47 protein-coding genes, 2 tRNA genes and 1 pseudogene (1 of these 50 running past the window's edge) are annotated in these 57,671 nt (G+C 72.9%); 35 read left to right on the forward strand and 15 right to left on the reverse strand.

Annotation, left to right across the window (positions count from 1 at the left end; all coding sequences use genetic code 11):
- The 4 genes and pseudogenes from ABZ783_RS06115 to ABZ783_RS06130 form a co-directional block, all read right to left on the reverse strand.
- The coding region (locus ABZ783_RS06115) for a C39 family peptidase (protein WP_357434792.1) at window positions 1-341 on the reverse strand (341 nt) is incomplete at its 3' end.
- A gap of 1,640 nt (window positions 342-1,981) precedes the next feature.
- A pseudogene (locus tag ABZ783_RS06120) lies at window positions 1,982-2,089 on the reverse strand (DUF397 domain-containing protein); the annotation flags it as partial.
- A 51-nt stretch (window positions 2,090-2,140) separates the two neighbouring features.
- Complete coding sequence (locus ABZ783_RS06125; protein ID WP_357434793.1) at window positions 2,141-2,326, reverse strand: hypothetical protein; 186 nt, start codon at window positions 2,324-2,326, stop codon at window positions 2,141-2,143.
- A 77-nt stretch (window positions 2,327-2,403) separates the two neighbouring features.
- A complete protein-coding gene (locus ABZ783_RS06130) occupies window positions 2,404-4,248 on the reverse strand; it encodes a family 20 glycosylhydrolase (RefSeq protein ID WP_357434794.1) in 1,845 nt (614 codons plus the stop codon).
- A gap of 312 nt (window positions 4,249-4,560) precedes the next feature.
- Here ABZ783_RS06130 and ppdK point away from each other — a divergent pair, with 312 nt between their 5' ends.
- The 4 genes from ppdK (at window position 4,561) to ABZ783_RS06150 (ending at window position 10,000) form a co-directional block, all read left to right on the forward strand.
- The gene (gene ppdK, locus ABZ783_RS06135; protein WP_357434795.1) at window positions 4,561-7,269 is read left to right on the forward strand and encodes a pyruvate, phosphate dikinase; all 2,709 of its coding nucleotides are present in this window, start codon (window positions 4,561-4,563) and stop codon (window positions 7,267-7,269) included.
- A gap of 131 nt (window positions 7,270-7,400) precedes the next feature.
- Entirely contained in the window at window positions 7,401-7,754 is a 354-nt protein-coding gene (locus ABZ783_RS06140; protein WP_357434796.1) for a VOC family protein, read from the forward strand.
- The gene (locus ABZ783_RS06145; RefSeq protein ID WP_357434797.1) at window positions 7,738-8,991 is read left to right on the forward strand and encodes a deoxyguanosinetriphosphate triphosphohydrolase; all 1,254 of its coding nucleotides are present in this window, start codon (window positions 7,738-7,740) and stop codon (window positions 8,989-8,991) included. The genes ABZ783_RS06140 and ABZ783_RS06145 overlap by 17 nt, the downstream gene beginning before the upstream one ends.
- Window positions 8,992-9,160: 169 nt before the next feature.
- Window positions 9,161-10,000, forward strand: coding sequence for a siderophore-interacting protein (locus ABZ783_RS06150; protein ID WP_357434798.1), 840 nt, complete (start codon window positions 9,161-9,163; stop codon window positions 9,998-10,000).
- 61 nt (window positions 10,001-10,061) lie between these two features.
- Here the strand turns inward: ABZ783_RS06150 and ABZ783_RS06155 are convergent, their stop codons facing one another.
- Window positions 10,062-10,718: a hypothetical protein gene (locus tag ABZ783_RS06155; RefSeq protein ID WP_357434799.1), complete on the reverse strand. Its 657-nt coding sequence runs from the start codon at window positions 10,716-10,718 to the stop codon at window positions 10,062-10,064.
- A 214-nt stretch (window positions 10,719-10,932) separates the two neighbouring features.
- On the opposite strand from ABZ783_RS06155, the gene ABZ783_RS06160 reads away from it, so the two are divergent.
- From ABZ783_RS06160 to ABZ783_RS06180, 5 genes are all read left to right on the forward strand, one after another.
- Window positions 10,933-11,826, forward strand: coding sequence for an ABC transporter ATP-binding protein (locus tag ABZ783_RS06160; RefSeq protein ID WP_357435283.1), 894 nt, complete (start codon window positions 10,933-10,935; stop codon window positions 11,824-11,826).
- A complete protein-coding gene (locus ABZ783_RS06165; RefSeq protein WP_357434800.1) occupies window positions 11,823-12,674 on the forward strand; it encodes an ABC transporter permease in 852 nt (283 codons plus the stop codon). Before ABZ783_RS06160 ends, ABZ783_RS06165 begins: the two co-directional genes overlap by 4 nt.
- Before the next feature lie 10 nt (window positions 12,675-12,684).
- Window positions 12,685-12,933 (forward strand): helix-turn-helix transcriptional regulator, encoded by a 249-nt coding sequence (locus tag ABZ783_RS06170; RefSeq protein WP_357434801.1) that lies wholly within the window; start codon window positions 12,685-12,687, stop codon window positions 12,931-12,933.
- A gap of 134 nt (window positions 12,934-13,067) precedes the next feature.
- A complete protein-coding gene (dnaG, locus tag ABZ783_RS06175; protein WP_357434802.1) occupies window positions 13,068-14,960 on the forward strand; it encodes a DNA primase in 1,893 nt (630 codons plus the stop codon).
- Entirely contained in the window at window positions 14,961-15,497 is a 537-nt protein-coding gene (locus tag ABZ783_RS06180; protein ID WP_357434803.1) for a hypothetical protein, read from the forward strand.
- 3 nt (window positions 15,498-15,500) lie between these two features.
- Here ABZ783_RS06180 and ABZ783_RS06185 read toward each other — a convergent pair whose 3' ends face one another.
- From ABZ783_RS06185 to ABZ783_RS06205, 5 genes are all read right to left on the reverse strand, one after another.
- Entirely contained in the window at window positions 15,501-16,469 is a 969-nt protein-coding gene (locus ABZ783_RS06185) for a TAXI family TRAP transporter solute-binding subunit (protein ID WP_357434804.1), read from the reverse strand.
- Complete coding sequence (locus ABZ783_RS06190) at window positions 16,466-16,858, reverse strand: roadblock/LC7 domain-containing protein (RefSeq protein WP_357434805.1); 393 nt, start codon at window positions 16,856-16,858, stop codon at window positions 16,466-16,468. Before ABZ783_RS06190 ends, ABZ783_RS06185 begins: the two co-directional genes overlap by 4 nt.
- Window positions 16,855-19,302, reverse strand: coding sequence for a nitrate- and nitrite sensing domain-containing protein (locus tag ABZ783_RS06195; protein WP_357434806.1), 2,448 nt, complete (start codon window positions 19,300-19,302; stop codon window positions 16,855-16,857). Before ABZ783_RS06195 ends, ABZ783_RS06190 begins: the two co-directional genes overlap by 4 nt.
- 64 nt (window positions 19,303-19,366) lie before the next feature.
- On the reverse strand, window positions 19,367-20,386 hold the full coding sequence (locus ABZ783_RS06200; RefSeq protein ID WP_357434807.1) for a TAXI family TRAP transporter solute-binding subunit: 1,020 nt from the start codon (window positions 20,384-20,386) through the stop codon (window positions 19,367-19,369).
- The gene (locus ABZ783_RS06205; RefSeq protein ID WP_357435285.1) at window positions 20,383-22,572 is read right to left on the reverse strand and encodes a TRAP transporter fused permease subunit; all 2,190 of its coding nucleotides are present in this window, start codon (window positions 22,570-22,572) and stop codon (window positions 20,383-20,385) included. Before ABZ783_RS06205 ends, ABZ783_RS06200 begins: the two co-directional genes overlap by 4 nt.
- A gap of 406 nt (window positions 22,573-22,978) precedes the next feature.
- Here ABZ783_RS06205 and ABZ783_RS06210 point away from each other — a divergent pair, with 406 nt between their 5' ends.
- Window positions 22,979-23,911, forward strand: coding sequence for an ABC transporter ATP-binding protein (locus tag ABZ783_RS06210; protein WP_357434808.1), 933 nt, complete (start codon window positions 22,979-22,981; stop codon window positions 23,909-23,911).
- 84 nt (window positions 23,912-23,995) lie between these two features.
- Here the strand turns inward: ABZ783_RS06210 and ABZ783_RS06215 are convergent, their stop codons facing one another.
- Window positions 23,996-24,232, reverse strand: coding sequence for a flavin reductase (locus ABZ783_RS06215; RefSeq protein ID WP_073835572.1), 237 nt, complete (start codon window positions 24,230-24,232; stop codon window positions 23,996-23,998).
- 522 nt (window positions 24,233-24,754) lie between these two features.
- Here ABZ783_RS06215 and ABZ783_RS06220 point away from each other — a divergent pair.
- From ABZ783_RS06220 to ABZ783_RS06315, 20 genes are all read left to right on the forward strand, one after another.
- Window positions 24,755-25,558, forward strand: a complete 804-nt coding sequence (locus ABZ783_RS06220; RefSeq protein ID WP_357434809.1) for a helix-turn-helix transcriptional regulator — start codon at window positions 24,755-24,757, stop codon at window positions 25,556-25,558.
- Window positions 25,549-25,740, forward strand: a complete 192-nt coding sequence (locus ABZ783_RS06225) for a DUF397 domain-containing protein (protein ID WP_357434810.1) — start codon at window positions 25,549-25,551, stop codon at window positions 25,738-25,740. The genes ABZ783_RS06220 and ABZ783_RS06225 overlap by 10 nt, the downstream gene beginning before the upstream one ends.
- Before the next feature lie 57 nt (window positions 25,741-25,797).
- Window positions 25,798-25,986, forward strand: a complete 189-nt coding sequence (locus ABZ783_RS06230; protein ID WP_357434811.1) for a hypothetical protein — start codon at window positions 25,798-25,800, stop codon at window positions 25,984-25,986.
- A 722-nt stretch (window positions 25,987-26,708) separates the two neighbouring features.
- Window positions 26,709-27,473: an ABC transporter permease gene (locus ABZ783_RS06235; protein WP_357435286.1), complete on the forward strand. Its 765-nt coding sequence runs from the start codon at window positions 26,709-26,711 to the stop codon at window positions 27,471-27,473.
- A gap of 11 nt (window positions 27,474-27,484) precedes the next feature.
- Window positions 27,485-28,294 carry an ABC transporter permease gene (locus tag ABZ783_RS06240; protein ID WP_357434812.1) on the forward strand — a complete coding sequence of 270 codons (810 nt, stop codon included), beginning with the start codon at window positions 27,485-27,487 and terminating at the stop codon, window positions 28,292-28,294.
- 61 nt (window positions 28,295-28,355) lie between these two features.
- On the forward strand, window positions 28,356-29,417 hold the full coding sequence (locus ABZ783_RS06245; protein ID WP_357434813.1) for a YihY/virulence factor BrkB family protein: 1,062 nt from the start codon (window positions 28,356-28,358) through the stop codon (window positions 29,415-29,417).
- A gap of 314 nt (window positions 29,418-29,731) precedes the next feature.
- Entirely contained in the window at window positions 29,732-30,910 is a 1,179-nt protein-coding gene (locus ABZ783_RS06250) for an ROK family protein (protein WP_357434814.1), read from the forward strand.
- Window positions 30,911-31,087: 177 nt separating this feature from the next.
- Complete coding sequence (locus tag ABZ783_RS06255; RefSeq protein WP_357435288.1) at window positions 31,088-32,701, forward strand: sugar ABC transporter ATP-binding protein; 1,614 nt, start codon at window positions 31,088-31,090, stop codon at window positions 32,699-32,701.
- Window positions 32,698-33,810 carry an ABC transporter permease gene (locus ABZ783_RS06260; protein ID WP_357434815.1) on the forward strand — a complete coding sequence of 371 codons (1,113 nt, stop codon included), beginning with the start codon at window positions 32,698-32,700 and terminating at the stop codon, window positions 33,808-33,810. The genes ABZ783_RS06255 and ABZ783_RS06260 overlap by 4 nt, the downstream gene beginning before the upstream one ends.
- 92 nt (window positions 33,811-33,902) lie before the next feature.
- A complete protein-coding gene (locus tag ABZ783_RS06265) occupies window positions 33,903-34,955 on the forward strand; it encodes a substrate-binding domain-containing protein (RefSeq protein WP_073835579.1) in 1,053 nt (350 codons plus the stop codon).
- A gap of 20 nt (window positions 34,956-34,975) precedes the next feature.
- Window positions 34,976-36,181, forward strand: a complete 1,206-nt coding sequence (locus ABZ783_RS06270) for a Gfo/Idh/MocA family oxidoreductase (protein WP_357434816.1) — start codon at window positions 34,976-34,978, stop codon at window positions 36,179-36,181.
- A 299-nt stretch (window positions 36,182-36,480) separates the two neighbouring features.
- On the forward strand, window positions 36,481-37,629 hold the full coding sequence (locus ABZ783_RS06275; protein ID WP_357434817.1) for an inositol-3-phosphate synthase: 1,149 nt from the start codon (window positions 36,481-36,483) through the stop codon (window positions 37,627-37,629).
- The gene (locus ABZ783_RS06280) at window positions 37,626-38,516 is read left to right on the forward strand and encodes an SCO3242 family prenyltransferase (RefSeq protein ID WP_357434818.1); all 891 of its coding nucleotides are present in this window, start codon (window positions 37,626-37,628) and stop codon (window positions 38,514-38,516) included. The genes ABZ783_RS06275 and ABZ783_RS06280 overlap by 4 nt, the downstream gene beginning before the upstream one ends.
- Window positions 38,513-39,562: a sugar phosphate isomerase/epimerase family protein gene (locus ABZ783_RS06285; protein WP_357434819.1), complete on the forward strand. Its 1,050-nt coding sequence runs from the start codon at window positions 38,513-38,515 to the stop codon at window positions 39,560-39,562. Before ABZ783_RS06280 ends, ABZ783_RS06285 begins: the two co-directional genes overlap by 4 nt.
- Window positions 39,563-39,594: 32 nt before the next feature.
- Window positions 39,595-40,215, forward strand: coding sequence for an EboA domain-containing protein (locus ABZ783_RS06290; RefSeq protein ID WP_357434820.1), 621 nt, complete (start codon window positions 39,595-39,597; stop codon window positions 40,213-40,215).
- A complete protein-coding gene (locus tag ABZ783_RS06295; RefSeq protein WP_357434821.1) occupies window positions 40,215-41,066 on the forward strand; it encodes a TatD family hydrolase in 852 nt (283 codons plus the stop codon). The genes ABZ783_RS06290 and ABZ783_RS06295 overlap by 1 nt, the downstream gene beginning before the upstream one ends.
- A complete protein-coding gene (gene eboE / locus ABZ783_RS06300) occupies window positions 41,066-42,265 on the forward strand; it encodes a metabolite traffic protein EboE (RefSeq protein ID WP_357434822.1) in 1,200 nt (399 codons plus the stop codon). The genes ABZ783_RS06295 and eboE overlap by 1 nt, the downstream gene beginning before the upstream one ends.
- 76 nt (window positions 42,266-42,341) lie before the next feature.
- Window positions 42,342-43,736: a nucleotide pyrophosphatase/phosphodiesterase family protein gene (locus ABZ783_RS06305; protein ID WP_357434823.1), complete on the forward strand. Its 1,395-nt coding sequence runs from the start codon at window positions 42,342-42,344 to the stop codon at window positions 43,734-43,736.
- Complete coding sequence (locus tag ABZ783_RS06310) at window positions 43,733-44,800, forward strand: polyprenyl synthetase family protein (protein WP_357434824.1); 1,068 nt, start codon at window positions 43,733-43,735, stop codon at window positions 44,798-44,800. Before ABZ783_RS06305 ends, ABZ783_RS06310 begins: the two co-directional genes overlap by 4 nt.
- Window positions 44,801-45,067: 267 nt before the next feature.
- Window positions 45,068-46,078 carry a sugar phosphate isomerase/epimerase family protein gene (locus ABZ783_RS06315; protein WP_073835588.1) on the forward strand — a complete coding sequence of 337 codons (1,011 nt, stop codon included), beginning with the start codon at window positions 45,068-45,070 and terminating at the stop codon, window positions 46,076-46,078.
- A 71-nt stretch (window positions 46,079-46,149) separates the two neighbouring features.
- On the opposite strand, the gene ABZ783_RS06320 is transcribed toward ABZ783_RS06315, so the two are convergent.
- The 4 genes from ABZ783_RS06320 to ABZ783_RS06335 form a co-directional block, all read right to left on the reverse strand.
- The gene (locus tag ABZ783_RS06320) at window positions 46,150-47,331 is read right to left on the reverse strand and encodes an ROK family transcriptional regulator (RefSeq protein WP_357434825.1); all 1,182 of its coding nucleotides are present in this window, start codon (window positions 47,329-47,331) and stop codon (window positions 46,150-46,152) included.
- A 109-nt stretch (window positions 47,332-47,440) separates the two neighbouring features.
- Window positions 47,441-48,514, reverse strand: a complete 1,074-nt coding sequence (locus ABZ783_RS06325; protein ID WP_357434826.1) for a sugar phosphate isomerase/epimerase family protein — start codon at window positions 48,512-48,514, stop codon at window positions 47,441-47,443.
- A gap of 88 nt (window positions 48,515-48,602) precedes the next feature.
- Window positions 48,603-51,938, reverse strand: a complete 3,336-nt coding sequence (locus tag ABZ783_RS06330; RefSeq protein WP_357434827.1) for a ThuA domain-containing protein — start codon at window positions 51,936-51,938, stop codon at window positions 48,603-48,605.
- A 265-nt stretch (window positions 51,939-52,203) separates the two neighbouring features.
- Window positions 52,204-52,590, reverse strand: coding sequence for a hypothetical protein (locus tag ABZ783_RS06335; protein WP_357434828.1), 387 nt, complete (start codon window positions 52,588-52,590; stop codon window positions 52,204-52,206).
- Between the two features lie 285 nt (window positions 52,591-52,875).
- Between ABZ783_RS06335 and ABZ783_RS06340 the strand changes: the two genes are divergently transcribed.
- The 5 genes from ABZ783_RS06340 to ABZ783_RS06360 all read left to right on the forward strand — a co-directional run.
- Window positions 52,876-52,948, forward strand: a tRNA-Asn gene (locus ABZ783_RS06340).
- A gap of 168 nt (window positions 52,949-53,116) precedes the next feature.
- The gene (locus ABZ783_RS06345) at window positions 53,117-55,255 is read left to right on the forward strand and encodes an MMPL family transporter (protein WP_357434829.1); all 2,139 of its coding nucleotides are present in this window, start codon (window positions 53,117-53,119) and stop codon (window positions 55,253-55,255) included.
- A complete protein-coding gene (locus ABZ783_RS06350) occupies window positions 55,245-56,486 on the forward strand; it encodes an NAD(P)/FAD-dependent oxidoreductase (protein ID WP_357434830.1) in 1,242 nt (413 codons plus the stop codon). The genes ABZ783_RS06345 and ABZ783_RS06350 overlap by 11 nt, the downstream gene beginning before the upstream one ends.
- A 142-nt stretch (window positions 56,487-56,628) precedes the next feature.
- Window positions 56,629-56,705: transfer RNA gene (locus ABZ783_RS06355), tRNA-Ile, on the forward strand.
- Between the two features lie 300 nt (window positions 56,706-57,005).
- On the forward strand, window positions 57,006-57,671 hold the 5' portion of the coding sequence (locus tag ABZ783_RS06360) for a DUF2510 domain-containing protein (RefSeq protein ID WP_357434831.1). It continues 60 nt past the right edge of the window; 666 of the gene's 726 nt are visible here — the first part of the coding sequence; it begins with the start codon at window positions 57,006-57,008; its stop codon lies beyond the right edge, outside the window.

The following is a 57,671-nucleotide window of genomic DNA, read 5'->3' on the forward strand; positions in this document are numbered from 1 at the left end:
TTGTTCAGGACGGGGGTGATGTCGTTGATGCTGTTGGTGCCGTTCTCGGTGGTGCCCATTTCCTTGGCCATGGCGTCGACATCAATGTTCTTGCCTTGGACGGAGAGGGCGTTGCGGGTGGCGGCGGGGCCGCAGTAGTAGAAGTTTGGCTGGGCCTCGTAGCGCACGTTCAGTTCCCGCTCGCCGGCCGGCTTGCGGTCGGCCTGGGTGGCCTGGGTGGCCTGGGTGGGCTTGGCGGGGGCGGCGTGGGCGGCGATGGCGGGTCCGGCGATGCCACCGGCGGTGGCGGCGATGCCGGCAGTGGTCAGCAGGGTCTTACGCAGGATGGTGTTGGTACGCATGATGATCACAAGCCTTTCGGTCGGGGGAACGGCACACACACGCCAGGGGGGTGCGCGAGGTGCCGGGTGAAAGGGAAGTCAGGAAGAGGGGGTGCCCGGCGGCCCTACGGGGCCTGCTCGCGGCGTCCCGGATGTAACGACCGGGGACCGGGGATCATTCCGCCCGGCGCCCAGGGGCCGGCTGGCGAATCGGGGGGATCTGCTTCGCGGTCCAGGGGATGTAACCACGGCCAGCGGCCGGTCATTCCGCGCCGGGGCCCATGGTTGACGGGCTGGAGATCCGGTGCGGTCAGCCATGTTCAACGCCCCCGGCCCGGCCATCATTCCGCCCGAGGCCCCGGGCCATCGGTACAGCCGGTCGCAAACCGGGCATCCAGCCCTCGCCTGGCCGCGGCCGAAACAGACACCGCACGCGGTGCGCCCTTCAGTGCGCCTGCCGGCTAGGGGATCTCGCCGCCTGGCCGGAGGTCCGCTCCCGATGTCACGGATATGGCGCAAACTTGGCAGCGGGCGTCGACATCCGCACCGCCCGCGCTCCTGCGACACGAGCGCCACTTAACGGATCGTAGCGGCCGTTCAGCAAGGTCCGCCCGGACACACCGCCTCCCCACGGCCCCCTTGGCGATATCGCCAGCCGCTGGACGTGGAGGGCTGCGCTGGCCACCATCGCCCGAACCAGCACATCCCAGTCGGGCCAAGGCAATTCCCGGCGGTACCTCGCCAGGCAGTCGAGGTCTCCACCGTGGCGTACCCGCGTAAGAACCCCCTGGGGATCCCTAAGAAGCTTAGGGAGTCGGGACGGGTTGATCTTCTCTGTGGGCTCCTATCGGATCAGGTTTCCGCAGCTCAGCCACCTGACACGGCGGATCGGCAGGACTCGTCTGGGGCCTCGAATCGCCGACACCCCCAACCGAGCCCCCAATGCCGCACCTAGCCGAGCCCCCACACGCGAGCTGACAACCACAAGGCCGACTCGGCGGCGACAAGCGCCCAGGACAGACCCTTTCCGACCGCTCGCACGGGTCGCCGCATAGGCCGCAGGCCACCGCGACGGTCGCGGGATTCCACACCGCTGCTGCACCGTTGTCAGCCCCCGTCACGGCTGCTGACAGCGCCGCCGATCTGAACTGCCCCGGGGTCTAGGAAGACCAACTGTTGGCCCACCCGTCGGGTCAGGTCCTGTTAGGTCGGGTCAGGTTCTGTCAGACAGCGACTTGCTGACAGCAGCGCTCGCTCGCCTCACAGAGACAGCGGAGTCTGACCTGAATCACGGGCCGTGGTCCCGTCACGCAGAGTCCCGATCTGCAGCAGGTCCCGCGTGAGCCGGTCGGGTGTGGGCGGTCCAGGCGGCCGGGACCAGACCGACGATCTGCGGGCCTCGGTCCCGGACCGGTGTGTGTCGCCCGCCCGCCGGTCCGGGACCGCCGAACCCGTCCGGGACCGCCGAACCCGTCCGGGACCGCCGAGCGCTGGTCCGCCGAGGCGGGACCGCGACGGTGGTGTCCCGGACCGCGAGCGTGTCTACGCGGACCCTCAGAGGCGGTCCGGGGACCGGCCCGCGACGGCCCAGGACCGACTGTCAACGATGAGCGCCGGTCTCCCCGGGTAGACGAGCCGTAACTCTGCTTGCCGGCCCGCCGGCGGTCCTTGCTGTCGCATACGACGACGGCGGGAAGGTTGTCGGCCACCTCGACGCAGTTGTCACCGTTGTCGCCGCTGCGGGCGCAGGTCCACCAGGTGCGCGCCAGTCAGCTCAACTCAGGGCACTGTCCAGGCACCTGACGGGGCCCGTCGACGAACTAAGCCAGGCCGCAGGTACTAGCGTTCGTCCTGACGGGATCGTCCTGCTCCCGGCAGTGCTCGGCCACGCTCTGGTCGCCGGCAGGCTGCTCAAGGAGCAGTGCCAATTTCGCAAAGTCGTCCCGTGTCCTCCGATAGTCGCCTGCGAGCATGCGCAGATTCGCCAGATCGAGGCGGATCGCCACGAACTCGGATCTTGGGCACGGCTGCCCGCTTGCCGGCGCCCGCCAGGGGCGGCGCGGCGTGGTTGGGTGTGGGCGGGTCAGCTGGTCTGGGCCGCCTCGTCCCGGGACGGTTGGGTCGGGATGGGGCGGGTGGGCGTCGCCGGCCAGGGGATCTCCGGGGCGGGATGGAAGGCGATCCCGGCGGTGGTCCAGCGCGGGCCGTGGCCGGCCAGCCGGTCCCGGAAGGCGGCCCAGTCGTGCGTCGACCGGGGGGACCAGCCCAGCTCGGCGATGGCGGGCAGGCGCGGGAAGAGCATGAACTCCACCTCGGCCAGCGTGGTGACCGTCTCCGTCCAGAGCGGCGCCTCGACGCCGAGCACGGCCTCGGCCGGTACGCCGGTCAGGTGCGTCCCCGGGTCCCAGTCGTACGCCCGCCGCACGTCGATCAGGCCGGCCCAGTCGTGCCCGATGGGGGTGTCCGGGGTGTACTTCATGTCCACGTAGGCGTGGTTGGCGGGGGAGAGGATCAGCCGGGCGCCGCGGCGTACCGCGTCGGCGGTCACGGGGTCGTCGCCGTTGGTGCCCCACCACTGGAGCACCCGCCCGTCGGCGTGCCCGGTCGGGGCGAGCTGGTGCCAACCGATCACGGTCTTCCCGGTCGCCGCCACCAGTTCCTGCGCCCGCTCGATGAAGCCGCGGTAGGTGTCGGCCGGCACCTTGAACGCCTCGTCCCCGCCGAGGTGCAGCCACGGCCCGGGGGTGAGCGCGGCCACCTCGCCGACCACGTCGGCGACGAAGGCGTACGTCCGCTCGTCCGCGGGGTCGACGTAGCTGAAGCCGACCTCGGTGCCGGTGTACGGCGGCGGCGGGGTCTTGCCCGGCGCCAACTCGGGGTACGCGACCAGCGCCGCGTTGGTGTGCCCGGGCAGGTCGATTTCCGGCACCACGGTGACGTGGCGGCGAGTGGCGTACGCGACGATCCGCCGGTAGTCGTCCTTGGTGTACCAGCCGCCGGGTCCGCCGCCCACCTCGGTGGTGCCGCCGACCTCGGTGAGCTTCGGCCAGGAGTCGACCGTGATCCGCCACCCCTGGTCGTCGGTGAGGTGCAGGTGCAGGTGGTTGAGCTTGTAGCGGGCCAGGTGGTCGATCACCCGCAGCACGTCGTCGACTTCGAAGAAGTGCCGGGCCACGTCGAGCATCGCGCCCCGGTACGCGAACCGCGGCCGGTCGACGATGGTGCCGCCGGGCACCACCCAGCGCTCGGCGACCGGGGTGGTGCTCTCCACCGCCGCCGGAAGGAGCTGCCGGAGCGTCTGCACGCCGTGGAACAGGCCGGCTGCGCTGCCAGCGGTGATCCGGACCTCGGCGCCGGTCACGTCGAGCCGGTAGCCCTCGTCGCCCAGCGCCTCGGCAGCCGCGCGGCCCGTCCCGGCGGCGCTCGCGCCAGCCGGCGCCGATGCCGCTGCGCCGACGGGGCCCGCTGCGCCGATGGGGCTCGCTGCGCTGATGGGGCTTGCTGCGCCGATGGGGCCCGCTGCGCCGACGGGGCTCGCTGCGCCGGTGGACGTCGCCACGCTGGTCAGGGTGAGCACGAGCGAACCGTCGGCCCGAGCGGCGGAGTCGGTGACCGGGAGCGAATAGCCGGTCGCGGGGCGGAGCAGCCCGGCGAGCTGTTCGGCGACGTCCCGGGCGGCCGGGTCGGCGTTGACGCGGATCACCGCGTCCTCGGCGAGCACGAAGTCGGCCGCCGGGTCCGGCGTGACCAGCTCGGGGGCGGGCAGCACGTCGGCCAGCCGTACCGGCGCGGGCGGGGCGAGCAGCTCGCCGGCCGCCCGGGCGGCGCTCCGGGCCAGCTCGGCGGCGGCCGGCTGGCGGGCGGACAGGCCGACCGCGTCGAGCGGCTCGGGACCGGTCTCGGACGGGGCGGCGGGGGTGGTCGGCACGGTGACGGCTCCCGGGTGTATTTGCGCTGGATATGGCAAAGGTGAGGTTCAGCGAAACCAGTGCCGTCAAGCGTACGAGGGGATCGGGGATTGCGTGATCCTGCGCGTGGAAGCGTTTCCAAAAACCGGTACGGACGCGGATAGTGGTGACGGTTGTGCCAATAGTCACCGAACGGTCCCAGCCCCCTCGATGTTCGCTTAACCTTCGCCCACCGGCCGCTGACCACACCGGGATTACCGGTGATCGGTCTCGGGGTATGTCCGAACTGAACCTTCGTTAAGTGTCAATTCCGGCGCGCGTGGGAGGCTCTGGTGGCAGCGCAAGAGACGGTCGATCACAAGTACGTCTACGACTTCGCCGAGGGCAACAAGGACCTCAAGGACCTGCTCGGCGGCAAAGGGGCCAACCTGGCCGAGATGACCAATCTCGGGCTGCCGGTGCCGCCCGGCTTCACCATCACCACCGAGGCCTGCAAGGCGTACCTGGCGACCGGCCGGGAGCCGGACGGGCTGGCTGGCCAGATCGAGGCGCACCTGGAGGCACTGGAGCGGGAGATGGGCCGCCGACTCGGCGACCCGGACGACCCGCTGCTGGTCTCGGTCCGCTCCGGGGCCAAGTTCTCCATGCCCGGCATGATGGAGACCGTCCTGAACGTCGGCCTCAACGACCGCAGTGTCATCGGACTCGCCACCCGGGCCGGCGGCAACGACCGGTTCGCCTGGGACTCCTACCGCCGCCTGATCCAGATGTTCGGCAAGACCGTCTGCGAGGTGCCGGGCGAGGAGTTCGAGCACGCCATCGACGACGCCAAGCGCGCCAAGGGTACGGACAACGACCTCGACCTGGACGCGGACGACCTGCGCGGCCTGGTCGACACGTTCAAGAAGATCTTCGCCAAGCACACCGGCCGGGAGTTCCCGCAGGAGCCCCGGGAGCAGCTCGACCTGGCCATCCGCGCGGTCTTCGAGTCGTGGAACGCCGAGCGCGCGGTGGTCTACCGGCGGCAGGAGCGCATCCCGGCCGACCTGGGCACCGCGGTCAACGTGGTGGCCATGGTCTTCGGCAACCTCGGCGCCGACTCGGGCACCGGCGTCGCCTTCACCCGCGACCCGGGCAGCGGCGCCCAGGGCATCTACGGCGACTACCTGGCCAACGCGCAGGGCGAGGACGTGGTCGCCGGCATCCGCAACACCGTGCCGCTGGAAGAGCTGGAGCGGATCGACAAGAAGTCCTACGACGAGCTGCTCGACTACATGGCCCGGTTGGAGGAGCACTACAAGGACCTCTGCGACATCGAGTTCACCATCGAGCGCGGCAAGCTCTGGATGCTCCAGACCCGAGTCGGCAAACGCACCGCGGCGGCGGCCTTCGTCATCGCCGGCCAGCTCGTCGACGAGGGTCTGATCGACCTGGACGAGGCGCTGCACCGGGTCAACGGCGCGCAGCTCGCCCAGCTGATGTTCCCCCGGTTCCAGCTCGACCACGAGTACGAGCCGGTGGCCAAGGGCATCGGGGCCTCACCCGGCGCGGCGGTCGGCAAGGCGGTCTTCACCTCCGCCCGGGCGGTCGAGTTGGCCGCCGAGGGTGAGGCGGTGATCCTGGTCCGCCGGGAGACCAATCCCGACGACCTGAACGGGATGATCGCCGCCAAGGGCATCCTCACCTCGCGGGGCGGCAAGACCAGCCACGCGGCCGTGGTGGCCCGGGGCATGGGCAAGACCTGCGTGTCCGGCGCGGACGAACTCGAGGTCGACGTCCCGGCAAAGCGGTTCAGGGTCGCCGGGCAGACCGTCAGCGAGGGCGACGTCGTCTCCATCGACGGCACCACCGGCAAGGTCTACCTCGGCGAGGTGCCGGTCATGCCGTCCGAGGTGGTGCAGTACTTCGAGGGCACGCTCGACGCGGAGCGGACCGACGACCCGCTGGTCCGGGCCGTACACCGGATCATGACCCACGCCGACGCCAAGCGGCGGCTGGCGGTCCGGGCGAACGCCGACACCGGCGCGGACGCGGCCCGGGCCCGGCGGTTCGGCGCGCAGGGCATCGGCCTGTGCCGCACCGAGCACATGTTCCTCGGCGACCGGCGGGAGCTGGTGGAGCGGCTGATCCTGGCCTCCGGCGAGGCGGAGCGGGAGGCGGCGCTGGGCGCGCTGCTGCCGCTGCAGCGGGAGGACTTCGTCGAGATCTTCCGCGAGATGGACGGCCTGCCGGTCACCGTGCGGCTGATCGACCCGCCGCTGCACGAGTTCCTGCCCCCGCTGGAGCAGCTCGCGGTCAACGTCGCGGTCGCCCAGGAGCGCGGCGAGGACGTGGCCAAGGAGGAGGCGCTGCTCGCCGCCGTGCGGCGGATGCACGAGGAGAACCCGATGCTGGGCCTGCGCGGCGTACGCCTGGGCCTCGTCATCCCCGGCCTGTTCGCCATGCAGGTCCGCGCGATCGCCGAGGCCGCCGTGACGGTCGTCCGGGCCGGCGGGTCGGCCTGCCCGGAGATCATGGTCCCGCTGGTCGGCGCCGTGCAGGAGCTGGAGACGGTACGCGCCGAGGCCGAGAAGATCATCGCCGAGGTGGTCGGCGACAGCGGCGTCGAGGTGCTGATCGGCACGATGATCGAGGTGCCCCGGGCGGCGCTGACCGCCGGGCAGATCGCCGAGGCGGCGCAATTCTTCTCGTTCGGCACCAACGACCTGACCCAGATGGGCTGGGGCTTCTCCCGGGACGACGTGGAGGGCGCCTTTTTCTGGCGCTACCTGGAGCTGGGCATCTTCGGCATCTCGCCGTTCGAGTCGATCGACCGGGACGGCGTCGGCCGGCTGGTCCGGATCGCGGCCGAGGAGGGCCGGGCCGCCCGGCCCGGGCTGAAGCTCGGCGTCTGCGGCGAGCACGGCGGCGACCCCGACTCGGTGCACTTCTTCCACGAGGTCGGGCTCGACTACGTCTCCTGCTCCCCCTTCCGCGTCCCGGTGGCCCGCCTGGAGGCCGGCCGAGCCGTGGTGGAAACCCAGGGCTCCGACTCCCGCTGAGCGCGGTCGGGGGGCCGCCGGCGCGCCGGCCGGCGGCCCCCCGACGGGTTCCCCGCCTCGCCCGGCGCGCCGTCCGGCGGCTCCGGGCGTAACCTGGGCTCGCTCGTGTCGATCAGCAGAAGGGTGGCCGCATGACCAGCGTCTGGGAGAGCCTGACCGTGGACGCCCAGGACCCGTCGCGGCTCGCCCACTGGTGGGCCGAGGCGCTCGGCTACCAGGTGGTGAGCGAGAAGCCGGACGAGGTGGAGATCCGCCGGGCGCCGGACCAGCTCCCCGGCATCGTCTTCGTCCCGGTCACCCAGGCGAAGGAGACCAAGAACCGGCTGCACCTCGACCTGCGCCCGGCGAACCAGGAGGCGGAGGTCGAGCGGCTGGTCGACATGGGGGCCCGGCACGTGGACATCGGCCAGGGCGACGTCGGGTGGACCGTGCTGGCCGACCCGGAGGGCAACGAGTTCTGCGTGCTCCGTGAGCGCGAGGAGTGAGCCGGGTCCCGGGGCTGAGGACGGGGCGCGCTTCGTCGTCGAGCCGCCCAAGGACACCGGGTACGGGCGGTCACCGTACGAGCGGGACCGGGCGCGGGTGCTGCACTCGGCGGCGTTCCGCCGGCTCGCCGCGAAGACCCAGGTGCACACCGCGGGCACCGATGACTTCCTGCGTACCCGGCTGACCCACTCGCTCGAGGTGGCGCAGATCGCCCGCGAGATGGGCGCCCGGCTCGGCTGCGACCCGGACGTGGTGGACACCGCGGGACTGGCCCACGACCTGGGGCATCCGCCGTTCGGGCACAACGGCGAGGACGCCCTGGACGTCATCGCCGCCGGCTGCGGCGGCTTCGAGGGCAACGCGCAGACGCTGCGGGTGCTCACCCGGCTGGAGGCCAAGGTGCTCGGGCCGGACGGCCGTTCCGCCGGGCTCAACCTGACCCGGGCCTCCCTCGACGCGGTCAGCAAGTACCCCTGGGAGCGCCGGCCGGGTGAGCGCAAGTTCGGCGTGTACGCCGACGACCGCCCGGTCTTCGACTGGCTGCGCTCCGGTGCCCCGCCCGGCGGCCGGCGCTGCCTGGAGGCGCAGGTGATGGACTGGGCCGACGACGTGGCGTACTCGGTCCACGACGTCGAGGACGGCATCCACGGCGGGTACGTCAGCCTGCGGCCGCTGCTGGCCGACCCCGACGAGCGGCGGGCGCTCTGCGCCGACGTGGCCGCGACGTACTCCGGGGAGGCCCCCGAGGACCTGCACGAGGTCCTGGTCGAACTGCTCGCCGAGCCGGCGCTCGCCCCGCTCGCCGCGTACGACGGCAGCCACCGGGCCCTGGCGGCGCTGAAGGCGACCACCAGCGTGCTCACCGGCCGCTTCGTCGCCACCGTGGTGGCCGCCACCGAGGCGCGGCACGGCCCCGGCCCGCACCGCCGGTACGCGGCCGATCTGGTGGTGCCGCGTCGGATCCGGGTGCAGTGCGCGCTGCTCAAGGGCATCGCGCTGCGCTACGTCATGCGCCGCCCCGGCGCCGGCACCCGGTACGCCCAGCAGCGGGAGATCCTCGCCGAACTGGTCGCCGTCCTGGTCGACCGGGCGCCGGACGCGCTCGACCCGGTCTTCGCGCCGCTGTGGCGGGAGGCGCCCGACGACCTCGCGCGGCTGCGCGTGGTGATCGACCAGGTGGCCTCGCTCACCGACCCGGCCGCCCTGGCCTGGCACGTCCGCCTGGTCCGCAGCTGACCCGCCCCGCCCCGCGCGGAAGGGTTCGCGCAACATCCCGGAAGTTGCTGCCTCTCCGTGTCGGCAAGGCGCACCATCCCCGATTTTGTCCGGATCTCCCCGAGCCCTGGCCTGGGGAGGGGCACGGGCGGAGGCGGCGGGGCTGGCGACTTAGGCTAGCCTAAGTGGCATGACGCAGCGCCCGAAGAAGGTCACCGCCGCCACGGTCGTACGGACCGAGCGGCCCACCCCGCACCTGGTCCGGCTGGTGCTGGGCGGGGAGGAACTGGCCGGCCTGCCGGTGGGCGCGTACACCGATCACTACGTCAAGTTCGTCTTCCCGCCGGCCGGGGTGAGCTATCCGCACCCGACGGACCTGGCCACCATCAAGCGGGAGTTCCCGGCCGCGCAGTGGCCGCGGCTGCGGGCGTACACGGTCCGGGCCTGGGACGCGGCGGCCGGCGAACTCACCGTCGACGTGGTGTACCACGGCGACCAGGGGCTGGCCGGGCCGTGGGCGGCCGGCCTGCGCCCCGGCGACCGGGTGCTGTTCACCGGCCCCGGCGGGGCGTACGCCCCGGACCCGACGGCCGACTGGCACCTGCTGGTGGGGGACGAGAGCGCGCTGCCGGCGATCGCCGCCGCCCTGGAGCGGCTGCCGGCCGGCGCGCCCGCGAAGGTCTACCTCGAGGTCGGCGGCCCGGCCGACGAGCTTCCGCTGACCAGCTTGGGTGCGGTCGAGCTGTGCTGGCTGCACCGCGCCGGCCGCCCAGTGGGCGAGGCGCTGGTCGAGGCGGTCCGGGCGCTGGACTTCCCGCCCGGCCGGGTGCACGCCTTCGTCCACGGCGAGGCCAGCGCCGTCAAGGAGTTGCGCCGACTGCTGCGCGTCGAGCGCGGGGTGCCCCGGGAGGCGTTGTCCATTTCCGGCTACTGGCGGCGCGGCATGGACGACGAGGGCTGGCGCTCCACGAAGGCCGCCTGGAACGCGCAGGTGGAGGCCGAGGAAGCCACCGCCGCCCTGCCCGCCTGAGTCCGCCTCGCGGCGTGCCGGGGCCGCCACCGATCAGGTGGGCCGCGGTCAACCCTCGTGATCAACCAGCCACCCGCGAGGGCGCGGCGAGCGAGCGGGTGGTGAGGACGGTGCCCACCTGGGCGGCGGAGCGGGCGACGCGGCGGCGGATTGCGCGCAGATGCCCGGCGACCGAGGCGGTGGCGACCATCACCGCGACCAGTGCCGCCAGCCAGACCGGTCCGCCGAGCAGCAGCACCGCCATGGTGGCGGCCAGGGCGACCAGCACGCTGTTCACCAGCGCGATCATGCCGGCCTGGCTGACCAGGTCGCGGAACCAGTGCCGGTGGAACGGCTCGGGCGCGAACGGACCCGCGTCGTCCAACGTCGGCATGATGATGAACGGGGTCAGGCCGGGCGCGCGGCGGGCCAGGTAGGTGCGGAGCACGGTGGCCGCGACCGCGTACCGGCGGCCCCGGTCGTTCAGCTCGACCTGGCGGGCGAAGACGAAGACCCCGAGCAGCAGGACCAGCAGGCCGAGCCCGGCCAGCACCGCCGGGCGGATCTGGCCGTCGGGCCGGCCGGTGGTGATCAGCCCGGCCGATACGGCGGTTGCTCCCGACGCCACCGCCAGGAAGAAGGTGAACCGGGCGCTGGACTGGTCGTGGACCGTGCGGCTCAGCTCGCGCAGGTGCTCGTACTCGGCGAGCGCGATGATCAGCTCCGTGTCGTCGGCCATCCGGTGGTCCCCTCCCCGATCGCGGGTATCACCGTAGCCAAGATCGGCGAGAGTGGTGGGGGTGGCCTGTCGCGCTTCCGGCGGGAGCGGGTGTGCCTCAACACGTAGTAGAGATGCTACATTTCGCGGTATGACTGCGGTCGAACTACCGGGAGTCGCCCCGACTCCCCGCCCGCCCGACGAGGACCTGGTCCTCGACGTCCGCGACCTGCGCATGCGGTACGGCACCGTCGACGTGCTGCACGGGGTCGACTTCACCGCCCGGCGCGGCGAGGTGCTCGCCCTGCTCGGGCCCAACGGCGCCGGCAAGACCACCACGATCGAGATCCTGGAGGGCTTCCGGATGCGCTCGGCCGGGGAGGTCCGCGTCCTCGGCACTGACCCCGGCCGGGGCGACGAGCGCTGGCGCGCCCGGATGGGGGTGGTGCTCCAGTCCTGGCGGGACCACGGCAAGTGGCGGGTCCGGGACCTGCTGGCCCACCTCGGCACCTTCTACGCGCCGTACACCACGGACCGGATCAGTCGACCCTGGCCCGTCGACGAGCTGCTGGCCGCCGTCGGGCTCACGCCGCACCAGGGCAAGCGGGTGCACCAGCTCTCCGGCGGCCAGCGCCGCCGGCTGGACGTGGCGGTCGGCATCGTCGGCCGCCCGGAGCTGCTCTTCCTGGACGAGCCGACGGTCGGCTTCGACCCGGCCGCCCGGCGCGAATTCCACGAGCTGGTGCACCGTCTCGCCGACCTGGACGAGACCACCATCCTGCTCACCACGCACGACCTGGACGAGGCGGAGAAGCTCGCCGACCGGATCCTCATCCTGGCCGGCGGCCGGATCATCGCCGACGGCTCGCCCGACGAGCTGGCCCGCCGGGTCGCCGGGGACGCGGAGATCCGGTGGACCCGGGACGGCGAGCGCTTCGTGCACGTCGCGGCCGACGCCACCGGCTTCGTCCGGGGCCTGCTGCGCGAGCACGGCGACGGCGTGCAGGAGCTGGAGGTCCGCCGGGCCAGCCTGGAGGACGCGTACATGGCACTGGTCTACGAAGAGGAATCCGGGGTCCGGGCCGGCACGGCGGCGGCCTCGGTGTGGCGGCAGGGGGATGAGCGATGAACCCGACCACGGCGGCCGTCCGGGCCGGCGTCCAGCGCGGTGTGATCGAGCTGCGCAACACCTTCACCAACGCGCAGGACCTGTGGAACTACTTCTTCCCGACGGTCATCCTGCTGGTCACCATGTTCTTCATGCGCGGGGCGACCGTGCCCGGCACCTCCTTCTCCCTCGGCGCGCGCACGCTGCCCAGCGCGCTCGGCATGGGGCTCGCGTTCGGCGGGCTGCTCGGCCTGTCCCAGCAGCTCATCGTCGACCGGGAGGACGGCACACTGCTGCGGGCCAAGGCGACGCCCAACGGCATGCTCGGCTACCTGATCGGCAAGATCGTCATGCTCTCGACGGTGGCGCTGATCGGGCTGGTCCTCCAGTTCACCCCGGCGCTGTTCTTCCTGGACGGGATCCGGCTGACCGACGGCGGCGCCTGGCTCACGATGGCCTGGGTGGTGCCGCTCGGGCTGGTGGCGACGCTACCGCTGGGCGCGGTGATCGGCTCGCTGATCGAGAACCCCCGCAACATGGGCCTGGTGGTGCTGCCCATCTTCGGCCTCATCGCGCTCTCCGGCATCTTCTACCCGCTCAACGGCTACCCCGGCTGGCTCCAGGCGGTCGCCCAGGCCTTCCCGATCTACTGGCTAGGGTTGGGGATGCGCTCAGCGCTGCTGCCGCCGGAGCTGGCAGCCGTGGAGCTGGGCGGGTCCTGGCGGCACCTGGAGACGCTCGGTGTGCTGGGCCTCTGGGCCGTGCTCGGGCTGACCCTGGCCCCGGTCGTGCTGCGCCGGATGGCCCGCCGCGAGTCCGGTTCCCGGGTCGCGGCGCGCCGGGAGAAGGCCATGCAGCGGGTGGGGTGAGAGGGCGTCGATGAGTGAGACCGTGCACAACCGCATCGCGGTGCTGCGCGCCGAGCGGGGCATCTCCCGGCGGCAGCTCGCCGACGCGCTGGGCGTGCACTACCAGACCGTGGGCTACCTGGAACGGGGCGAGTTCCGGCCCAGCCTGCACCTGGCGCTGCGGATCGCCGCGTACTTCGAGGTGCCGGTCGAGGTGGTCTTCTCCATCGAGCCGTTCCCGCGGATCGGGCAGGGCGCGGGGGCGGGCCGGTCGGCCTGACCCACCCGCTCCGGCCCGGCCGGCGAGATCGCCGCCGCCGCCGGCCGGCCCGCGGGACGTAACCGCCGAGCCCGCGCGGCATTCGCCACACCGGCCGTCCCCCGGCCGCCGGATCGTCGGCCCGGCAGGGCAGGATGTACGCCGAGGGGGTGGCGGAGATGGCGGGGCGGATCCGGGACGAGGACATCGCGCTGGTCCGCGAGCGCACCTCGATCGCCGAGGTCATCTCCGACACGGTGACCCTGAAGTCGGCCGGCGGCGGCAACCTCAAGGGGCTGTGCCCGTTCCACGATGAGAAGAGCCCGTCGTTCAACGTCTCGCCCGCCCGCAACGTCTGGTACTGCTTCGGCTGCGGGGCCGGCGGCGACGCCATCAAGTTCCTGATGGACGCCGAGCACCTGAGCTTCGTGGAGTCCGTCGAGCGGCTGGCCGACCGTGCCGGCCTCCAGCTCCGCTACGTCGAGGACGACCGGTCGGCCCCGCGTAACCGGTCGCAGCAGGGGCAGCGGCAGCGGCTGGTCGCCGCGCACGCCGCCGCCGTCGACTTCTACCGCGCCCAGCTGAGCACCGCCGGCGCCCGCCCGGCCCGGGAGTTCCTGGCCCGGCGCGGCTTCGACCGGGCCGCCGCCGAGCGCTACGGCTGCGGCTTCGCCCCCGACGCCTGGGACCTGCTCACCAAGCACCTGCGGCAGCAGGGCTTCACCCACGACGAGCTGGTCACCGCCGGGCTGTCCCGCCCGGCCCGCTCGGGCAGCCTGATCGACCGGTTCCGCCGCCGGCTGCTCTGGCCGATCCGCGACCTCACCGGCGACGTGATCGGCTTCGGCGCCCGCAAGCTCTTCGACGACGACGACGGCCCGAAATACCTCAACACCCCCGAGACGCCGATCTACAAGAAGTCGCACGTCCTCTACGGCATCGACCAGGCCAAGCGGGAGATCGCCAAGCAGGGCAAGGTGGTCGTGGTCGAGGGCTACACCGACGTGATGGCCTGCCACCTGGCCGGGGTGAGCACCGCCGTGGCGACCTGCGGCACGGCGTTCGGCGCCGACCACATCGGCGTGCTGCGCCGGCTGCTGCTGGACACCGACGCGGTGGCCGGCGAGATCATCTTCACCTTCGACGGGGACGCCGCCGGCCAGAAGGCCGCGCTGCGCGCCTTCGAGGACGACCAGCGCTTCGTCGGCCGGACCTTCATCGCGGTCAGCCCCGACAACATGGACCCGTGCGAGCTGCGCCTGGCCAAGGGTGATCTGGCGGTCCGCGACCTGGTCGCCCGCCGCGAGCCGCTGGTCGACTTCGCGCTCCGCCACGTGATCAACCGGTACGACCTGGACACCGTCGACGGCCGGGTGGAGGCGATGCGCCGGGCCGCCCCGCTGGTCGCCAAGATCAAGGACCGGGAGAAGCGCCCCGAGTACGTCCGCAAGCTCGCCGGCGACCTCGGCATGGAGATCGAGCCGGTGCAACGCGCGGTGCTGACCGCCGCGTCCGGGCAACCGGCCGGCGAGCCGGCCGCTCCGGCCCGCTCCGGCCCGGCCGCGCCGACGGTGGACAGCCCGCAGTCGATGGTCGAACGGGAGGCGCTGAAGCTCGCCCTCCAGGAGCCGGTGCTGGCCGGCCCGATGTTCGACGCGGTGGAGGCGGGCGAATACCGGCACCCGGTGCACGTGGCGGTGCGGGCGGCCATCGCCGCGGCCGGCGGGGCGGCGGCGGCCACCGGCGGCGCAGTCTGGATCGAGCAGGTCCGGGACGCCTGCGACGACCTGGCGGGCCAGGCGCTCGTCGGCGAGCTGGCTGTCGAGCCGTTGCGCATCGACGGCGAGCCCGACCCGCGCTATGTCACGGTGACCCTGGCCCAGCTCCAGTGGGGCTCGGTGACCGGCCGGATCAAGGACCTCAAGTCGAAGATCCAGCGGATCAACCCGGTGAGCAACAAGGACGAGTACTTCGCGCTCTTCGGTGAACTGCTCTCGCTGGAGCAGCACGCGCGGGCGCTACGCGAGCAGGCCGCCGGAGGGCTGTGAATGGGACTGTTCAACCGCAAGCCGAAGCTGCCGCCCGCCGCCCGCCCGCCGCTGGCCGCCGAGGAGCGGATGCTCGCCTGGGCCGCCGCCGGCAACGGCGAGGGCGACGGCGTGCTGGTCGCCAGCAACCTCGGCCTCTGGCTGCCCGGCCGGGGGCACCGGATCGGCTGGCACGACATCCTCAAGGCGGTCTGGTCGGGGCGCGAGCTCACCGTAACCCTGGCCGAGCGGGTCACCGAGCGGGACGGCTACCTCGTGGTGGCGGACTGCCCCGCCGAGACCTACCTGCTGCTCGACCCGGGCGACCTGCCGCACCAGGTGCGGGCCCGGGTCACCCGCTCGGTGGCGTACACCAGTCACCACCCGGTGCCCGGCGGCGCCGGCCGGATCGCCGCCCGCCGGGTGCCCGGGGTGGACGGGCTGACCTGGACGGTCCGCTACGACCCGGGCACACCCGCCGACGACGAGGCGGTGGCCGCCGAGACCGACCGGCTGGTCGCCGCCGCCCGGTCGGCCACCGCCCCCGCCGACGTCTGAGCCTCAGCCGGTGCCGTAGTAGCGGGCCGCGCCCGGATGCAGCGGGATCGGGTCGGTGCCCGCCGCGCTCTCCCGGGTGAAGTTGGCCGCCTCGGGGTGCACCCTGATCAGCTCGTCCTGGTGCGCGAACAGCACCCGGGTCAGGTCGTACGCGAGCTGGTCCGGCATGTCCGCGGCGACCAGGATCACGTTCGACACGGTGATGGTCGGGGTGGCCGCCGGGGTGCCGTAGGCCTCCTTCGGCAGGGGCGCCGTGGTGTAGACCGAGCCGTACCGGGCGGCGAGCGGCTGGACCAGGTCGGTGAGCGGGAGCAGTTGGAACATCCCCGGCGCGCCGGCGAGCAGGTCCTTGATGCCCGGCGTGGGCAGACCACCGGAGAAGAACATCGCGTCCAGGGTGCCCGCCCGCATCCGCTTCACCGTCTCCGGCAGCGACAGGTTGGCCCGCTGGATGTCCCGATCCGGGTCGATCCCGGCGGCGGCCAGCAGCCGCCCGGCGATGATGTCGGTGCCGGACTTCGGCGAGCCGGTGGAGACCCGCTTGCCGCGCAGTTGGGCGAAGCGGTCGATCTTCCCGCCGGTCCGGACGATCACGTGGGTGTAGTTGCGGTAGACCCGGGCCAGCGCCCGTACCGGCTGCGGTTGGCCGTCGAACACGCCCCGCCCGTTGACCGCGTCCGCCGCCGTGTCGGCCAGGCTGAAGGCGATCTCCATGTCGCCGCCGGCGAGCCGGTTGATGTTCTCCACCGAGGCGCCGGTGGGTTCCGCCCGTGCCTCGTAGCCGGGCAGGTGCCGGCTGATCAGGTCCGCGTAGCCGCCGCCGAGCTGGTAGTAGACGCCGGTGGTGTTGCCGGTGGCGAGGAAGATCCGCCCGCCGTGCCACGCCCGCGGCCCGGGTTCGGCCGTACCGCAGCCAGCGACCAGAGCGGCCAGCAGCAGGGCGGCCGCCAGCCGAAGCGGGCGGCCGGTCACGGGCGGGCCGCCGGTTCCAGCGCCTCCGCCACCCGCTGGACCAGCATCGCCGTCTCGTAGCCGATCTGGCCCAGGTCGCAGCCGGGCGCGGCGAGCACGCCGAGCAACGCCCGCTCGCCGACCGCCATCACCAGCAGCACCCCGCCGTCCATGTCGAGGATCTGCTGGCGTACCCGGCCGGCGGACATCAGCCGGGCGGCGCCCACGCCCAGGCTCGCCAGCCCGCTGATCACGGCGGAGAGCTGGTCCACCTGCTCGACGGAGAGGTCGGGGGAGGCGGCCAGCCGCAGCCCGTCCTGGGACACCGCGAGGGCGTGCGACACGTCCGGCACCCGCTCGGCGAAGTTCGCCAGCAGCCAGTCGAGTCCGGCGGTCACGGATGAGGTCATGGGTTTCTCCCGGTGGGTGTGGTGTTCGGGGTACGCCGCATCGCGCTGGCCACGCCCTCGGCGAGCGCGGACAGGCGGGCCCGCACCACCTCCGGGTCGAGCAGGTCATCGGCGGGTCGGGGCGGCGGGCTGGTGGCGGGCAGGGCTACGGGCAGCTGACCGCCCCGGGTCCGGCGCGGCAGCGCGGCCCCGGTGGCCGGTGACGGCGCCGGCGAGCCGCCGGCCGGGCGGACCGCCGCCCCGCCCTGGTCGTGCCCGGCGGCCCCGGCTGGGGTGGCGCCGGGCGCCAGGATGGCGGCGCCGGGCGGCGGCACGGCGGCGACACCGCGTGCGGCCGGCGGGCGGGCCCCGATCACCGGTACGGCGACGGTGGGCGCGTCGGGCCGGCCGGCCGGATGCGGCGGGATGATGACCAGATCGCGGGCGTCGGTCACCGGCGTGGGGGCGGCGGGCCCGGACCGGAACCAGGGCGCGTCGCGGCCGGCGGTCGGCCGGCGGTCGGCCCGCCGGGTCGCCGACTCGACCCGGGTCAACGCGGACTCGGGCACCTCCACCTGGGCGACCGTGCCGGTGTCGGTGTGGTGCAGCTGCACCCGGATCCCGTGCCGGGCGGCCAGGTGGGCCACCACGTGCAGGCCCATGCTGCCGGCCGCGGCGCTGGAGAGCGTGGCCGGTGCGGCGAGCCGTTCGTTGATCTCGGCCAGCCGGCTCTCGCCGATGCCGATGCCCTGGTCGTGCACCCGCAGCGTGACCCCGTCGACGGTGCGCCGCCCGTCCACCAGCACGGGTGCGTCCGGCGGGGAGTAGACGGTGGCGTTCTCCAGCAGCTCGGCGAGCAGGTGCACCAGATTGCCGACCGCCGCGCCGTGCACCGCCGCGGTCGGCACGTCCACCTCCACCCGGGGGTAGTCCTCGATCTCGGAGGCCGCCGCCCGGACCGCGTCGTCGAGGAGCAGCGCCCCCTCGTGCCCGCGGCCCGGCTCGCCCCCGGCGAGGACCAGCAGGTTCTCCCCGTTGCGGCGCAGGCGGGCGGCGAGGTGGTCCAGCGCGAAGAACCGGGCCAGCGCGTCCGGGTCGGTCTCCTCGCGTTCGAACTCGTCGAGCAGCCGCAGCTGGCGGGTGATCAGCGTACGGATCCGGCGGGCCAGCGCCTCGGCCATCCGGGTCACGTCCAGCCGCAGCTCGGCCTGCTCGCCGGCGAGCCGCAGGGCGGCCTTGTTCACCGTGTCGAACGCCTCGGCCACCTGGGCCACCTCGTCCCGGCCCCGGCGGATGCCGGCGGTCAGCCGGGTCGCCGTGCCGTCGCCCGGGCAGCCGTCGCCCGCGGCGATCGCGGTGATCCGTTCCGGCAGTTCCCGGTTCGCCATGGTGAGCGCGGCGACCCGCAGCCGGCGCAGCCGGCGGCTGGTGCGTACCGCCAGCAGGACGGCGGTGAGCAGTGAGGCGAGCGCGACGGCGGTGGTGCCGCCGGCGGTGAGCAGGGCGCGCTGCCGGGCGGTCCGGGCCAGCGCGGCAGCGTCCCGGTCGAGGCCCTCGGAGAGTTCCCGGCCGAGCAGGTTGTACCGGCGGATCGTGCCGCTCTGCGCCACGTACCAGGCGTCGCCGTCGGTTTTCAGCGCCTCCGGCCCGCCGTCGGTGTCGAGCACCTCGTCCCGCATCCGGCGGGCCGTCTCGATGTCGCCGCCGGCCAGGCGGTACCAGGCGGCGCGTGCCGGGCCGGTGGCGATCCGGAGGAACTCGGCCTGGCGCTGCTCCCGGGCGCCGCGCAACCGGCCGAGCCGAACCAGCTCGCCCCGGGCCAGGGCGCCCCGGACGAAGACGCCGCGCAGCAGGTCGCGTTCCAGGGCCGCCAGGTGCTCCTGGGTGGCCATCGTGGCCACCTCCCGGGCGCCGTTGGCCAGCTGGGCGTCGCGCAGCTGGGCCGGCAGGGCGTCGGCGACGGCGAGCAGCGAATCCACCAGCGTCACGTACGCCGGGTCGCCGCTGTCACCGGCGAGCGCGAGCCGGCGGGTGGGGTCGAGCTGGCTGAGCTGGCCGTCCGCGTCGTTGAGCACCGGAGCCAGGTCGGGGGCGGCCCGGCGGGCCTCGCCGCTGGCGGACCGGTAGTGGTCGACGGCGGCGTCCACCCGCCGCCGTTGGGCGTCGACCAGCGGCCGGCCGGCCGTGCCACCGCGCTGGCGCAGCGCCGCCGTCTCGCCCAGCTCGCGTTCCAGCTCGTGCACCAGCCGGACGGTCGCGGTGGCCGTACCGGCGAGGACGCGGGCCCGATCGGCGTCGGCGGAGGCGGCCAGCGCGGCGTCGGTCTGGACGGCGCCGAGCACCACCAGGCCGACCGTCGCCACCAGGATGGGCGCGAGCAGTTGGGTGCGCACCGACCAGAGCCGGTGGGTGTGGCCCGGCGGGCGGTGGTGCCGGCGTACGCGGCCGGGGAGGGGGAGCGGCACGGGGTCTCCCGGTCGGGGTAGGACGCCGGACCCGGACGTGGCGTCCGGGCCCGGCGTCGTCGAGTCAGCTCGCGCCCAGGTCCTTGAGCGCCTTGTCCGCCCCCCGGTGCAGCGGCACCGGTTCGGTCTTGCGGGCGTTCTCCAGGCCGATCGCCTTGGCGGCCGGGTTGGCCTGGGCGAGGGCGTCCTTCTTCTCGAAGACGGTCCTGGTGATCGCGCACGCCACGTTGGCGTCGAGGTTGTCCCGGACCAGCAGCACGTTTGGCACCAGGATGGTCGGGGTGTCCGCGGCGGTCCGGTAGACGTCCTTGCCGATGGTCCCGGCCTGGTACGCCGGGTTCAGCTCGGCCATCTTGGGCAGCAGCGGGCTGAGGTCGAGGAACTTCACCTTGTCGCCGGAGGTGGTGAAGAGGTCGGTGAGGCCGCCGGTCGGCAGGCCGCCGGACCAGAAGAAGCCGTCGATGCTGCCGTCCTTCATGCCGTCGACGGTCTTGGTCAGGTCGAGCCGCTGCGCCTGGATGTCCTTGGCCGGGTCGAGGCCGGCGGCGGTGAGCAGCCGGTTCGCGATGACCTCGGTGCCGGACTTGGGCGAGCCGGTGGAGATCTTCTTGCCCTTCATGTCGGCGACCGAGGTGATCCCCGCGTCGGCCCGCACGACCACCTGGGTGTAGTTGTCGTAGATCCGGGCCAGCGCCTTCACCGGCTGCGGGGCGGTGAAGCTGCCCTTGCCCTGCACCGCGTTGACCGCGGTGTCGAAGAGCGAGAAAGCGACGTCGTACTGGCCGGCGACGAGCTGTTCGACGTTCTGCACCGAGGCGCCGGTCTCGGCGGCGGTCCCGGTGAGCTTGCCGTCGGTGGTGGCCGAGAGCTGGCCGGCCAGCGCGTTGCCGACAACGTAGTAGACCCCGGTGGCGTTGCCGGTGGCGATGCCGACCCGGGTGTCCTTGGTGACCTTGCAGGTGACCTCGCTGGCGGCGTCGTCCGTCGCCGCCCCGTCCTGCCGGCCCCCGCACCCGGCGGCACCGGCCGCGACGAGGGCCAGCACTCCGACGCCCGCGGCAACCCGCGAGTTGATCCGTGTCATTCTCTCTCCTCCCCAGGAACCAGCTGTTTCGGCACCGACGAGGCGCCGGCGCGGCCGGCGGATCCACGTCGGACGAGCACACCCGCCACGGTCAGCGCGGCCAGCACGGCGCCGACCGTGACGGGCACGGGTTCGAGCCAGAGCAGCACCAGCCCGGCGACCGCGCCGACGATCCGCTCGGGCACGCCGGCCGGGCCGACGCCGGGCAGCCAGCCGCCGGCCGCCACCGCCAGCACGGTTACGCCGAGCGCGGAGACCACGCCGGCCACCAGGATCCGTTCCGCCCCGCCGATGCCGAGCAGCCCGAGACCGGTCGGCGTGATGACGAAGGCGATCGGGATCAGGTACGCCGGCAGCGCGTACCGGAGGGTCTGCCACATGGTCGGGACCAGCCGGCCGCCGGTCACCGCGGCGGCGGCCACCGCGGCGAGCGCGGTCGGCGGGGAGACCTCGGACAGCACTGCGAAGTAGAAGACGAACATCGCCGCGGCGGGGGCGGCGACGCCCAGGTTGAGCAGCGCCGGACCGATGATCACCCAGCCGATCACGAACGACGCGGTGACCGGCACGGCCAGGCCGAGCAGGCTGAGCGCGACGGCGGCGAGCAGCGCGGTGAGCGCCAGCACCACGGCCGGCTCGGAGCTGACCGCCTGCGCCCCGCTCACCAGCAGTGCGGCGGCCTGCGGGCCGAGACCGGTCTTGGTGGTGGTGGCGGTGATGATGCCGGCCGCGGCGCAGACCGCGCTCACCGCGAGCACCCCGCGCACGCCGCCGCGCAGCGCCTCGACCAGGCGGGCCGGGGTGAGCCGGTGGCGTCGGTCCAGGAAGGACAGCGCGGCGGCCAGCACGGTGGCGATCACCACGGCGCGGGTCGCCGAGGCGCCCGTCGCGAGCACCACGATGATCACGATGAGCGAGAGGAAGTGGTATCCGAAGCGGGCCAGCAGCCGCCAGGCGGAGCCGCTGTCGATGACCACCGCGCGGACACCGGAGCGCCGGGCGTCGATCTCGACGGAGAGCAGGATGCCCAGGTAGTAGAGGATCGTCGGCACCGTCGCCCAGCCGAGCACCTGCAGGTAGGACACGCCCAGGTATTCGGCGATGATGAAGGCCGCCGCGCCCAGCGTCGGCGGGGACAGGATCGCGCCGACTCCGGCGGCGGCCAGCATGCCCCCGGCCCGCTCGGCGGGGTAGCCGGCGCGGCGCAGGATCGGCCAGGTGACCGCACCGATGCTGACCGTGGTGGCCGCTCCGGAGCCGGACACGGTGCCGAGCAGGAAGCCGGAGGCGACGGCGGTCCGGCCGGCGGCGGTACGGGAGCGGCGGAACGCGGCGGCGGACAGCTCCACGAAGAACCGGCCGGCCCCGGACAGGTCGAGCACCGCCCCGTAGATGGTGAAGAGCACGATGTACGAGGCGGCCACGTCCAGCGGGGTGCCGTAGAAGCCGCTGTCGGAGTTGTAGAACGCGTCGATGAGCTGCCCGAAGTCGAGACCGGCGTGGGCCACCGCCCAGGACTGCGGCAGCAGCCCGCCGTAGTAGCCGTAGGCCAGGAAGAGCAGGCAGACGGCGGGGAGGATCCAGCCGGTGGTCCGCCGGCACGCCTCCAGCAGCAGGAGCATCAGCACGGTGCCCATCGCCACGTCCAGCGGCACGAGCAGGCCCTGCCGGTCGAGGAAGGCGTCGTAGCCGCCGCCGCCCGCGCCCAGCGTCACCGGCAGCACCGGGTAGAGGCAGCTCAGCAGCGCGGCCAGGGCCAGCAGCCAGTCGACGAGGGTGGGCCCGCCGCGCCGCGCGTCGTCGGCGGCCGGTGCGGTTGCGCCGTCCGCCCCCGGGTCGCCCGCCGCCGGTGCGGTCGCGGGCCGCCGCCGCGGCGGCCGCACCCCTGACGGGTACGCCAGGAAGACCACCGGCAGGATGCCGGTCAGGAAAATGATCAGGTAGTACTTACTGCCCTGAGGGAGCGGAAAGAACACCTGCCAGAGGGCGAGCAGTGCGACCGCGACCGTGACTCCGGTGAACAGCAGCCCGACCGGTCCGGACAGGACCCGTCCCGGCTTTTCGTCCTCGAACTGGGCGGCGAGTTCCCGGGTGTCGGGGGGTGCGGCGAGCGGTGCGTCGTCGGCCCGCCGCGGCTCGCCGACCGCCCCGTCCTCGGGCGGGAGCGAAACCGGGACACTATCCAGCTTGGACGCGGTGTCCTGCGGGCCGGTGGGCAGGGGCGTCGGCGCGGAGCCGTCGGACGGGCGAACGGGCGACACGAGGGGGCACGATACGCGAATAGTTCACATTATGGAACCATTGCCCGACGTGATTGCGCCAAGTAACGAGAATGGGTGGCAATTACTCGCTGCACACTTGTTTCGGAGCGATTTTCACGAATGTGTAGGCGGTCGACATTGCCGGGTGCTGGTTTTGCCCGTCGATCGGAGCGATCTGTCCGGATTGGTGGGTTATCTTCTAGGTGAAGGGGTTGGCGGTGCTGGCCGCCACGGCCGTCACTCCGAGTGATTGACGCTACGCCCAGTGTCCGGCATCCGTGGCGGCGGTTAACCGGTCGAGTCTGTCGGACCCGGCCGCTAGGGTCGGCCGGTGACCAGTGCTCAACCACTCATCCAGGCGCGGGGGCTGGTGAAGCGGTTCGGCGACTTCACCGCCGTCGACGGCATCGACGTGGCGGTGCACCCGGGCGAGGCGTTCGGCTTCCTCGGGCCGAACGGGGCCGGCAAGTCCTCGACCATGCGCATGATCGGCTGCATCTCCCCGCCCTCCGGCGGGGAGCTGAGCATTCTCGGCATGGACCCGGTCCGCGACGGTCCGGCGATCCGGGCCCGGCTGGGTGTCTGCCCACAGCTCGACAGCCTCGACCCGGAGCTCACCGTCCGGGAAAACCTCACCACCTACGCCCGCTACTTCGGCATCCCGCGCCGGCTCGCCCGCGAGCGGGCCGCCGAGCTGCTCGACTTCGTCCAGCTCGCCGAGCGGGCCGACAGCAAGGTGGACCCGCTGTCCGGCGGCATGAAGCGCCGGTTGACCATCGCCCGCGCACTGGTCAACAACCCGGAGATCGTGCTGCTCGACGAGCCCACCACCGGCCTCGACCCGCAGGCCCGGCATTTGGTCTGGGAGCGGCTGTTCCGGCTCAAGCAGCAGGGCGTCACGCTGGTCCTCACCACGCACTACATGGACGAGGCGGAGCAGCTCTGCGACCGGCTGGTGGTGATGGACGGCGGCCGGATCGTGGCCGAGGGGTCGCCTCGCACCCTCATCGAGCGGCACTCCACCCGCGAGGTGGTCGAGCTGCGCTTCGCCGTCGAGTCGCAGGAGATGTTCGCCGGCAAGCTGAGCGGGCTGGGAGAGCGGGTCGAGGTGCTGCCCGACCGGATCCTGCTCTACGTGGCCGACGGCGACGCGGCGGCGGCCGAGGTTAGCGCCCGCGGCCTCGTGCCGGCCAGCGTCCTGGTTCGGCGCAGCAGCCTGGAGGACGTCTTCCTCCACCTCACCGGCCGCACCTTGGTCGACTGAGGTGCGTGCCGCCGATCGTTGACGCCCAGACTGCAGTCGTGGCGGCGTGTCGAGCTGCTGAGCTGCCAGCGATCACGGTTCGGCTCAACGGGCTCTGGCCCAGGTCAGGAAGCGGTCGGTCAGTCGCTGCGGCGGGAGCTGGCCAGTCAGGTCGGTCATGGCCTCATGCATCAGTGTGCCGAGGTAGATCAGCAGGCCGGTCCGGTTCTCGCGGTACTCGCCGAGCAGCGCCAGCCGGGCCGGGGAGCACGGCCACGCGGCGCCGCACACCCGGCATCGCCAGGACGGGCGCGCCGCGACGTGCGGGCGGTAGCGGGGCATCAGTGCGTACCCTCCTCGAGCCGACGCGGCTCCTCCGGTCCGCGCGGTTCGTCCGCTTCGTGCGGCTCCTCTGCTCCGTGCGGATGCTCGGGTCCGCGCCGCTCGTCCTCGGATCTGCGCGGCGACGGTAGCCAGCGGCCCCCGTTCGCCCGCCACTCCTGCGCGCGGGTCAGCCGCCCCGGGCGTCCCGGACCGTCGGTCGGGAACACCTCGGTCGGTGCGGTCGCCCACGTCGGGCGCGCGTTGGGGGTACGCCGGGGGAGCGTGGTGGGCGGTGTCGGGCGGCAGCGCCAGAACCTGAATCGCATGGGTGAGCCTCCGTCGGGGGTGGGAGGGGGCGCCCTGGACCGCGTTGTCCGCAGGACGCCCCCGGCCTGGTTCCGCCCGCCGTCCGATCCCGTGAGCGGTTCCGCTGCGTGACAGTCTGCTGAGGACACGACTACGGTGGGAGGTCCCGCGCGCCGACGACCAGCGCGTACGGCGGCCGGCCCGAGGCGGTACGAAGATGTACGGAGGGTGTCCGTGGAAAGCTCGTCCATGCTGGACCACTTCGCGGAGGAACTGCGGCTCGCCCGGGCCACCAGTGGCATGTCGCAGAGCGCGCTCGCCGAGGCGTTGAGCTATTCGGGTGCCCTGGTCGCCAAGGTGGAGACCTCCGAGCGCCGGCCGAGCCTCGACTTCGCGCGCCGGTGCGACACCGTGTTCGGCGCGGACGGGCGGTTCGAACGCATCCAGCGGCGGATCAGCCGGGAGACCGTGGTCCCGTGGTTCCGCGACTGGGCCGGCATCGAACAGGAGGCCACAGCGCTGCGCACGTTCGAGCCGCTCTGCGTGCCCGGTCTGTTGCAGACCGAGGGGTATGCGCGAGCCATCCACGCCGGCGGCGGCCTGTTCGCGGCGGACGAGATCGAGCGGCAGGTGGCGACTCGGCTGGACCGCCAAACAGTGCTCACCCGCGACCGCCCGCCGCTGCTTTGCGTGGTGATGGACGAGTATGTGCTGCGCCGCCGCATCGGTGGACCGGAGGTGATGGGCGAGCAGTTGCAGCATCTGGTGAAGCTGGGCAGCGTCCTTCCCCGGGTGCGTATCCACGTCGTGCCGATGTCGGCTGGCGCGTACCCTGGGCTCGCTGGACCCTTCGTGATCGCCACCTTGCCCGGCGGGGAGGACGTCGTCTACCTGGAAGGGCAGCGCCACGGACAGGTGGTCGACCGCACTGACTTCGTGCAGCAGATGGTCGAGGTTTGGGAGTCGATCCGGGGCGAGGCACTATCGCAGCAGCAGTCCCTCGACCTGATAGCGGAAATGGCGGAGACATGGACCTGAGCGGTGCCCGGTGGCGCAAGAGCAGCCGTAGCAGTGGCCAGGGGGGCAACTGCGTGGAGGTGGCCGACAACCTCCCCAGCCTGGTCGCCGTGCGCGATTCCAAGGACCCAGCCGGCCCTGCGCTGACCTTCGCCCCCGACGCCTGGCGCGCGTTCGTCGCACGGGTTGCCGAGCGGCCGTAGCGCGGCCGCCATCGGGAGCGGTCGCTTCGAGGGCGTTCAGACTGGAGGGAGTCTGGTTTGGCAGCGTTGTCAGATCCGTCCGCGATTCTCGCCGAGCGGTATCGCCTGGAGAAAGCGGCCTTGGCACAGCTGAAGGAATCCGGTGGCCGCTTCACGCCCGTGCGCTACTGGCTTGGCCGAGTACGGTTGGAGATCGTCTTCAACCGGTTGGCGAACACGTCGATCTGGTTCGCGGCACGTCGGTAGTGGCCGTCCTCGTCGCCGGCTGAAGTCGACGATCACGGACGCCAGGTGGAGGTGGCCGTGGCGCTCACCCTTGGCGGAGCCGGATGGCTGCGGCAGGTCGGGCGGGTGATGGTTGGCCCGGTGGACGGCGGTAGGCCGGTGGACGGTGAGTGGCGGTCGACGGCGGTGAGTGGCGGTCGACGCGGTGCCGGCGGGTGTGGCGTGATCCTTCTGCTTGTTTTCGGCGGACCGGCCTGCCGTTCGCGGCGCCTGCCACTTGCCGAGGGGACGCTACGAACTTGATGACGTAAACGATTCAGCGGGGCAGGGTCGGCTGAACACGAAGGGCCGGCTGAACACGAAGTCAGGAAGAGGCCGCCGGGAGAAAGTTAGCTCCGGCGGTGAATCGTCTGAGTCATCAAGTTTGTAGGCGCAGCGGAGTTGTGGCGCGGAGCAGTCCGAGGTCCGGCAGCGTCACCGATCGGCCCGCCCATCGGCCGCACGGACGAGGGAGCGGACTGTGCGAGGCTGGCTGCCCGGCGGTGCGCGGAGCGCCGTCGGCGCAGCCGCCCGCAAATGCCAGCGAGTGCCCGAGGGTCTGGGGGAGCGGAGAAACCGGCGCGACATCACGGATGACCCGTCGTAGGGTGGCCGGCGGTCTTGTCGTACCCGAGCGGTAGGAACGACGTGGACGGCGGACGGGGGTGGTCGACGTGAGCGTGGCGGAGCGGGCCGGGCCGGCGATGCCCCGGGTGCCGGCGCTGGCGGTGCTCGCGCATTACCTGGTCGGCTACCGGCGCACCTGGCGGGCGAGCGTCTTCTCGTCCTTCCTGCTGCCGGTGCTCACCGTGCTCGGCTTCGGCGTCGGCGTCGGCGCGTACGTCGACCGGGGTGTCGGCGGGGTGCCCTACCTCCACTGGCTGGTGCCCGGCCTGATCGCCTCCACCGCGCTCCAGATCGCGGTCGCCGAGTCCACCTGGCCGGTGCACAGCAACTTCCGCTGGATCCGGACCTACCACGCCCAGGTGGCGGCGCCGCTGCGGATCGGCGACATCCTCGCCGGCCACCTCGCCTACGTGCTGTTCCGGGTGCTCACCAGCACGGCGGCGTTCCTGCTCGTGACGGCCCTGTTCGGGGCGCTGCGGTCACCCTGGGCGGTGGCCGTCCTGCCGGTGAGCCTGCTGCTCGGCCTGGCCCTCGCCGCGCCGACCTTCGCGTTCAGCGCCGCCGTGCCCAGCGACAGCTACCTGGCCCTGCTGTTCCGCTTCGCGATCATCCCGATGACCCTCTTCGCCGGGGTGTTCTTCCCGGTCGAGTCGCTGCCGGCGGGGCTGCGCCAGGTGGCCTACGCGACGCCGCTCTGGCACGGCGTGGACCTCTGCCGGGCCGCCACGCTGGGCGTCGCTCCGCAGTGGTCGATCACGGGTCACCTGCTCTACCTCGCCGCCTGGGCCGCCGCCGGCGGGCTGCTGGCCCGGCGCGTGTTCCGCCGCTCGCTCGTCGTCTAGGGGAGGATGTCGTGGTCAGTCTCGTCCTGCCCCGGCTGGTCAGCTTCGAGGGGGCACCGCGCCGCTCCGCCTCGGTCGCCGAGCGCAACCTCACCGCGCTGCGGAGCGCGTACTGGCTGGTGCTGCTCTCCGGTTTCCTGGAGCCGGTGCTCTACCTGTTCTCGATCGGGGTCGGGGTGGGCGCCCTGGTCGGCGACCTCACCCTGCCCGGCGGGCAGGTGGTGTCATACGCCGCGTTCGTGGCCCCGGCGATGCTCGCCTCCTCGGCGATGAGCGGTGCGCTGTCGGAGACCACCTTCAACTTCTTCGGGAAGATGAAGTACATGAAGCTGTACGACGGGATCATCGCGACCCCGGTGCAGCCGTTCGAGATCGCCCTCGGCGAGCTGGGCTGGGCGATGATCCGGGGCAGCCTCTACTCCGCCGCCTTCCTGATGATCATGGTGGCGATGGACCTGACCACCGTCGCGCGGGCCGTTCTCGCCTTCCCGGCCGCGGTGCTGATCGGCTTCGCGTTCGGCGCGCTCGGCATGACCGTCTCCACCCTCCTGCGCAGCTGGCAGGACTTCGACCTGATGGGGTCGGCCCAGTTCACCCTCTTCCTCTTCTCCGGGACCTTCGTGCCCGCCGAGGCCTACCCGGCCGCGCTGCGTTGGGTGGTCGAGGTGACCCCGCTCTACCGGTCGGTGCACCTGATCCGGGAGGTCTGCGTGGGGATGTCCGGCTGGTCGTGGCTGCCGGACGTGGCATACCTGCTGGCGCTGACCGCCGGGATGCTCGCGCTCGCCTCCCGACGGATGGGGAGGTTGCTCTACAAGTAGGCGGTTAACCGGCCTGCCGTCGGGCACTCGTGGGGACAACGCCGACCACGAGGGAGGGCCGATGGCCACCGACGAGTCTTCCGCCCGGAGCGGGCGGGACCGCCACGATTCGGGCACCACCGCGGGCGGACGGGACGGTTCGGGGCGGACCGGGCCGGTCGGCCAGGACGAGGGCCCGGAGCGCCCGACGGCGTTGCCGGGCACCGGGTGGCAGGCGGCGCTCAGGCGCACGGTCCGGGAGTTTCAGCAGGACAACCTGACCGATCGGGCGGCCGCGCTCACCTACTACGGGGTGCTCTCGATCTTTCCCGGCATGCTGGCGCTCATCTCGGTGGTGGGCCTGCTCGGCCCGGGTGCCGTCAAGGGCGTCAAGGACACCCTCGACCAGACGGCGCCGCAGCCGACCATCCGCCACATCATCGACATCGCGATCGCTCAGGCGGGCAGCTCGGGCGGCCTGGCCAGTATCGCCGCGATCGTCGGTGTGCTGGGCGCCTTCTGGTCGGCCTCCGGCTACATCGCCGCGTTCATGCGTGCCTCCAACACGATCTACGACGTGCCGGAGGGCCGGCCGATCTGGAAGACGCTGCCGATCCGGCTCGGGGTGACCTTCCTGGTCGGGGTGATGCTGCTGGCCGCCTCGGTCATCGTGGTCTTCACCGGCAAGCTGGCCACGCAGGTGGGCAGTGCGATCGGCCTGGGCTCGACGGCCGTGACCGTATGGAACATCGCCAAGTGGCCGGTGCTGCTGATCCTGGTGAGCCTGATGTTCGCCATCCTCTACTGGGCCTCGCCGAACGCCCGCCACGGTGGCTTCCGCTGGGTGAGCCCCGGCGGTGTGCTGGCCGTGGTGATCTGGCTGGTCGTGTCCGCGCTGTTCGCCCTCTACGTCGGCAACTTCGGCTCGTACAACAAGACGTACGGGTCGGTGGCCGGCGTGATCGTCTTCCTGGTCTGGCTCTGGCTGACCAACATCGCCATCCTGCTCGGCGCGGAGTTCGACGCCGAGCTGGAGCGGGGTCGCGCCATCGCGGCCGGGCACCCCGCCGAGTCGGAGCCGTACGTCGAGCTGCGCGACGACCGCAAGCTCAGGAATAAGCGCAAGCCTCCCACCGGCCGCTGACTCGGCCGCGCCGCCCTTCCCGCCGCCCCGCCGCCCCCGCCGCGCCCGTGGCACCCGGGGCGGTGGCGGTCGGGCGAGCCATGGTTCAGCCAGATGGCCGACCAGGCGCTGTCGGGCGATCACGCCACGCCGTCCATTGAACTGAAGAGGATCACGCTTTTCGTGATCCACACCCCGGCTTTTGTTCACATGGACAAAAGTTTGGATCAGATGTGCCGAAGCTATGGACACGTGACCCGGAAGACTCCTACTGTGTCGGACACGACACGTCGCCGTTGCGTCGATGTGAACCACTCCGATGCGGAGGTGTGCCGGTGCGGACTGTGGACCCCCTGCACGTACGACTCCTGCGACTGCTCCGGGACGAAGGGGCGGTGTCCCGGGCCGAGCTCGGCGACCGCCTGCAGATGCCCCGCCCCCGCCTGCTCGCCGAGTTGGAGCGGCTGGTCGGGCTCGGGTACGTCGCCGAGGCGGGGCTGGCCGCGTCCCGTGGCGGACGGCGCTCCACGCTGGTCGAACTGAGCCCACACCTGCGCTTCGCCGCGGTCGACCTGGGCGCCAGCTCGATCGACGTCGAGGTGGTGAACGGCCGGCTCGAGCCGGTGGCCGCGTACACCGAGGCGGCCGACATCCGCTCCGGCCCGAAGGTGATCCTGCAGCGGGTCAGCGAGCTGCTGCACAAGGCCAAGGTGGACGGTGCGTACGAGCGGCTGGACGCGGTGGGCATCGGCGTCCCCGGGCCGGTGAGCTTCCGGGACGGGGTGCCCGTCTCGCCGCCGATCATGCCCGGCTGGGACCGCTTCCCCGTGCGCGAGGTGCTCACCCGCGAGCACGGCTGCCCGGCGGTGGTCGACAACGACGTGAACATCATGGCGATCGGTGAGCGGCACGGCGGGGTCGCCCACTCGGTGGACGACTTCCTGCTGATCAAGATCGGCACCGGTATCGGCTGCGGCATCTACCTCAACGGCGAGGTCTACCGGGGCACCGACGGGTGCGCCGGCGACATCGGCCACATCCAGGTCGACCCGAATGGTCCGATGTGCTCCTGCGGGAACCTCGGCTGCCTGGAGGCCGTCTTCAGCGGCGCCGCGCTGGCCCGGGAGGCCACCGCGGCGGCCCGGGCCGGGGTGTCCCCGGCGCTCGCCGACCGGCTGGCCGCGCGGGGCACGGTGACCGCGCTGGACGTGGCGCAGGGGGCGGTCGAGGGGGACGTCACCTGCATCCAGCTCATCCGCGACGGCGGCCGCCGGGTCGGCAGCGTGCTGGCCGGGCTGGTGAGCTTCACCAACCCGTCGATGATCGTGATCGGTGGTGGGCTCGCCCAGCTCGGCCACATCCTGCTCGCCGAGATCCGCAGCGTGGTCTACCGCCGGTCGCTGCCGCTGGCCACCGGCAACCTGCCGGTCGTCCTCTCCGAGCTCGGCCACCGGGCCGGGGTGGCCGGCGCCGCCGTGCTCGCCAGCGACCTGGCCTTCGGGGAGGCGTCGTGAGCGCGAGGAGTGAGCCGGGTTTGCGAGCCCCGCAGTCGCGAACTGAGGAGGCGCCGTGAGCGCGAGGAGTGAGCCGGGTTTGCGAGCCCCGCAGTCGCGAACTGAGGAGGCATCGTGACTCAGCACGAAGACGGGGCCGTTCCGGGACGGCGCGGGGCCGGTGGGGCCGGCCAGGGGATGCGCGCCGTCCCGGAACCGCCCGCCGCGCCGGCGGACAGCAAGGAGGCCGACGTGACAAAGCCGCTGGTGGCGGCCCCCGCCGACACCGTCGCGGGCGAGGTGGTCCTGCGCCTCACCGACGTCGTCAAGACCTTCCCCGGGGTACGCGCGCTGGACGGGGTGCAGCTGGAGGTCCGGGCCGGCGAGGTGCACTGCCTGCTCGGTCAGAACGGCGCCGGCAAGTCCACCCTGATCAAGGTGCTCGCCGGGGTGCACCGGCCGGACTCCGGCGAGGTCGAGTGGCGCGGTGAGCCGGCGAGCTTCGCCAACCCGCAGGCCGCGATGCGGGCCGGGATCGCCACCATCTACCAGGAGCTCGACCTGGTCGAGGACCTGTCGGTGGCGGAGAACGCCTTCCTCGGCCACGAGCCGCGCCGGCTCGGCTTCGTCCGCCGCGGCCACATGGCCCGGCGTACCCGGCAGATCCTGGCCCGGCTCGGCCACCCGGAGATCCCGCCCGGCCGGCTGGTCCGGCACCTGCCCGCCGCCGGCAAGCAGATCGTCAGCATGGCCCGGGCGCTCTCCCACGAGGCCCGACTGATCATCATGGACGAGCCGAGCGCCGTGCTCGCCCACGACGAGGTGGGCAACCTGTTCCGGATCATCCGGGAACTCACCGCGCAGGGCATCGCGGTCATCTACATCTCGCACCGGCTGGAGGAGATCCGCGAGATCGGCGACCGGGTCACCGTACTCAAGGACGGCCGGACCACGGCGGCGAACCTGCCGGCCCGCGACACCCCGACCAACGACCTGGTCGCCCGGATGACCGGGCGGACCATCGAGTACGTCTTCCCGGAGCGCCCGGCCGACGAGACCGCCGGCGCGGAGCTGTTGCGGGTCGACGGGCTGACCCGGTCCGGGGAGTTCGCCGACGTGTCGCTGGCCGTGCGGGCCGGGGAGATCGTCGGCATCGCCGGGCTGGTCGGCTCCGGCCGCTCGGAGCTGCTGGAGACCATCTACGGCGCCCGGCGGGCGCACGCCGGCACGGTCCGGATGGGCGGCCGGACGCTGCGCCCGGGCAGCGTCGGCGCGGCGGTACGAGCCGGCATGGGCATGGCCCCGGAGGAGCGCAAGAGCCAGGCGCTGCTGCTCGGCGAGCCGATCTACCGCAACGTCACCCTGGCGACCTTCGGCCGGTACGCCCGCCTCGGCTTCACCGACGCCCGCCGGGAACGGGCCGAGGCGGACCAGATCGCCGACTCCCTGGAGTTGCGGCCCCGTGACGTACGCCGGCCGGTGCGCACCCTCTCCGGCGGCAACCAGCAGAAGGTGGTGGTCGGCCGGTGGCTGCTCGGGGACACCCGGCTGCTGCTGCTCGACGAGCCGACCCGGGGCGTGGACGTGGGCGCCCGGGCCGAGCTTTACCAGGTCATCCGGGCCCTCGCCGCGCGGGGCGTCGGGGTGCTGCTGGTCTCCAGCGAGGTGCCCGAGGTGCTCGGCCTGGCCGACCGGGTGCTGGTGATGCGGGAGGGCCGGGTGGTCCGGGAGGCCCCGGCCGGCGAAATCGACGAGAACACCGTGCTCGACCTCGTCATGGCGGGGTCCCTCATGGAAGGCGCGCCGGCATGACCGAGACGACACCTACGGCCACACCGGAACGGGCGGCGGGGCTGCCGGCCCAGTCGCCGCCGGTCGACCAGGCCGAGACCGCGAAGGCCGAGCCGCCGGCCCGGCTCTCCTGGTGGCGCGGTGACGGGGGCGAGGGCGCCCGGCGCAACCTCGGCCTGCTGGCCACCCTGCTGGTGCTGGTCGTCATCGGCATCCTCACCCGGCCCGACCTCTACGGCAACGCGAGCTGGGTGTGGGGCAACACGCTCACCATCCTCAAGCTCGCCTCGGTGGTCGGGGTGGTCACCGTCGGGATGACCTTCGTGATCATCGGTGGCGGCATCGACCTGTCGGTCGGCGCGATCGTCGCGCTCGCCGGGGTGTGGTCCACCACGCTCGCCACCCAGAGCTACGGCGCCGGCGGCATGATCTTCAGCGCGCTGACCGTCGGGCTCGCGGTCGGCCTGGTCAACGGCCTGCTCATCTCGTACGGGCGGCTGGTGCCGTTCATCGCCACGCTGGCCATGATGGTCGCCGCCCGCGGCCTGGCGGCCGAGATCTCCGACAAGCAGACCCAGGTCTCGAACGACACCTTCATCAACGGCATCGCCAGCACGAACGTGCTCGGCATCCCGCTGCTGGTCTACATCCTCGCCGCGGTGGTGGTGGCCGGCTGGGTGCTGCTCAACCGCACCACCTTCGGCCGCCGCACGGTGGCGGTCGGCGGCAACCCGGAGGCGGCGCGGCTCGCCGGTATCAACGTCCGCCGGCACACCCTGCTGCTCTACGCGCTCTCCGGGCTGTGCTGCGGCATCGCCGCGGTCATGCTCACCTCGCAGGCCACCTCCGCGCAGGCGGCCATGGCCAACCTCTACGAACTGGACGCGATCGCCGCCGCGATCATCGGCGGCACGCTGCTCAGCGGCGGGCGCGGGACCATCGTCGGCTCCCTGCTCGGCGTGATCATCTTCTCCACCATCACCAACCTCTTCGCCATCAACGGCCTCTCCACGGAGGCCCAGAACATGGTCAAGGGCGGCATCATCGTCGCCGCCGTCCTGGTCCAGCAGGTCCAGTTCGGCAGCCTCACCCAGTTCCTCCGCCGCAACCGGGCCACCAGCACCACCTGATCCGACCGCGACACCGGCGGCCACCTCGACAGCGACGGTGGCCGGGCCCAGCACACCCATTTTCACCCCACCACCTCATCCAGGAGGCCGTCATGACAACGCAGGGTCGCGACCTGTCGCGCCGCCGGCTGCTCTTCGGTGGAGCAGCGCTCTCCGCCGGCGTCGTGCTCGCCGGCTGCACCAGCAACGAGAAGGCGCCCACCGCCGCGCAGACGAAGGCCGCCGCGACCGGCGGCAACAGCGAGCCCGGCAAGAAGGTGACCATCGGCTTCTCCGCGCCGGCCGCCGACCACGGCTGGATCGCCGCGATCACCAACAACGCCAAGGCGCAGGCCGGGGCGTACTCCGACGTGGAGCTCAAGTCCGTGGAGGCCGGCGCCGACGCGGCGGCCCAGCGCGCCGCGCTCTCCACCCTGATCTCCCAGAAGCCCGACGTGATCGTGCTGCTGCCGCACGACGGCAAGGAACTCAACGCGTTCGGCCTGGAGGCGATGAAGGCCGGCATCCCGGTGGTCAACCTGGACCGGGCCTTCCCCGACGCGCGGGCCTACCGGCTGCAGATCAAGGGCGACAACTACGGCATGGGGGTGGCCGCGGCCACCTACATCTACGAGCAGCTCAAGGCCAAGGGCGTCAGCAACCCGGTGATCGGCGAGATCCCCGGCATCGACTCGCTGGAGCTGACCCAGGAACGCTCCAAGGGCTTCGCCGACACCCTGGCGTCGTACGGGCTGAAGGTGGCCAACCGCCGGCCGGCCGAGTTCACCGCCGACTCCGGCCAGCAGGCGGCCACCGGCCTGTTCCAGGCGCTGCCCAAGATCGACGCGCTCTGGAACCACGACGACGACCAGGGCATCGGCGTCCTCGCGGCGGTCAACCAGGCCAACCGCAAGGAGTTCTTCATGGTCGGCGGCGCCGGCTCGAAGAAGGCCATGGAGGACATCCAGGCCGACAACACCGTCCTGAAGGCGACCGTCACCTACAGCCCGTCGATGGCCTCCTCGGCCATCTCGCTGGCCCGCCTGATCGGCCAGAACAAGGGCATGTCGGACCTGGTGGAACTCCAGGTCCCGAAGGAGATCGTGCTCGCCTCCGAGACGATCACCAAGGAGAACGCGGGCGACTACCTGAAGCTCGGGTTCTGATACACGGGGGGAGACCCACCTTGTCCAATCACGACAAAGTCCTGCGGGTCGGCATGGTCGGCTACGCGTTCATGGGCGCCGCGCACTCACAGGCGTGGCGCACCGTGAACCGCGTGTACGACCTGCCGGCGCGGGTGCGGATGGCGCTGATCTGCGGCCGGGACGAGCTGAAGGTGGCCGACGCCGCCGGCCGGCTCGGCTGGGAGGGGCACACCACAGACTGGCGGCGGCTCGTCGAGTCCGACGAGATCGACGTGGTCGACATCTGCACACCGGGGGACAGCCACTGCGAGATCGCCATCGCCGCGCTGGCCGCCGGCAAGCACGTGCTGTGCGAGAAGCCGCTCGCCAACACCGTCGAGGAGGCTCGGCAGATGGCGGCCGCCGCCGCCCAGGCCCGGGCTGCCGGGACCCGGGCGATGTGCGGATTCAACTACCGCCGGGTGCCCGCGGTCACCATGATGCGGCAGCTCATCGCGGACGGGCGGCTCGGCGAGATCCGGCACGTGCGCGCGGCGTACCTGCAGGACTGGATCGTGGACCCGCAGTTCCCGCTGGTCTGGCGGCTGCAGAAGGACAAGGCGGGCTCCGGCGCGCTGGGTGACATCGGTGCGCACATCATCGACCTCACCCAGTTCGTCACCGGGCAGCGGATCACCGGGGTAAGCGCGGTGACCGAGACCTTCGTCAAGGAGCGGCCGTTGCCGGCCGGGTCGAGCGGCCTGGCCGCGCAGGCCGACGGCCACGGCCAGGCGATGGGTCAGGTCACCGTGGACGACGCGGCGGCGTTCGTGGCCCGGCTCGACGGCGGGGCGCTCGCCACGTACGAGGCGAGCCGGTTCGCCACCGGCCGCAAGAACGCCCTCCGGGTGGAGATCAACGGCTCGCTCGGCACCCTGGTCTTCGACCTGGAACGCCTCAACGAGCTGGAGTTCTACGACGCCACCCGGCCCACCGCCGAGCAGGGCTTCACCCGGATCCTGGTGACCGAGGGGGACCACCCGTACATGTCGGCCTGGTGGCCGCCCGGCCACATCATCGGCTACGAGCACTCCTTCACCCACCAGATGCGCGACTTCGTCGAGGCGATCGCCACCGGCACCGACCCGGCGCCGTCGTTCGCCGACGCGTTGCAGGTCCAGCTGGTGCTGGACGCGGTGACCCGCTCGGCGGAGCTGGCCAGCTGGACGGAGGTGGAGCCGGCGCTGGCCGAAGTGGCCGCCTGACCCACGCGGCGCCTCGCGTTGGCTGGGGTGCCGCCTGACGGATGCGGTGCCTCGCGTTGGCTGGGGTGCCGCCGGACCGATGCGGCGCCCGCAGGGCACCGCCCGAGGAGGTTTCCCGGAACCCGACCGGCGAGGACCCGCCGCGGTTGCGCCCCGCGGCGGGGATGAGGTCGGATTCCGGGGAACGTGCCACCGGAGCCCCTCCGGCGCGGCACGACCAAGCACGGCCCTCCGGTGCGGCCGGACCGGGATTCCCCGGCCGCACCGGCGGACCGACCCGACCCTGGGGAGGGAGCACGATGCGTACGGGTGTCTGGCTGGTGGGAGCGCGCGGCTCGGTCGCGACCACCAGCATCGTCGGGGCGCTGGCCCTGCGGGCCGGGCTCACCGACCCGACCGGTTGCGTCACCGAGCTGCCCGAGCTGCGCGGGCCCGCCCTGCCGACCTTCGCCGACCTCGTCCTCGGCGGCCATGACGTGGTGGCCTGCCCGCTCAGCAAGCGAGCCGAGGCGCTCGCCGCCGCCGGGGTGCTGCCCGGCCGGCTGCTGGACGCCCTCAGCGCGGAGTTGGCCGGTGTCGAGGCGGTGCTGCGTCCCGCCCCGACCGAGGGCACCCAGGCGGAGCGGGCTGCCGCCGTGGCCCGTGACCTGACCGACTTCCGGAGCCGACACGCCCTGGACCGGGTGGTGGTGGTCAACGTCTCCACCACCGAACCGGCCGCCACCGTGCACCCGGCCCACCACGACCTCGCCGCGCTGCGGGACGCGCTGGCCGGCCCCGCCGAGGTGCTGCCGGCCAGCTCGCTGTACGCGTACGCGGCGTTCACCGCCGGCTGCCCGTACGTGGACTTCACGCCGTCCACCGGGGCCCGGCTGCCCGCGCTGGCGGCCCTAGCCGAGGAGCGCGGCCTGCCGTATGCCGGGAACGACGGCAAGACCGGGGAGACCCTGGTCAAGGCGGTGCTCGCGCCGATGTTCGCGATGCGGAACCTGGCCGTGCGCTCCTGGTCCGGGTTGAACCTGCTCGGCGGCGGGGACGGTGCCGCGCTCGCCGAGCCGGCCGCCAACGCCGCCAAGGTGAGCAGCAAGCAGCGGGTGCTCGGCGAGACCCTCGGCTACGTCCCGCAGGGCGACACCCGGATCGACTACGTCGAGGACCTCGGCGACTTCAAGACCGCCTGGGACCTGATCACCTTCGCCGGCTTCCTCGGCACCCGGATGCGGATGGAGTTCACCTGGCACGGCTGCGACTCGGCGCTGGCCGCCCCGCTGGTGCTCGACCTGGCCCGGCTCACCGCCGCCGCGCACGCCGCCGGCCGCCGAGGCCCCCTCGCCGAGCTGGCCTTCTTCTTCAAGGACGGCATCGACGCGCCCGCCCATTCGCTCGCCGAGCAGTGGACGGTGCTGTGCGACTTCGTCGCCGGGCTGCACGCCGGAGCCGGGCGATGACCCGGCTGGCCGACCTCGCCGAACTGGTCCGGGCGCCCGCCGCGCTCTCCGTACCCGGGGACGTGGTGGCCGGCGCGGCGGCGGCCGGCGCACTGGACCGCCGGACGCCGGCCCTGGCCGGGGCGTCGGTGCTGCTCTACTGGGCCGGCATGGCCGCCAACGACTGGGCCGACCGGCGGTTGGACGCCGTGGAACGCCCCGAGCGGCCGATCCCGTCCGGGCGGGTGCACCCCGCCGCCGCGTTCGGCGTCGCCGCCGGCCTGACCGCCGCCGGGCTCGCCGTGGCCACGGCCGCCGGCGGCCGGCGGGCGGCCGCCGTCGCGGTCCCGCTCGCCGGCGCGATCTGGGGGTACGACCTGCTCGCCAAGAACACCGCCGCCGGCCCCGCCGTGATGGCCGCCTGCCGGGGCCTGGACGTGCTGCTCGGCGCGAGCCCCGCCGGCCGGAGTGCGCCACGCGCTGCCGGCCGGGTCCCCTCGGCCCGGCGGGGGTTCGTCCGGGCGCTGCCGGCGGCGCTGACCGTCGCCGCACACACCTGGACGGTCACCGCGCTATCCCGCCGCGAGGTGTCCGGCGCCGACCGGCGGCTGCCGCAGGCCACCCTGGCCGGCACCGCCCTGGTCGCCGCCACCGCGCTGAGCCGTACCGAGCCGGTCCCCGCCGTGCTCGCCGCCGGCTACGCCACCAGCTACGGGTCGGCGCAGGTCCGGGTGCTCGCCGACCCGTCACCGGCCCGGGTCCGCGCCGCCGTGGGCGCGGGCATCACCGGACTGCCCGCGTTGCAGGGCGCGCTGACTGCCCGGGCCGGCGCCCGACTGCTCGGCCTCGCGGTGGCGGCCGCCGCCCCGCTCGGCCGCCGCCTGGCCCGACTGGTCTCGCCGACATGACCGGCCGGCCGGCGCCCAGCCCGCCATCCCCGTCCGTGCCGCACGGCGCCTCGCCGACGGCGGACGCCGGGGCTGCGCCGGCCGGGCGCGGGGGCGCGCCGGACCCGGCCGGGCTCCGCTTCGGATACGGGACCAACGGCTTCGCCAACCACCGGCTCGACGACGCGCTCGGCGTGCTCGCCGACCTCGGCTACCAGGGGGTGGCGCTCACCCTCGACCACGACCACCTCGACCCGTTCGCGCCGGAGCTCGGCCGCCGGGTGGCCGCGGTGCACCGCCGGCTGACCGCGCTCGGCCTGGCCGTGGTGGTCGAGACCGGTGCCCGCTACCTGCTCGACCCGTGGCACAAGCACGCCCCGACGCTGCTGCACGACGACCCGGCGCTGCGGATCGAGTTCCTCCGCCGGGCCGTGCGGATCGGCGCGGACCTGGGCGCCGAGGCGGTCTCCTTCTGGGCCGGCGTACGCCCGCCGGAGGTGCCGGAGTCGGTCGCCTGGGACCGGCTCGTCGCCGGCTGCGCCACGGTCTGCGCCGAGGCCGCGGCGGCCGGCGTGCCGCTCGGGTTCGAGCCCGAGCCGGGCATGCTGGTCGAGGACATCGCCGGCTGGCACCGGCTACGGGACGCGCTCGGCGCGCCGCCCAGCTTCGGCATCACCCTCGACATCGGACACTGCCGCTGCCTGGAGCCGCGGCCGGTGCCCGACTGCGTGACGGCGGTCGCCGACCACCTGGTCAACGTGCAGATCGACGACATGCGCCGGGGCGTGCACGAGCACCTGGAGTTCGGCACCGGCGAGATCGACTTTCCGCCGGTGCTGCGCGCTCTCGCCGACGCCGGCTACCGCGGCCTGGTGGCCGTGGAACTGCCCCGGCACTCGCACGCCGCGCCGGCCGTCGCCGCCCGGTCGATCGAGTTTCTGCACGCCGCCGCCGGGACCGACCGGCCCCGGACAACCGACTCGGACCCTTTGCTCTGCAGCCACGGAGGCAACACGTCCGGACCGCGGGTGCTGCGTAAGGGGCTGCAGAGCAAAGGCGGTGGCTGAGCACCTGCCACCCGGCTCAGAGGGGAGACGGAATGACACCCGACCGACTGCGCGCCGCGCTGCGGGGCGTACCCGATCCGCAGTGGCTGGACGCGGCCCTGCGCCGCGTCGCGACCGAGCCCACGGCGATCGCGCGCCTCTTCGCCACCGCCGCCCGGCGGTGCGGTCGGGGGCCGCTGCCCGATCCGCCGGGCTGGACGGTCGACGAGGCGGCCCGCGCGCTGCTGCTCACCGCGCTCCCCGCCGACCACGCGGCGGTGGCCGACTCCCTCTATCGGCAGGGCGACGCCGCCGAGAAGCGGGCCGTGCTGCGTGCGCTGCCGCTGCTGCCGATCGGGGCGGCCTGCGTGCCGCTGCTGCACGACGCGATCCGCACCAACGACACCCGGCTGGTCGCCGCCGCGCTCGGCCCGTACGCCCGGCACCTGGAGCAGCCGGCCTGGCGGCAGGCCGTGCTCAAGTGCGTGTTCACCGGCGTACCGCTGGCGGACGTGGACGACCTGCACGGCCGGGCGGACGGCGAACTGGCGGCGATGCTGGCCGCGTTCGCCGCCGAGCGGAACGCGGCCGGCCGGACCATGCCCGCCGACGCCACCGCCCTGCTCGACCGGCTCGGCGCCGGCTCGCACCCCACCACCGCCAGGGAGGCGTGATGCGCATCTTCGACCCGCACATCCACATGACCTCACGCACCACCGACGACTACGAGCGGATGGCCGCCGCCGGGGTACGCGCGGTGGTGGAGCCGGCGTTCTGGCTCGGCCAGCCGCGCACCAGCGCCGCCTCGTTCGTCGACTACTTCGACTCGCTGATCGGCTGGGAGCCGTTCCGGGCCGGGCAGTTCGGCGTCCGGCACCACGCCACCGTCGCGCTGAACCCGAAGGAGGCCAACGACCCCCGCTGCCGCCCCGTGCTCGACCTGCTCCCGCGCTACCTGGACAAGGACGGCGTGGTGGCGGTCGGCGAGATCGGCTACGACTCGATGACCCCGGCCGAGGACGCCGCCTTCGCGGGGCAGCTCGCCCTGGCCGTCGGGCACGACCTGCCCGCCCTGGTGCACACCCCGCACCGGGACAAGGCCCGCGGCGTCGAGCGCACCCTGGCGGTGGTCGCCGAGTCCGGCATCGACCCCGGGCGGGTGCTGATCGACCACCTCAACGAGGTCACCGTGAAGCTGGTCCGGGACACCGGCTGCTGGCTGGGCTTCTCCATCTATCCCGAGACGAAGATGTCGCCGCCGCGGATGGTCGAGCTGCTGAAGACGTACGGGACCGAGCGGATGGTGGTCAACTCGGCCGCCGACTGGGGGCGTTCCGACCCGCTGCTCACCCGGGCCACCGGGGAGGCGATGCTGCTCGCCGGGTTCGCCGAGGACGACGTGGACCGGGTGCTCTGGCGCAACCCGGTCGAGTTCTACGGCCAGTCCGGAAAGCTGGACCTCACCGACGTGGACGCACCCGCGCCCACCTTCGCCGGCAACTCCATCCTGCGCGGGGGCGAGTGATGCGCTTCCGCCATGCCGACGGCAGCACCGTCCACCTCGGCTACTGCACCAACGTCCACCCGGCCGAGGACCTGGCCGGGATCCTCGCCCAGCTCGACACGTACGCGCTCCCGGTCCGCCGGGCGCTCGGCGCCGACCTGCTCGGACTGGGGCTCTGGCTGGCCGCCCCGGTGGCCGCCGCGCTCGCCGCCGACCCGGCGGCCCGCCGCCGGCTCCGGCACGAGCTGACCGCACGCGGGCTGGAAGTGGTCACCCTCAACGGCTTCCCGTACGCGGCCTTCCAGGCGCCGGTGGTGAAGGGCGCGGTGTACCACCCGGACTGGACCACCCCGGAGCGGCTCGGGTACACCCTGGACCTGGCCCGGGTGCTGGCCGACCTGCTCCCCGAGGACGCGGCCCGCGGCTCGATCTCCACCCTGCCGCTGGCCTGGCGTACGCCGTGGGACGCCGCCCGGGCCGACGCCGCCCGGCGCCGCCTCGACGAGCTGGCGGCCGGGCTCGCCGCAGTGGAGCGGGAGACCGGGCGGACCATCCGGGTCGGCTTCGAGCCGGAACCGGGCTGCCTGGTGGAGTCCACCGGACAGGCGCGTGAGATATTCTCAACCATGGATTCGGACCGGCTCGGGATCTGCCTCGATCTGGCCCACCTCGCCTGCGCCTGGGAGGAGCCGGTCGAGGCGCTGGGCCGGCTCCGGGCCGCCGGGCTGCCGGTGGTCAAGGTGCAGGTCTCCGCCGCCGTCGAGGCGGCCGATCCGGAGGGTTCGGCCGAGGCGCTGCGCCGCTGGGTGGAGCCGCGCTTCCTGCACCAGACCAGAGCCGCCGGCTGCGCCGGGGGCAGCGACCCGGCCGACCCGGCGTACGCCGCCGACGATCTCGACGCCGCCCTCGACACCCGGCTGCCCGGGCCGTGGCGGGTGCACTACCACGTGCCGCTGCACGCCCCGCCCGAGCCGCCGCTGCGGTCCACCCTGCCGGTGCTGCGGGCCGCGCTCGCCGCGCTGTACGCCGGACCGGTCGCCGGCTGCGAGCACCTCGACGTCGAGACGTACACCTGGGGGGTGCTGCCGGCGGCGCGGCGACCGCGTACCGACGCGGAGCTGGCCGCGGGGATCGCCGCCGAGCTGGCCTTCGCCCGCGACGAGCTGGTCGGGCTCGGGCTGGCCACGACGGCGAACGAGCGAAGCGAGGTGCCGGCATGAGCAAGCGTCAGCGAGCGAATCATCGACACGGTGCCGTGGTGCCTCATGGCGGTGCCGAGCGAAGCGAGGTGCCGGCATGAGCAAGCGGCTAGTGGTCATCGACGTGGTGGGGCTGACCCCGCGCCTGCTGGCGCACATGCCCCGGCTGCGGGCGGTCGCCGAGTCGGGCTTCTCCGCCGAGCTGGGCACGGTGCTGCCCGCGGTCACCTGCTCGGTGCAGTCCACCTTCCTCACCGGAGAACCACCGGCCGGCCACGGGATCGTCGGCAACGGTTGGTATTTCCGGGATCTCGGCGAGGTGCTGCTCTGGCGGCAGCACAACGCCCTGGTCGGCGGGGAGAAGCTGTGGCAGGCGGCCCGCCGGGTCGAGCCCGGCTACCGGGTCGCCAACGTCTGCTGGTGGTACGCGATGGGCGCCGACGTGGACTGGACGGTGACGCCGCGCCCGATCTACTACGCGGACGGGCGCAAGGAGCCGGACTGCTGGACCGATCCGCCCGAGCTGCACGACGCGCTCACCGACGCGCTCGGCACCTTCCCGCTCTTCACCTACTGGGGGCCCGGGGCGGGGCTGCCGTCGTCGCGATGGATCTGCCGGGCGGCCGAGCGGATCCTCGCCGACCACGCCCCGGACCTGACCCTGGTCTACGTCCCGCACCTCGACTACGACCTGCAGCGGTTCGGCCCGTCCTCGCCGCAGGCCGCCGCCGCGGCGGCCGAGCTGGACGCGGTGCTCGCCCCGCTGCTGGACGCCGCCCGGGAGCGGGACGCCACCGTGGTGGCGCTCTCCGAGTACGGCATCACCGACGTCTCCCGCCCGGTCGACGTCAACCGCCTGCTGCGGTCCGAGGGGCTGCTGCGGGTCTACACCCAGGACGGCATGGAGTACCTCGACCCGTGGACGTCCCGGGCCTTCGCGGTCGCCGACCACCAGGTCGCGCACGTCTACGTGAAGGACCCGGCCGACGTGCCGGCGGTGGCGAAGCTCTGCGCCGGGCTGCCCGGGGTGGCCGAGGTGCTGGACGCAGCCGGGCAGGCCGGCTACGGGCTGGACCACGAGCGCTCCGGCGAGCTGGTGCTGGTGGCCGAGCCGGACGCCTGGTTCACCTACTACTACTGGCTCGACGACGCCCGCGCACCCGACTTCGCCCGCCTCGTGGAGATCCACCGCAAGCCCGGCTACGATCCGGCCGAGCTGTTCTTCGACCCGGCCGCCCCGGGCGCCGCGAAGCGCCGGGCGGGGGTGGCGCTGGCCCGCAAGAAGCTCGGCATGCGCTACCTGATGAGCGTGGTGGGGCTGGACGCCGGGGCGCGGGCGGTCCGCGGCTCGCACGGCCGGCTGCCCGCCGACCCGGCCGACGGGCCGGTGCTGCTCTGCTCCGACCCGACCGCGGCCCGGGACCGGGTCGCCGCGACCGACGTGAAGGCCCTGCTGCTCCAGCTCGCCGGACTGGCCCGGGAGGCACCATGACCGTCACCGTCGCACCGACCGACCCGGCCCTGCTGCGGGATCGCTTCGACGCCGCGCTCGCCGCGTTCCTGCACGAGCGGCGGCCGGGTCGGTCGGACGACGGTACGGGGGCCGTCCACGCCGTGCTGCGCCGGTTCGTTCTCGCCGGTGGCAAGCGGCTGCGGCCCCTGTTCTGCTACTGGGGCTGGCGCGGCTTCGGCGGCCCGGACGGCGGCCCGATCGTGGTCGCCGCGGCGGCGCTGGAGCTGTTCCACGCCTTCGCGCTTATCCACGACGACATCCTGGACGGCAGCGACCTGCGGCGCGGCCAGCCCTCGGTGCACCGGGTCTTCGCCGAGCTGCACACCCGCTCCGGCTGGCACGGCGACCCCACGGCGTACGGCCGGGACGCCGCCCTGCTCTGCGGCGACCTCTGCGCCGCCTGGTCGGGGCAGATGTTCCACGACTGCGGGCTCGAACCGGCGCAGGTCCGCCGCGGGCTCGCCGTCTTCGCGCGGATGCGGGCGGAGGTGATCGCGGGGGAGTACCTGGACGTGGTCTCCGCGATCGGCGACGGCTCGGTGGCCGCCGCCCTGGCCGTGGTCCGGATGAAGACGGCCCGGTACACGGTGACCCGCCCGGTGCAGATCGGCGCCGCCCTGGCCGGCGCCGACCCTGCCATCGTGACCGCGCTGGCGGAGTTCGGCGACCCGCTCGGGGACGCCTTCCAGCTCCGCGACGACCTGCTCGGCGTCTTCGGCGACCCGGCCGTCACCGGCAAGTCGAACCTGGACGATCTGCGGGAGGGTAAGCCGACCGTGCTGCTGGCGCTCGCCCGGGAGGCGGCCGGCCCGACGCAGGCGGCGCGACTGCGGGCGCTGGTCGGCGACCCCGAGCTGGACCACGGGGGCGCGGCCGAGGTGCAGGGGATCATCGAGGCCACCGGCGCGCGGGAGCGGGTCGAAGGCATGATCCGGACCCGCGTCGACCAGGCCCGCGCCGCGCTGGACCGGACACCGCTGGCCGAGCCCGCCCGGTCGGCACTGGTCGAGCTGACCACCCGGGCCGCGCACCGCCGGCACTGAGCCGCCGTCCCCGGTGGTGACCTCCAGCCGGTAGCGGCAAGGTGGGGCGCCCGGTTGGACACCCCGATCAGGTGGGGCCTTCCGCGAGCGGGGCGGCGGAAATAGAGTGGGGGCGGCGACCGCGAGGTGGCCGGTGACCCGACGGGAGGCGCAACCCGCCGGGCCTCAGGCGCGACCGCGCCCACCGGTGTCCGTCGAGGTCGTCAGCACCCGGTCGCCCTCGCCCGGCCCGCAACGGAATCCCCCATCACACAGGGGAGAAGGACAATGGCGCGACCCATCACGCTCTTCACCGGTCAGTGGGCCGATCTTCCGTTCGACGAGGTCTGCCGGCTCGCCGCCGAGTGGGGGTACGACGGCCTCGAGATCGCCTGCTGGGGCGACCACTTCGAGGTCGACAAGGCCCTCGCCGACGAGTCGTACGTGGACCGGAAGCGGGCCACCCTCGCCAAGCACAACCTCCAGGTCTTCGCCATCTCCAACCACCTGGTCGGGCAGGCGGTCTGCGACCACCCCATCGACGAGCGGCACCAGGACATCCTGCCCGCCCGGATCTGGGGCGACGGCGAGCCGGAGGGCGTGCGCCGCCGGGCCGCCGAGGAGATGAAGGACACCGCCCGGGCGGCGGCGAAGCTGGGGGTGCGGACGGTGGTCGGGTTCACCGGCTCATCCATCTGGCACACGCTGGCGATGTTCCCGCCGGTGCCGCCGGCGATGATCGAACGCGGTTACCAGGACTTCGCCGACCGGTGGAACCCGATCCTCGACGTCTTCGACGAGGTGGGGGTCCGCTTCGCGCACGAGGTGCACCCCAGCGAGATCGCGTACGACTACTGGACCACCAAGCGGACGCTGGAGGCGATCGGCCACCGCCCCGCGTTCGGGCTGAACTGGGATCCGTCCCACTTCGTCTGGCAGGAGCTGGACCCGGTCAACTTCATCTTCGACTTCGCCGACCGGATCTACCATGTCGACTGCAAGGACGCGAAGGTCCGTACCGGCGACGGGCGGCGCGGGCGGCTCTCCTCCCACCTGCCGTGGGCGGACCTGCGGCGTGGCTGGGACTTCGTCTCCACCGGCCACGGGGACGTGCCGTGGGAGGACTGCTTCCGGGCGTTGAACGCGATCGGCTACGACGGCCCGATCTCCATCGAGTGGGAGGACGCCGGCATGGACCGGCTGGTCGGTGCGCCCGAGGCGCTCCAGTTCGTCCGCCGGCATGCCTTCGACGCCCCGGCCGCCGCCTTCGACGCCGCCTTCAGCAGCAACCGCGACTGACCGGTTCGGCCGCCACGAACAGGCGGGAGGCGACCGAGGTCGCCTCCCGCCTGTTCAGGTCAGGGCGGTGCTCAGCAGGCCGCGAAGACGTGGTCGCTGATCAGGCGAGCGCCACCGATCAGGGCGGCCCGGTCGTCCAGGTCGGAGAGGACGATCGGCATGCTGCCGGTGGCCAGCGGCGTCGAGCGTCGGTAGACCACGCCGCGGATCTCGGCCAGCAGGACGGGACCGATGCCGGGGGCCGCGCCGCCGATGATCACGATGGCCGGGTTGACGAAGCTGACCAGGCCGACCACCACCTGCCCGAGCCGGCGGGCGGCGTCGCGGACCAGCGTCTGCGCGACCGGGTCCCCGTCGGTCACGGCCCGGCCCACGTCGGCCATGGTCAGCGTGCCGGCCGCCGCCAGCCGGTCGCCGAGCGCCGTCGAGCGCCCGGCCCGCGCGGCGGTCACGGCCTCCCGCACCAGCGCGGCATCCCCGCAGTACGCCTCCAGGCAGCCGGTCTGACCGCAGCCGCACAGTGGCCCGTCCTCGGCGAGCGGGAGGTGACCGACGTCGCCGGCCCCGCTGGCCGCGCCCCGGTAGAGCGCGCCGTCGAGGATCAGCCCGCAGCCCACCGCGTTGCCCAGCTTGACGTAGAGGAAGTCGTCGAACGCCCGGCCGGTGCCGGCGTGCAGCTCGCCGAGCGCCATCACGTTGGCGTCGTTGTCGACCTGCACCGGGCAGCCCAGCTCGGCGGCGATGGTGTCGCGGACCGGGAACTGGTGCCAGCCGGGCAGGGCGGGCGCGACGGCCGGCGCGCCGGCCCGGACCGCGACCGGCCCGGGCAGGGCCACACCGACCCCGGCCAGCCGGGCCAGCCCGGCCTCGGCGCGGAGCTTGCCGAGCACCTCGACCGCGCGGCTCACCGCCGCTTCCGGGCCGACCCGTACGTCCAGCGGCTCGGCGTGCCGGGTGAGCAGGGTCAGCTCGCCGTCGGTGAGCGCCACCTCGAGCCGCCCGTCACCGACGACCACCGCGCCGAACCGGACCTGCCCGGCCATCCGGAGCAGCGACGACCGCCGCCCGCCCCGGGACGCGGCTGGCCCCGCGGTCTCCACCAGGCCCTGCGCGGTCAGCCGGTCCACCTCTGCGGCGAACCGGGCTCGGGGCAGGCCCAGGGCGTCCGTCAGCTCCACCCGGGAGCGCGGGCCGTCGCGCAGCAGCCGCAGCAGCCTTGTCTGGTCCGCGCTCTCCGGTCCCACCATCGTCATCGCGATCACCCCCGCTCCGAATGTGCCATACGTGCGTCACAGCGGCGTGACGCGAGGGGGCCGCCCCGGTTTCCCGGGAGCGGCCCCCCTTGCGGTCGGACAGGTCGGGTCAGCCCCGCAGGCTCGACATGTGCCGGTAGCTGATCTCCGCGTAGCGCAGCGACCGGCCCGGGTCGGCGCTGCCACCGGGCGCGGTGTCCTGCTCCCACATCGGGTTGTGGTAGCCCTTGGCGCCCATGTTGGCGAAGAAGCCGCCGTAGTCGATGTCGCCCTGGCCGAGCGGCACCATGTCGTACCCGTTGGTGGTGCCCGTGTTGATCTTGCCGTCCTTGGCGTGGAACAGCGGGAACCGGTTGGTCCGGGCGGCGACGGTGGCCAGCGGGTCGAAGACGTTGGTCTGCGTCACGCCGTCTGGGTCGGTGTAGCTGCGGTACCGGTACTGGGCCACGTGCGCCCAGTAGATGTCCATCTCGAACCAGACCCACTCCGGGTTGGTGACCCCGAAGAAGTACTCCAGCTTGCGGACGCCGGAGGACCGGGTCGGGCGGCCCAGCGCGTCCAGCGGCCCGCTGTCCAGCAGGAAGTTGTACGCCGCGTCGTGGTTGTGGGTGTAGAGCTTCAGCCCACGCGCGGCGGCCATCTCGCCGAAGGTGTTCCACCGGTCGGCGGCGGCGTCCCAGTCGGCCTTGTAGTTGCTGCCGGTCGGGTCGCTGCCGGTGCCGATGTGGGTCATGCCGAGGATCTCGGCGGTGTCCAGCGTCTGCTCGAACTGGGCGATCGTGGTCGGGGTGACCGTGCCCGGGACCGAGGCGTGCGAGCCGTTGGCGCGCAGCCCGTTGTCGTCGAGGATCTTGCGGATCTCCGTCGGGGTGATCTGCCGGCCGAGGATCGAGGTGTGCTGGGTGTACCCGGCGAACTCGACCTCCTTGTAGCCGATCTCGGCGAGCCGGCCGAGCACCCGCTCGAAGCCGAACGGCACTCCGCTGCCGTCGTCGGCGGCGCCGATCCGGTCACGGACGCTGTAGAGGATGATGCCGCGCTTGCCGGGCGGGACGAGTACGCCGTTGCTCGCCGCGGTGGCCGAGGGGGCCCAGCCGGCGGCACCGACGGCGACCGCCCCGGCCGCCCCGGCGATGGTGCCGAGCATCCGTCGGCGGCTCATCCCGTGTGTGCTGTCGTTCATCTCGGGCTGCCTTTCTCAGGTGATGGGTGGTGTTGGAAGGGGGAGTCGGGCCGGGTGGGGCCGCCCGGTGGACGGCCCCACCCGGGCGTCACGGCGTGACGCCGATGCCCTGGCCGGTGAACTCGACCCAGTTGAGGTTGCCGAAGCCGCTGGTCGGCCCGCCGGAGACGGTGGTGAAGACCAGGTAGAGCTTGTGCGTCCCGCCCGGGTCGGTGATCGGCACGGTGGTGCTGGTGAAGGCGTTGTTGCCGCTGGTCGCGTTGACCGTGGCGGTGGTCAGCAGCGGGCCGGTGGGGGAGTCCAGGCGGAACTGGACGTCGAACCGGGGCTGCCCGGCGGTGGCGGCACTGCCGCCGGAGGTGCGCAGCGTGATCGACTGCATGTTCTTCAGGTTGACGGTGTTGTTGATCGCGATCCAGTCACCCGGGTCGAGGCCGCCGCGCTGCTGCCCGCCGCCGGTGTCGGCGGTGGTGGCGACCGTGGTGCCGGACTCCTCGGTGGCGAACTCGACCTCCTGCCGCTTGGCCTGGATGATCTGCTGGTCCACCGTGGTCAGCGCCGGCTGGCCGTTGGCGCCCTTGTCGGTGTACGACGCGCTGACCACGCCGTAGATGTAGCCGCCGTGCGAGGCGTCGTCCGCCTCCGTGGGCAGCACGCCCGAGCAGCCGAACTGGTTGGCCTCACCGTGCCCGTGGGTGTCGTGGCCGAGCACGAAGGTCACCTCGACCTTGCTGCAGTCGATCGGCCCGTCCTCCGGGTCGGTGACGGTGACCGTCCACGGGATGTCGTCGCCCCAGCTGAAGAAGCCGCCCTCGAGCGGGGTGTTGACCGTGACGGTCGGCGCGGTGTTGCCGACGGTGATCGTGGTGTTCGCCGACGCCGTCTTGCCGCTGGAGTCGGTCACCGTCAGGCGGGCGGTGTAGACCCCGTTGGTGGTGTAGGTGAACGACGGGTTCGGGTCGATCGAGTCGGTGGTGCCGTTGCCGTCGAAGTCCCAGGCGAACCGGATCGAGTCGCCCGGGTCCGGGTCCTTCGAGCCCTCGCTGGAGAACGAGACCGTCAGCGGCGCGCGGCCGTTGGTCGGGGTCGCGTTCAGCACGGCGGTGGGCGCCCGCAGGCCCTTGACGTAGCTGAACTTCAGCATGGCGGCGTCCGGGTTGATGTTGAAGAAGCCGTCGCCGTAGGTCAGCAGGTAGAAGTTGCCGTCCGCGCCCCAGCGCATGTCCATCGGGTTGTCGCAGAGGAACGGCTTGGCCGGGGTGGTGGGCGCCTGCCCGCAGTTCAACACATTGTTGATCTTCAGGATCTCACCCTGGTCGTCCAGCCGGATCTCCTTGAGGGTGTCCCGGGTGAACTCGCCGAAGAAGATGGCGCCGTCGTAGTACTCGGGGAACTTCGTCTCCGACCTCAGCTCCGGGTCGTAGTCGTACTTCGCCGCACCGTGCGGGCCGACACCACCGGTGCCCAGCTCCGGGAAGAGCACCGGGCAGGTCTGCGTCGGAGTCGACAGGTAGGACTCCGGGCAGGGGGTCGGCGCCTGGAACGAATACCACAGCTCAGACTTCTCCACCTTCGGCAGGTCGGTCAGGCCGGTGTTGTGCCGGGAGGTGTTCTTCGGCGCCGCGCAGTCGAACGGCGCGACCGGCGAGATGGGGTTCGTGGTCCAGTTCATCTCGATGTACGGCAGGTTCGGCTGCACACACATCGGCCAGCCGTAGTTGGCCGGCTTGTCGACCACCATCATCCGGCCCGTGCCCGCCGGTCCGCGCCCGACCTGGGCGACCGAGGAGTCGGGGGAGTAGTCGGTGATGTAGGCGACGTCGTTCTTGTCGAGGGTGATCCGGAACGGGTTCCGGAAGCCCATCGCGTAGATCTCGGGCCGGGTCTTCGCCGTGCCGCCCGGGAACAGGTTGCCCGCCGGCACGGTGTACGAGCCGTCCGCGCCCACCGTGATTCGCAGGATCTTGCCCCGCAGGTCGTTGGTGTTGGCCGAGCTGCGCCGGGCGTCCACGAAGGGCGCCTGGTAGACGCCGGTGGCGCTGACCGAGTCGTTGTGCGGCGAGAAGCCGCCGGAACCGCCGCCGCCGGCCGGGGTGTCGTCCCCGGTCACCAGCCAGAGGTTGTTCTTCGAGTCGAACGCGATGTCACCGGCCACGTGGCAGCACGCGCCCCGGTCGACCGGCACCTGCATGATCTTCTGCTCGGTGCTCAGGTCGAGCGACGGGTTCTCCCCGTCGACGAACTTGAACCGGGAGAGCTGGAAGTAGCCCTGCCACACGTCCCAGGCGTGCGGGTCGGTGCTGGTGGTCGGCGCGGCCCCGGTGGGGGTGTTCAGCGGGGGCGCGTAGTACAGGTAGACCCACTTGTTGGTGGCGAAGTCGTTGTCGATCGCCGGGCCGTACATCCCGTCCTCGCTGTGGGTGTAGACCGGGATCTGCGCCAGCAGCTTGGTCTCGTTGCCGTCCGGGTTGTGCAGGCGTACGCCGCCGCGCCGGTCGGTCTGAAGCACCCGGCCGTCGGGAAGGACGTCGAAGCCGATCGGCTCGTTGACGTTGGGCTGCGCCCCGACCACCGTCATCTGGTAGTTGGCCAGCACGGTCGCGCCGCAGTCGCCGTCGGTCACGCCGGCCGCCCACTGGATCGCCCCGCCCAGGTGGGCCCGCAGGTCCACGGTGCTGTAGCTCTCCGGCGTGGCGCCGAGTCCGGTGTAGAACGACCGGCCGCCCTGGTAGTCCTTGCACCAGGTGACCGGGTGGTCGAAGCCCATCGTGCCGCCGGTGTACGTCTTCTCGTCGACCGTGGCCAGCACGTGCGAGACGCCGCGGACGTTGGCCGCGAAGTTGTACCACCGGTCGGTGGTGCTCCACCGCTGCGGCAGCGTCTTCGAGGCGGGGTGGACCCGGTCGGCGACGGTGACGGTCGCCTTGCTGGCGGCCGACGGCGCGCCGGTGGCCCGGGTGCCCAGCACGTTGGTCAGGAAGGACCAGTTCGGGTTGGCTTCGATGGCGGAGTGCACGCCGACGAAGCCGCCGCCGTCGCGGTAGTACTGCTCGAAGGCCGCCTGCTGGGCGTCGTTGAGCACGTCGCCGGCGGTGTTGAGGAACACCACGGCGCGGAACTGCTTGAGGTGCGGCTCGTCGAACTTGCGGGCGTCGTTGGTGACCTCGACGGTGAAGCGCCGTTCCTGCCCGAGTTGCTGGAGGGCCTGCACGCCGGCGGCGGTGGCGGCATTGTTGCCGCTGGCCGACCGGGTGAAGACGAGCACCTTGTACTGCATGCCGTTGCTGTTGGGTGCCGGGGCATTGAGCACCGGCGCGGCCTGGGCCGGGGTCGGAGCCTGCTCGGCCGTCGCGACGAGCGTCGCGCCGACGAGGGCGAGCAGGCTGAGGTGGGTGGCGGCCCTGCGGCCGAAGGGTCTGCGCATCGAACCTCGCTCTGGTCGGGCGGGTCCGCCTCAGCGCGGGACGAGAGCTGAGGAGGTCGCTGATGTGGTGACAAGAGCCTGGCCAGGTTCTACGCGAGACGATATTTGCGGACGCGAGCAAAGAGAAGAGGTCGGAGCCAAAAGTTTTCTATGAATCGCTTCGACTTTTGTTCAGGATCAGCAAAAGTAGGAAGGTTGGGTCCCGTCCGGACAGACGAGAACGGGCCGGTCGCCTGATGGCGACCGGCCCGCTGCCCTGATGGCGTCAGGAGTTGCTGCCGGACGGCTTGGTGCTCCCGCTGCTGGTCGACGCGTTCGACCCGCCGCTCGATCCCGTACCGGCCGAACCGGACTTGGCGCCGACGGAGGCCGGCGTCCCGGCAAACGGCTTGTCGGCCGAGGTGAGCCCCGGCTTGCCGCCGTTGCCGCTGGTCAGCTTCTCGCCGAGCTTCGTCTGCCCCAGCCTGTCCTTACCCTCGGCATAGAGCCGGTTCGCCTGGGCCTGCGCCACACCCGCCGCCTCCTGGACGGTCGGGTGGTCGAGCACCTTGCGACCCCGGACCACGAGCTCCTCGTACTTCTCCCGACCGGCACGGGCGCCCAGGACGAATCCCGCAGCCAGCCCGCCAAGAAACATGATCTTTCCGCGCATGGCGGCTCCTTCCGTACCTGACGCGCCGCCGTCCCCGACTGGGCGGTTGCCGACCGGGAACGACCATCTCGCGCCTGCGTCCTCTGTCGGCGGCTAACTACCCATCCTGCTCTCCGCTCATGCCTCCGCGTGCCCAGATGGCGATTTGTCCGTATTGATGATTGATCGTGTCGCCCGGAAATGCCGCCGCGGATGGCGGTAACCCCCTGGCGCACCACCCCCGGATGTCCTGTACTCTTGTCCCCGTCGCCCGGCGCGGAGAGATCCGAACCGGGTGATCTGCGGTCCCCCGTAGCTCAATTGGCAGAGCAGCCGGCTGTTAACCGGCAGGTTTTTGGTTCGAGTCCAAACGGGGGAGCTTCGCTCCACAGACGCCCGTCGACCCCAGGTCGGCGGGCGCTTCTCGTTTCCCTACCCCAACATCGCGGGCGGTTTCCGCCCGAACGGTGCGCTCTGCCCGGCAGGATGGAGGTCGACTGGGACTCCCGCTGCGTCGGTTCGTGCGTCGGTTCAAAGGTGGGTGGAGATGGCCGGAGGACCGCACCGCTGGACGGCGACGCTGATCGCGGCGGCGGTCGTACTGGGTTGGCTCGTCATCGGGGCGATCGCCGGACCGTACTCGGGGAAGCTCGGCGATGTCGCCACCAACGACAACGCGGCCTTCCTGCCGGCCAACGCCGAGGCGACCCGGGCGCAGGACCTGTCCGCCGGCTTCGTGACCAGGCAGACCACCCCAGCCCTGGTCGTCTACCAGCGGACCGCCGGCATCACCCCGGCCGACCAGCAGCGCGTCCGGGCGGACGTGGCCCGCTTCGCCCAGGTGCCGGGGGTGGTCGCCCCGCTGCCGCCGCCGATCGTCAGCCAGGACGGCCAGGCGGTGCAGGTGATCGTCCCGATCGCCAGCGCCGAGGGCGAGCGGATCCGGCAGGTCGTCGACCAGTTGCGCGGCATCGCGGGCGCGGACCGGGACGGGCTCTCCGTGGACGTGGCCGGGCCGGCGGGCCTGCTCGCCGACCTGATCGAGGTCTTCACCGCCATCGACGGGCCGCTGCTGCTGGTCACCCTGGTGGTGGTGCTGGTGATCCTGCTGATCGTCTACCGCAGCCCGGTGCTCTGGATCTGCCCGCTGCTCGCCGCCGGCATGTCGTACGCGCTGGCCTCGCTCTTGGTCTATCACCTCGCGCGCAGTGACGTCATCAAGCTGAACGGGCAGGCGCAGGGCATCCTCACCGTGCTGGTCTTCGGCGCCGGCACCGACTACGCGCTGCTGCTCATCGCCCGCTACCGGGAGGAGCTGCACCGGCACGAGCGCCCGTGGGACGCGATGCGGACCGCCTGGAAGGGCGCCGGCCCGGCCATCATCGCCTCCGGCGCCACCGTCATCCTCAGCCTGCTCTGCCTCCTGCTGTCCAGCCTCAACTCCAACCGCGCGCTCGGCCCGGTCGCCGCCGTCGGCATCGCCGCCACCCTGCTGGTGATGCTGACCTTCCTCCCGGCCCTGCTGCTGCTCGGCGGCCGCTGGGCGTTCTGGCCGCGACGGCCACGCTACGACCACGCCGACGCGCGTACCGAGCACCGCGTCTGGGGCCGGATCGCCGGCTTCGTCGCCCGGCGGGCCCGGCCCGTCTGGCTGGTCACCGCGGTGGTCCTGGCCGCCCTCGCCGGCGGCGTGACCCAGCTCGACGCCAACACCCTGGGCCAGTCCAGTCTGTTCACCCAACGCACCGACTCGGTGGCCGGGCAGGAGGTGATCGACCGGCACTTCCCGGCCGGCACCGGCAGCCCGGCCACCATCTTCACCACCGAGGCCACCGCCCGGCAGGTCGCCCAGGTGGCCCAGGGCGTACCCGGGGTGTCCGCGGTGCGCCCGGTCACCGGCCAGGGGCCGGGCGGGCCACCCGAACCGAACGCGCCGCCCAAAGTGGTCGACGGGCGGGTGCAACTGGAGGCCACCCTCGCCCACCCGCCGGACAGCCACGCCGCCGAGCGGACCGTTCGCGACCTGCGCGAGGCGGTGCACAAGGTGCCCGGCGCCGGTGCCGTGGTAGGCGGCTTCACCGCCGTCAACGTCGACACCGCCGACGCCGCCGTCCGGGACCGCAACGTCATCATCCCGGTGGTGCTGCTGGTCATCGCGGTGATCCTGGCCCTGCTGCTGCGCGCCCTGCTCGCCCCGCTCCTGCTGATCGCCACCGTGGTGCTGTCGTTCCTCGCCACGCTCGGCCTCTGCGCGCTGATCTTCAAGTACGGCCTGGACTTCCCCGGCGTCGACCAGTCGTTCCCGCTCTTCGCGTTCGTGTTCCTGGTCGCCCTCGGCATCGACTACAACATCTTCCTGATGAGCCGGGTCCGCGAGGAGTCGGTCCGCCGGGGCACCCGGGCCGGGGTGCTGGCCGGCCTCGCCGTCACCGGCGGCGTGATCACCTCCGCCGGCATCGTGCTCGCCGCCACGTTCTCCGCGCTCGCCGTGCTACCGCTGGTGGTGCTCGTCGAGCTGGGCGTGGCGGTCGCCATCGGGGTGCTGCTCGACACCATCGTCGTCCGGTCCCTGCTGGTGCCCGCGCTCGCGTACGACATCGGGCCGAAGGTCTGGTGGCCGAGCCGGCTGTCGCGGGCCAACCGGGACGGGGATCGGGCCGGGGCGGAGGTGACACATGCCCGCTGAGACCGACGTGGTCATCGTCGGTGGTGGCCTGGCCGGCCTCGCCGCGGCCCGGCGGCTGCACCGCGCCGGCGTGCCGTGGCGGCTGCTGGAGGCCGGCGACCGGCTCGGCGGCCGGGTCGCCACCGACCAGGTCGACGACTACCTGCTGGACCGCGGCTTCCAGGTGCTCAACACCGCCTACCCGCGGCTCGGCGGCCTGCTCGACCTGGCCGCCCTGAACCTCGGCTGGTTCAGCGCCGGCGTGCTGGTCCGCCGCGGCGACCGGCTGGACCGGCTGGCCAATCCGCTACGCGAGCCCGCCAGCCTCGCCGGCACGCTGACCGCCGGGGTCGGGTCGCTGTCGGACCGGTTGCGCTTCGCCGGGCTCGTCACCGGCTGTGCCACCCTGCCGGTAGGCCGGCTGCTCACCGCGCCGGAGACCACCACCGAGGCGGCGCTGCGCCGGGCCGGCCTCTCCGACGCGATCATCGAGGAACTCCTCCGGCCGTTCCTCTCCGGCGTCTTCCTCGACCGGGAACTGGCGACCTCCAGCCATGTGCTGGCCGTGATCCTGCGCTCGTTCGCCCGGGGGCGGATCGGCCTGCCCGCGCGGGGGATGGCGGCGCTGCCCCAGGCCGTCGCGGCCCCGCTGCCCGCCGAGCTGATCGACCTGAACAGTCCGGTCACCGCGGTCGCGCCGGGCCGGGTCCGCACCCAGGCCGGCGACCTCGCCTGCCGCGCCGTCGTGGTCGCCGTGGACCCGCCGGCGGCAGCCACCCTACTGCCCAGGCTCAACCGGGTGCGCATGCACGGCTACACGACCTACTACCACAGCACCGACACGCCGCCCCTGGCCGAGCCGATCCTGCTGCTCGACGGGGAACGGCGGGAAATGGTCGCCAACACCGTCGTGGTCAGCCGCGCCGCGTCCACGTACGCGCCGGCCGGGAAGCACCTGGTGGCCACCTCGGTGGTCGGGCCGCAGGCCCCGCCCGAAGCGGTCATCCGGCCGGAGTTGGACCGGCTCTACGGGCGGTCCACCGCCGACTGGACCCACCTGACCACGGTCACCGTCCCGGACGCGCTGCCCGCCGCGCCACCGCCGCAGGGCCGGCTGCGCAAACCGGTCGCGCTCGGCGACGGGCTCTACGTCGCCGGCGACCACCGAGACAGCCCGTCCATCCAGGGGGCGCTCGCCAGCGGCTGGCGGGCCGCCGGGGCGGTGCTCGCGGAGCTGCGCAGCGAGGGCTGAGCGCAGTGGACCATGCGGGCACCCGCCGATCCGCTGCGCGCTGTTATCCTCGCGTTGCCCACCGTGCCGGTCGGATCTTGAGCCCGGCCGTTCGGGTGGTGGCCGGTGATCCGTTGAGCGGGTTACGATCCGGCGCGGTAGCGGGGCGGTAGCTCAGCGGGTTAGAGCAGGGGACTCATAATCCCTCGGTCGCGGGTTCGAGTCCCGCCCGCCCCACCATGAAAACGCCCTGGTCAGGCAGCCGACGACCCGGACGAACGGCGCCAAGATCGGGACCAACGCCCTCAGTTCGCACTGGGTCCGCAGCAGCACGAGCCGCCGCCCGGTCGAGGCGGTCCGCCACCTGGTCCTCGCCCAGCCGCCAGCGCGCAAGCCGGATCCGGCGGCTGGACCGGACGAGGCGGTAGACGGGCGATCGACTACCAGTCGACGCTGGGGCATACGCCCCAGGCTCTCCTGGCGCAGCCTGTCCTGATTCACGTCTTCTCCCGTGCGGATGGTCGTGGCAAGGTTTCCTCTGTGCAGAGTGGCGGGGATGGTGCGACGGTTGGGCCGCGGCCCGGTTGGTATCCGGATCCCTCCGGGCGGCAGCCGGTCCGCTGGTTCGACGGCGACCGGTGGACAGCGCACGTGATCGACGGCCGGCAGCAGCCACAGCTGGACCCGCTGCCCGGTGACGCCGCCCCGCCGCCCGTTCCGCCCGGCCCGCCGCCGGGGGTGTCCGGGGCGCCGGCTCCCGCGCCGGGACAGCCGTCCGCGAAGCTTCCGGTCGGGTCGCTGGTCGTACGGTGTCTGGTCCTCGGCATCGTGGCGGTGCTCCTGGTGCTCGGCTTCCTGGCGCTGCCGTACGCCGGGGTGGACAGCCCGCCCCGGGACTTCAGCTACGCGCCGGTGCGCTATCTGGAGCTGGGCGCCTGGCTCAACGCGTACGACACGAAGATGAGCGCCTGGGGACGTGCCTACTCGCACGGGCTCGGCCCGCTGATCGCGCTCGTGGTGTGGGCCGCGGTCGCCGGCACGGTGCTGCTGGTGGCGCTGGTGCCCCGCTACCGGACCCGCGAGCCCTGGTGGACGGTGCTGGTCTTCGTGCTGGCGGTCGCGGCGGTGTTCGGGGCGATGGTCGCCTCGCCCAGCAACGACACCATCCTGCTGAGGTCGGCGGCTGGTTACCTGACGGTGCTGGCG

Origin of the sequence: Micromonospora sp. NPDC047738, assembly GCF_040642675.1 — a bacterium.
Classification (GTDB): domain Bacteria; phylum Actinomycetota; class Actinomycetes; order Mycobacteriales; family Micromonosporaceae; genus Micromonospora.

Excerpts from the sequence above, each read along its gene's own strand:
- ABZ783_RS06310 (WP_357434824.1), top strand. The coding sequence starts at position 43,733 with ATGACCGTCACCGTCGCACCGACCGACCCGGCCCTGCTGCGGGATCGC.
- ABZ783_RS06335 (WP_357434828.1), bottom strand. The coding sequence starts at position 52,590 with ATGCGCGGAAAGATCATGTTTCTTGGCGGGCTGGCTGCGGGATTCGTC.
- ABZ783_RS06315 (WP_073835588.1), top strand. The coding sequence starts at position 45,068 with ATGGCGCGACCCATCACGCTCTTCACCGGTCAGTGGGCCGATCTTCCG.
- ABZ783_RS06330 (WP_357434827.1), bottom strand. The coding sequence starts at position 51,938 with ATGCGCAGACCCTTCGGCCGCAGGGCCGCCACCCACCTCAGCCTGCTC.
- ABZ783_RS06325 (WP_357434826.1), bottom strand. The coding sequence starts at position 48,514 with ATGAACGACAGCACACACGGGATGAGCCGCCGACGGATGCTCGGCACC.
- ABZ783_RS06305 (WP_357434823.1), top strand. The coding sequence starts at position 42,342 with ATGAGCAAGCGGCTAGTGGTCATCGACGTGGTGGGGCTGACCCCGCGC.
- ABZ783_RS06150 (WP_357434798.1), top strand. The coding sequence starts at position 9,161 with ATGACGCAGCGCCCGAAGAAGGTCACCGCCGCCACGGTCGTACGGACC.
- ABZ783_RS06200 (WP_357434807.1), bottom strand. The coding sequence starts at position 20,386 with ATGACACGGATCAACTCGCGGGTTGCCGCGGGCGTCGGAGTGCTGGCC.
- dnaG (WP_357434802.1), top strand. The coding sequence starts at position 13,068 with ATGTACGCCGAGGGGGTGGCGGAGATGGCGGGGCGGATCCGGGACGAG.
- ABZ783_RS06160 (WP_357435283.1), top strand. The coding sequence starts at position 10,933 with ATGCGGTACGGCACCGTCGACGTGCTGCACGGGGTCGACTTCACCGCC.
- ABZ783_RS06260 (WP_357434815.1), top strand. The coding sequence starts at position 32,698 with ATGACCGAGACGACACCTACGGCCACACCGGAACGGGCGGCGGGGCTG.
- ABZ783_RS06235 (WP_357435286.1), top strand. The coding sequence starts at position 26,709 with ATGCCCCGGGTGCCGGCGCTGGCGGTGCTCGCGCATTACCTGGTCGGC.
- ABZ783_RS06285 (WP_357434819.1), top strand. The coding sequence starts at position 38,513 with ATGACCGGCCGGCCGGCGCCCAGCCCGCCATCCCCGTCCGTGCCGCAC.
- ABZ783_RS06350 (WP_357434830.1), top strand. The coding sequence starts at position 55,245 with ATGCCCGCTGAGACCGACGTGGTCATCGTCGGTGGTGGCCTGGCCGGC.
- ABZ783_RS06190 (WP_357434805.1), bottom strand. The coding sequence starts at position 16,858 with ATGACCTCATCCGTGACCGCCGGACTCGACTGGCTGCTGGCGAACTTC.
- ABZ783_RS06320 (WP_357434825.1), bottom strand. The coding sequence starts at position 47,331 with ATGACGATGGTGGGACCGGAGAGCGCGGACCAGACAAGGCTGCTGCGG.
- ABZ783_RS06255 (WP_357435288.1), top strand. The coding sequence starts at position 31,088 with ATGCGCGCCGTCCCGGAACCGCCCGCCGCGCCGGCGGACAGCAAGGAG.
- ABZ783_RS06265 (WP_073835579.1), top strand. The coding sequence starts at position 33,903 with ATGACAACGCAGGGTCGCGACCTGTCGCGCCGCCGGCTGCTCTTCGGT.
- ABZ783_RS06180 (WP_357434803.1), top strand. The coding sequence starts at position 14,961 with ATGGGACTGTTCAACCGCAAGCCGAAGCTGCCGCCCGCCGCCCGCCCG.
- ABZ783_RS06345 (WP_357434829.1), top strand. The coding sequence starts at position 53,117 with ATGGCCGGAGGACCGCACCGCTGGACGGCGACGCTGATCGCGGCGGCG.
- ABZ783_RS06140 (WP_357434796.1), top strand. The coding sequence starts at position 7,401 with ATGACCAGCGTCTGGGAGAGCCTGACCGTGGACGCCCAGGACCCGTCG.
- ABZ783_RS06290 (WP_357434820.1), top strand. The coding sequence starts at position 39,595 with ATGACACCCGACCGACTGCGCGCCGCGCTGCGGGGCGTACCCGATCCG.
- eboE (WP_357434822.1), top strand. The coding sequence starts at position 41,066 with ATGCGCTTCCGCCATGCCGACGGCAGCACCGTCCACCTCGGCTACTGC.
- ABZ783_RS06215 (WP_073835572.1), bottom strand. The coding sequence starts at position 24,232 with ATGCCCCGCTACCGCCCGCACGTCGCGGCGCGCCCGTCCTGGCGATGC.
- ABZ783_RS06165 (WP_357434800.1), top strand. The coding sequence starts at position 11,823 with ATGAACCCGACCACGGCGGCCGTCCGGGCCGGCGTCCAGCGCGGTGTG.
- ABZ783_RS06280 (WP_357434818.1), top strand. The coding sequence starts at position 37,626 with ATGACCCGGCTGGCCGACCTCGCCGAACTGGTCCGGGCGCCCGCCGCG.
- ABZ783_RS06275 (WP_357434817.1), top strand. The coding sequence starts at position 36,481 with ATGCGTACGGGTGTCTGGCTGGTGGGAGCGCGCGGCTCGGTCGCGACC.
- ABZ783_RS06245 (WP_357434813.1), top strand. The coding sequence starts at position 28,356 with ATGGCCACCGACGAGTCTTCCGCCCGGAGCGGGCGGGACCGCCACGAT.
- ABZ783_RS06225 (WP_357434810.1), top strand. The coding sequence starts at position 25,549 with ATGGACCTGAGCGGTGCCCGGTGGCGCAAGAGCAGCCGTAGCAGTGGC.
- ABZ783_RS06155 (WP_357434799.1), bottom strand. The coding sequence starts at position 10,718 with ATGGCCGACGACACGGAGCTGATCATCGCGCTCGCCGAGTACGAGCAC.
- ABZ783_RS06295 (WP_357434821.1), top strand. The coding sequence starts at position 40,215 with ATGCGCATCTTCGACCCGCACATCCACATGACCTCACGCACCACCGAC.
- ABZ783_RS06170 (WP_357434801.1), top strand. The coding sequence starts at position 12,685 with ATGAGTGAGACCGTGCACAACCGCATCGCGGTGCTGCGCGCCGAGCGG.